Source organism: Paenibacillus wuxiensis, from assembly GCF_040195695.1.
Lineage (GTDB): Bacteria > Bacillota > Bacilli > Paenibacillales > Paenibacillaceae > Paenibacillus_B > Paenibacillus_B suaedae.
In genome coordinates, this window is the sequence record NZ_JBEFZI010000009.1 from 307,767 (window position 1) to 365,437 (window position 57,671).

Genomic DNA, 57,671 nt, shown 5'->3' on the forward strand with positions numbered 1-57,671 from the left:
CTCAATATCATTTCGATGGGCGGGCTTGCGCTCGGTATCGGGATGATGGTCGATAACTCAATCGTTATATTGGAAAATATATTTACTTATCGACAGCAGGGCATGTCCATGAAGGAGGCGGCTGTGAAGGGATCATCTGAGCTCGCTTCTGCGGTTATAGCTTCAACAATGACAACGCTCGTCGTATTTCTGCCGATCGTGTTCATACAGGGCTTGACTGCCGATATCTTCCGGCCGCTCGCACTGACGGTCTGCTTCTCGCTTATTGCATCGCTCGTTGTGGCGATTACGCTCATCCCGATGCTGGCGTCGAAGATCGTATCCGAGAAGAAGATCATGCAGCAGGAGAAGAGGGGCTGGTATATGCGCTTCTTCGGCGGGTTTGTTACAGGGTATAAAAAGATATTGAAATGGGCGCTCGGACATCGTAAAACGACGGTGTTTGCTACCATTGCTTTACTTGTAGGGAGCTTCTTCCTTGTACCGTTCATCGGCATGGAGTTCATGCCTGGCGGGGATCAAGGGCAAATTCAGATCAAGGTTCAGACGCCTAGCGGCACTAGTTTGGATGAGACGAAGAAGACCGCTGACGAAGTTGCAGCCCTGCTCAAGCCTTATGAGGGGATCATTGAGACGGCTTCGCAATCGATTGGCGGAGGAGGAGGATTCGGCGGAGGCGGAACGAATTCTGCTACGTTCACCGTTCAATTGGTTCGCGCTTCGGAGCGGGATATCAAGACCAAGGAACTGATGCAGAAATTAACCGATGCGACAGGCAATATTGCAGGCGCAGACATTACTGTATCTGCACAGGAGTCAGGCTTAAGTGCAGGAGCTCCGATTCACATCAAGCTGAATGGTCAGGATCAACAGGTATTAGAGGAAGTTGCGAATCAAGTGGTGTGGATGATCTCTGACGTACAAGGGGTATACAATGCAGAGTCTTCCGCTGCGGAAGGTAATGCGGAGTTGAACATTACTGTCGATCGCAGCTTGGCCGCTTCCTATGGCATCTCGTACCAGCAAATATTAAGCGAGATTTCGCTTGCCATGAATGGGCAGATGGCTACCCAATATCGGGAAGACGGCAATGAATATAATGTGAGAGTCATTATGCCGGAGGAAGAACGCAACAGTATCGCTGCATTGAATGCCTTAACGATTCAATCGCAGAATGGCCAGTTAATTCCACTGTCTGCTGTTGCGAAGTTCAATCAGCTCCAAGGGCCTGTCATGATTCAGCGCGAGAATCAGCAGCGTCAAATTAACGTTACGGCTGATATTGCGGGCAGAGACTTAGGCAGCATCTCGAAGGACATTGAACAATCGCTGAAGAAAATGAATTTCCCAGATGGGTATTCATACTCCATGGGCGGAGCGAGTGAAGATATGGTGGAAGCATTCGGAGATCTTGGAATTGCACTCGTATTCTCCATCTTCCTCGTCTATGTCGTGATGGCGGTGCAGTTCGAATCGCTGCTGTATCCGTTCATTATTATGTTCGCGATGCCTACGACGTTCATTGGGGTCCTTGGCGGATTGTTCCTTACGGGCACACCGCTTAGCGTAACGGCGATTATCGGGGTCATTATGCTCGCGGGTATCGTCGTCAACAACGCGATTATATTGGTGGATTACATTAATATCCAACGCCGCAGCGGATTGGATCGCCATGAGGCCATCATGCAAGGTGCGCCGAGCCGGATTCGTCCGATCTTCATGACGACGTTAACGACAGTGCTCGGCTTGCTGCCGCTTGCGCTCGGCATCGGGGAAGGCGCGGAAATGCAAGCGCCATTGGCGGTTGTCGTAATATTCGGTCTGTCCTGTTCGACGATCTTTACGCTGCTGCTGGTGCCAGTTATGTACACGTATTTGGATGATTTCTCGAACTGGATGAAGCGCTTGTTCACACGCAAAAATAAAGTAGAGAACGTGAGCGAAGCAACAGTATCTAATTAATTGGAACCACCTACAGTAACATCAAAAAAATCTTGGTATATAGCAAAGCTCCCACGAACGAATACAATCGTTTGTGGGAGCTTTTTCATTGTGATATACAGCCAACTCCAACCGGTACATAAAAGAATTGACATGTCGAATCGGACAGCTTACGCTTGATTTGCCTATTATTCTCATTTCTGGGTTGATAAACATGACTGTGCTTCTACTAGAATGCTGAAGTAGATAGGGATAATGGAATGAATGTGTAGATGGGAAATGATATCTTGGAAAGGAAAAGGTGCCGATGCCTCAACGAATACATGCATTACACGCGAGCTGGCTGTTCCTTGTCTCTTATGTATTAAGCAATATGCTGTCCACTTTTATTTTTCCTGACAAGCAGCCGTTGTACGCAAACTTGGGCCTATTCTTGCTCTATGTCATGTTTGCACAAGTTGGCTTGCATGTACTACCTTCCATTTTATTCATAAGGAGCAAGCGGATGTCTTGGAAGGCTGTATTCAAATTCCGCCACGTATCATTAAGTACGATGCTGCTAAGCCTCCTAATTTACGGAATCAGTCAGGTTCCAATGCTGTTCATCCATCAAGTCACAGAGCTTATTTCGAATGTTCTTGGTCGCTCGTATCAGATGTCCTATTATCCACTAGCTGCTGACTTCACATCGCTGCTCATGCTCATCATGGCTATCGGAGTATTTCCTCCGATATGCGAAGAGTTGCTGTTTAGAGGTGTGCTATTGTCCGGATATGAGGAAAAGGGCAAATGGTTTGCAGCGGCGATGAGTGCTCTCCTGTTTGCTCTATTTCACGACAATCCGTATCGGCTGCTGGAGCTGTTCTTTTCCGCATGGGTTTCAGCCATAATCGTGCTTCATGCCCGGTCAATCTGGCCGGGAATAGTCATTCACTTGGCCACAAATACAACCTATGTCATTGGTTCCTATTTGAAGGGTGGAGACCTCGTTATGGGCATCACCTCAACCGAAGCATCCCCGAATTATTGGATAATAGGAGGATGGGGAGCCTTGTCTGTTCCGGCTGTTTATATAGGGTATATGCTGCTGCGAATCATTGCCAAGAAAGAACAGAGCAAGGAGAGTCACAACAGCACCAGTCAAATGGATCGTAGAAAAGGGTATAGCTGGCTAATCCCGATTTTCCTGTCACTTCTCATCTTTGTACTTCAGGTCATGTAACTAAGGCTTTTTAACATTTCCACACCTATAGCATCGGCCAAATCTTTGACCACACCGCATCCAAAATATCCTGCAGCCGATCTTCCTGACTATTGATGGCGATCACGGCATCCTTATCGGGCATGACCATACAGAACTGACCATGCGCGCCATCCGCCCGATAGGCATTGTGGGAGCACATCCAGAATTGATAGCCGTAGCCTTGACACCAGTCACGGCTGCCTTCATTGCCGATCTGCTTGCTCGTTGCAAGCTGAATCCAATCGGCAGGGATCAATTGTACCCCGTTCCACATTCCATGCTGCAGAAGCAGCTGGCCGAAGCGGCTCAGTTCTTCGTTCGTAAGTGCCAGCCCGGCACAGCCCAGCGTTACGCCAAGCGGCGAGGAATCCCACGTTTCTTCTGTAATTCCAAGCGGCACGAACAGCCTTGGACGCAAGTAGTCGTGCACCGTTAATCCGACGGCTGCCTGTACCATTGCCGAGATCATGAAGGTATCTCCGCTGCTGTATGTGAACCGCTCGCCTGGCACTCTATCCAGAGACAGAGACATGTAATAGCGAACCCAATCCGTTTCCTGCAGCGAAGCTCGTTCCTCTGCCCAGAGAGGGGGAGAGTCATGACCGGAAGACATGCGAAGCAGTTCGCCCAGCTTGATGCCTGCGGGGTGAAGCAGGGGATTGGGCTCCGTGTGCATATGAGCGTACTGCGGGAACATATCTCCTAGCGTTGTGTCCAGGGTCAACTTGCCTTCCTCCATGGCGAGACCGACGGCCATGCATGTAAACGATTTGCTGATCGAGTGCTGCAACCGCCGACTGTCTTCGTTCTGATCCCACTTTCCGATCAATTTCCCGCCCTGACGAACCCGCACAGAGGTGACCTGCAATTGTTCAGCCTTAATCCGATTCACGAATTCGGTCAGGCTTGAGGGTTCTATCATCTCCATTACTCCTTTCTCAATATGAGTGGTATGTTCCTATATCCGCCCAAACCATTTCACGCGCATTAGAATTCGAGCACATTCCGTTTCGCCAAAACGCTTGTTGTATATGTCATGGATGATCGATGTAGAAACGTGATCTAAATCTCTTCATGAAAATCATGAAATCACGCGTCACTATTGAATAGAAACGTTTCAATTATGTATGATGAAATCTATACTTCAAGTATGTCATTGGTTCTAGTGCGTTGTCAATGAGTCTATAGTAATCGCTTTCTTTTTATTTTATATCTCAAAAACTGGGTAATTGCCAATTATGAGTATTCAAATTTTACCCCTTTGATCGAATGCATCAAAAAAAGCATTGACAGATTCAGGAACATAGATCTATGATTGTGTCGAAACGATTCGAAAGAGTTGCTTACATTACGCAATCATGTGTTTTCAGCGAGTGATTTTCACTTAGTTGCAGACGAAAAGCTGGATTACAGTAGCGAATGAACATGTAAAACGGTCGATGTTTGATGATCTATTAGCAGTCAGAACTATATTTCAAAAATCCAAAAATGAAAGGGATTACATATGGCGCATGTAACGATAGAAACTGGGTCGAACGTTTTGCGAATGAACACGAGCATTCACGTGATTTATCCCTTGGAATCGCAAACTCCGCCAAGCAGTACGCTCTATTTGCTGCATGGTGCTGGTGATAATGCGAGCACATGGCAGCGGCTGACGACGATTGAGCAATATGCGCAGCGTCACAATTGCACGGTAATTATGCCAGAGGCTAATCGCAGTTATTACACAGACATGGCGTATGGACTCGACTACTTTACATTCATTACCGAAGAGCTTCCCGATTTGTGCAGCAAGCTGCTCCAGTTGAATGTCGAGCCAGAGCATACATACATCGCGGGCTTGTCGATGGGGGGATATGGTGCATTGAAATGTGCGCTTACCTATCCCGAGCGTTACGCCAAGGCAGTATCGTTGTCCGGGGTGACCGATATGCAGCGTCGACTTCGCGATCCCGATATGCCCCATGGAATGGTGAGAGAGATGCAGGCGGTGTTTGGCATGGATTTACTTCTGAAGCCCGAGCAGGATCTATATGCGCTGGTTGCCAAGAGGCTGGAAGCGGGAAACCCGATGCCGTCCATACTGTGCTGCTGTGGCACGGAAGATCCTTTCATCGAAATGAATCGAGCGTTTGCTGCGTACATGAATGCGACTTCTTCATCCGGGTTCCACTTCCGCTATGTTGAAGATTCGGGTATCCATGACTGGGTATTTTGGGAGAAGCATTTGAGGACAGTGTTTGACTTTCTTTTTGACAACAAGAAGCGAACTGAGAGGGGAAATGCAATGTGAAATCTGCAGCCTTGCAGGGGCCAGACGGCAAGCTGAAGAGTCGTTCGAAGCTGGGAGCGCTATTCAGTGATATATGGAAGCATCGAATGGTATATACGCTGCTTCTTCCTGGGCTGATCTGGCTTCTTCTTTTTGCGTATTTGCCGATGGGCGGCTTATCGCTTGCCTTCAAGGAGTATAAGGCGAACCTGGGCATTTGGGGCAGTCCGTGGGTCGGGTTTGAAAATTTCAAGTACGTGTTCCGTGATCCCGCCTTCCTCGATGCGCTGTGGAGAACGCTGTACATCAACATCATTAAGCTGGTCATTCAATTCCCATTCCCGATCCTGCTGGCGCTCATGCTGAACGAGCTTCGAATGAAGCGTGGGAAAAAGGTATTTCAAACCGTGCTGACGTTTCCCCATTTCTTGTCATGGATTATCGTGTCAGGGGTTGTCATTAATGTACTAGCCTATGATGGACTTGTGAACAGCACGCTGACGCTGCTTGGACTGCCAACGATTAATTTTCTTGGGTCAGAGAGCACGTTCGTTCCGATGCTGCTGCTTACGGACATTTGGAAATCGACCGGATGGGGAGCCATTATCTACTTGGCTGCCATCTCGGGAATCGATCAGGATCAATTCGAATCTGCCCAGATTGACGGGGCGTCACGGATGCAGCAGGTGTTCCGTATTACATTGCCCAACATTATGCCAACCGTCACGGTCATGTTCATTCTGTCCGTAGGCGGACTGATGTCATCGGGCTTTGATCAAATTTTCAACTTGGCAAATGCAGCTACGAAAAATGTGTCCGAGGTGCTGGATGTGTACATATACCGGATCACCTTCCAATCTTCGACTGACTTCTCGTTCTCAACGGCGGTCAGCTTGTTCCGATCTCTGGTGAATATGATCCTGCTGCTTGCTGCCGATCGAGTAGCGAAAATGCTGGGCGGAGACGGGCTATTCCGATAAGGAGGGGAAGCAACAATGAGCAAGAAAACGGCACGGCGGTCAGCGTTCCGCAGAGAGAAGATGACTGCCCTCGACTATATCTTATTTGTCATTCTACTTGGTATTGCACTGTTGATTCTCATTCCATTCTGGAATGTCATTATGATTTCATTCTCGACGCCGAAGGAGTACGCCGACAATCCGTTCATGTTGTTCCCGAAAAATCCGACGCTGGCCTCCTACAAGGCGCTTTTCATGGACGGAAGTATTCTTATGGGATACTGGAACACCTTCAAGCTGCTTATTGTCGGTTTGCCGCTAAGCCTGTTCTTGACGAGCAGCATGGCTTATGGACTTAGCAGAAGCAAGTTTCCGGGCAAACGGATTATTTTCTTTCTCGTGCTGTTCACGATGATTTTTAACGGTGGCATTGTCCCGCTGTACCTGATCATGAAATCCCTGCATCTGACCGGAACATTATGGTCTGTCATTTTTGCCGGCAGCTTCAGCGCTTTCAATATGATTCTGATGATGAACTATTTCTACAGTCTTCCGGAATCGCTGATGGAGTCCGCACGCTTGGACGGAGCGGGCGAATGGAGAATTATGTTCTCCGTCGTGCTTCCGCTGGCCGCTCCCATTATGGCAACCATTACGCTGTTCTATGGAGTCGCATATTGGAACAGCTGGTATGATGCGATGATCTTCCTGCGCAAGGCAGAGCAGCTTCCGCTGCAGAACGTGCTTCGCACCATTATTGTGGAATCGACGACGAACGCATCTAATGCTTCAAGCGTAAGTGCTGTCGGCAAGCAAGCTTTTTCAACGGGGATGAAGATGGCGGCGGTGTTCGTCACGATGGTGCCTATCATGTGCTTCTTCCCTCTGCTTCAGAAGCATTTCGCTAAAGGGGTGTTAACAGGGGCAATTAAGACCTGATGATACACATAGATTTTTGTTATTTTTGCATGATGGTATGACGGCACTATGCATCAAAAATCTATTATCCAAAAAACAAGGGGCGACAAAACATGAAAGCAGACAAAAAGCTGTCGGTAAGATCCATTCTTCTCCTCTCGCTATGTCTGGTAATGCTGCTGGCTACAGCATGCTCGAAGGAGGGGGCGCAAGGGGGAAACGAGAAGGATGAAAACGGAAATTACAAGGATAAGCTCAAAATTTCCGTGGCAAGCACCATTAATCTGAAGGACGGACAATTGAACAATGAGTTCCACAAGTTCTGGATGGATAAGTTTAATCTGGAGTGGGATTACAACTTCATTGAATGGGATTCATGGGCGGAGAAGCTGCGGCTGTGGGTCAGCTCCGGCGATCTTCCTGACGTGGCTACATGGAACTATATTCACGGCGACGCGATGAACTATATCGATCAAGGGCTTCTGTACAAGTTCCCGGACGATTGGAAGGAGCGCTGGCCGAACGTGGCTACTGCCTACAAGCTGACTGGGCTTGGCGAGAAGCTGGAAGAGCTGAAGGGCGGCACTTATCTGCTGCCACGTCCCGTGTACTACGAGAACAAGCCTGCTGATCCGCTTGTCAACCAAAACGGCGTTATTGTTCTGCGCAAGGACTGGGCAAAGGCTGTCGGCTTTGAATTAAAGGATGCCTATACGACAAGTGAATTAATGACGTTTGCCAAGCTGGTGAAAGAGAAGGATCCGGGCAAGGTCGGTGCGAATCTGGTGCCTCTTTCCTTCAATGCAGGAGACGCAATGGTGAACATCATTATGCCGAACAGTGAGCATTCCCGTGTGGAGTCTGCCTTCTATAAAGGAGGGGATGGAAAATATCACTGGGGGCCAGCTGATCCAGAAACGCTTGTTGGCTTGAAGCTGATGCAGCAGGCATACAAGGAAGGACTGTTGAATCCTGAGTTCTATACATGGAAAAACAGCGAGGGAGGCGACAACTTCCGCGTGAAAGGCGCAGCGGCAGTAGCCGGCCTTGGCGGTCTGGCTTCCTTTAGACAAGACGTGGATAAGGATATGCAGAAAAACCTGGGCGTGAGCAGCGACGATCTTGTTCATACTGCGATCGTGCTTGGCGACGACGGCAAATATCGCAATCTGGAGCAGGCGAATTTCTGGTCGGCACTCATTTTCTCGCCGAACATCAGTAAAGAGAAGTTTGAACGAGTTATGGACTTATTGGATTATTCGACTAGCACAGAAGGGCAAATGATGTTGAACATGGGCTTCGAGGGCAAGGATTGGAAATACGGCGACAACAAGGAGCTTGTAAGCCTGCTGCCGGAAGGAACATCGCTTGAGGACAAATACCCAAGCCGCTTTGAAGGGCTGTATTTATTAGGAGACGACTTCAGCATCATTAACCCGGCGATTAAGAAGGAATATCGCGACCGCTCCGTTCTGCATTATCAGAACAAGGCGAAGCTGGGCAAAGAGGGCGGTAAGCTGGCCGCCTACGACTGGACGGTTCAATTGCACGATTCCAAGGTGAAGAACCAGGCAACTTTCACTTACGAGACGGAGTACACGAATCTTATTTTGCAGAGTGGTGATCTGGAATCGAACTGGAAAAAGTGGGTGGAGAGCAAAATGTCACTCGTACAGCCGGCTCTGGATGAGTTGAACAATTTGAAATAGGTACGATTTGTTTGAATGAACCCGGTATGCCAATTGAGCACAGAGATTGCTGCTGCCGGGTTCCTTTTCCACAATATTGTTCTTCTCAATGAGGAATTTGCACAATCGATGATTGCTGCTCTTTGGCGCACGCACAACGGAATCAAAGTATTGCGCAAGTCCCTGAGGAAGGAGAATCACTACTTTAGGAAATGAAAAATGAAAAATGATAATCCCTTCGAATGATGACCAGTCAATGATCTTTCATACGAGAAATTCGAACCGTGGAGGAACTACTATGGATAATCAACAACTTCAAGCGCTTGTACAACAGATGACATTGGGAGAGAAAATTGCTCAGCTGCTGCAGCTTACGGGACATTTTCATGAAGGCTCGGACAGCGAGGGGCAGGTGACGGGGCCAATGGAGGAAATGGGCATAACGGAGCAGATGGTTGCGGCGAGCGGCTCTGTGCTTGGCTTGTCCGGGGCGCAGGCGGTAATCGATGTGCAGCAGAATTATATGAAGAAAAGCCGTCTTGGCATTCCGCTTCTATTCATGGCCGATGTCGTTCACGGCTTCAAGACCATTTTTCCGATCCCGCTCGCGATCGGCTGCTCGTGGAATACGGAGCTCGCAGAACAGAGTGCGGCAATCGCGGCGCGAGAATCGGCTGTCGCGGGCATTCATGTGACGTTCGCACCGATGGTCGATCTGGTTCGTGATCCGCGCTGGGGAAGAGTGATGGAGACGACGGGCGAGGATCCGCATCTGAACAGCTTATTCGCACGGGCGTTTGTGCGCGGCTATCAAGGCAGCGATGTAAAGGGAGATTCGGAGCGGCTGGCCGCATGTGTGAAGCATTTTGCCGCTTATGGGGCACCGGAAGGAGGCCGCGAGTACAACACGGTTGATATGTCGGAGAGAGCCTTGCGCGAATATTACTTGCCTGCGTATAAGGCAGCGCTGGACGAAGGTTGCGAGATGGTCATGTCCTCCTTCAATACCGTTGACGGAATACCCGCAACAGGCAATGAGAAGCTGCTGCGCGGAATTTTGCGCGAGGAATGGGGCTTCGGCGGCATTGTGATATCGGACTGGGCTTCCATACGGGAAATGATTGCTCACGGTGCGGCTGAGGATGATCGCGAGGCGGCTCTCCGTGCTATACGGGCGGGAGTGGACATCGAGATGATGACGCCGTGCTATGTGCATCATTTGCCGGGGCTTATCCGCGAAGGCAAGATAGATGAAGCGCTTGTCGATGAAGCGGTGCTGCGTATTCTGCGCCTCAAGGACAAGCTGGGCCTATTCGAGAATCCGCTGCGCGGCTCGAATCCAGAACGGGAGCGTGAGATTCTTTTCTGCGCGGAGCATCGCAAGGCATCCTACGAGCTGGCAGCTAAATCCTGCGTTCTGCTGAAAAATAGCGGCATACTGCCATTGCAGCCTGATACTAAGGTGGCGCTGATTGGGCCATTCGCCCAGAGCGAGGACATATTAGGCTGGTGGTCCTGCGTCGGTGCGAAGGAGGATGCGGTGAAGCTGGGCGATGCCTTGTTGGAGCGGCTGCCAAGCGGGCAGCTGAGCATCGCGGCTGGATGCGACATCGAGTGTATGACAGCAGCTCAGTTGAAGGAAGCGCTCAATACGGCTGCTGCCGCGGATGTCATTGTGCTTGCGCTAGGCGAGGCATCCGCGATGAGCGGCGAAGGCGCCTCCCGTACGGATCTTCGTCTGCCGGAAGTGCAGCTTGATCTAGTGAAGCAACTGAAGACGCTTGGCAAGCCGATGGCTGCTGTCTTGTTCAATGGCCGGCCGCTCGATCTGCATGGCGTCATCGAATCAGCAGATGCTGTATTGGAAGCATGGTTCTCTGGCAGTGAAGGCGGAGCAGCCGTTGCGGACATCTTGCTCGGCAAGGTGAATCCGTCAGGGCGGCTTACGATGTCGTTCCCGCAATCGGTCGGACAGGTTCCGGTTTATTACAATCATTTCAATACGGGACGGCCGCTGAATCCGAGCAAGACGGATGAACGCTATGTCTCGAAATATATCGACTGCTCGAATGAGCCGCTGCTTCCGTTCGGCTACGGACTGTCCTATACATCGTTCGCCTACAGCAATCTGGAGCTATCCAGCAGCGAGATATCAGACGAGGAGGAGCTCGAAATCCGCATAACCGTTACGAACACAGGAGCGAGAGCAGGTGTGGAAACGGTGCAGCTGTATATCCGCGACATATCGGGCGAGGTTGTTCGTCCGCTGCGCGAGCTGAAGGACTATGTGCAGATTGAGTTGGAATCAGGAGAAAGCAAGGAAATCCGCTTCCACTTAACCGAGGAGCAGCTGAGATATCACCATTCTGATCTTCGTTTTGCAAGCGATGAAGGAATGTTCCAAGTACATGTTGGATCGAACAGCCGTGATACATTGCAAGATTCTTTCCGACTCGTTCGCTGATGCTTATTTAAGAATAAGAGATGAGCTAATCAAAAAAGCATAGCCTTACTAGAACAACTAGAACTAGATTTATAGATACAAAAGATGCCTTGCTATGAGCTGGGATAGGAGGAAGGGCAGACATGACGACAATAGAGAGATCAACGCAGTCGAAGTTTACGATACAAGCCGGCGAATTGCGCTTTACATTTTGGACGAGCGGTGATTTGCATCAAGCAGTTAGCGGGCAGATCATGCTCAATCAGTTGGTGACGAGTCCGCTTGATGGCTCGCTCAATAACTTATATCTGCGGATTCACGACGATTCGGGTATCCGCTTCTATCCGCTGCTCGGGATTCGCTCACGCAGCACCGTGCGGGTGGAAGGGAACCAGGCCGTATGGGAAGGGGCCGTCGAGGGAGTAGCGTATACGGTTACCTTTGCACTTCTGAAAGAGGGCATTTGGTTCTGGGATATTGCGGTACGCGGGGAAGGTGTAACCGTCGATATCCTGTATGGCCAAGATCTTGGCGTTGCTTCAGTAGGTGCGGTACGCAGCAACGAGGCGTATCTGTCGCAATATATCGATCATGCTGTCTTCGAGGATGAAGAGATCGGCTGTGTTGTATGCTCACGCCAGAATCAACCGCAAGGTGGATCATTCCCTTATATGCAGCAGGGAGCGCTCAGCCGTGCGATTGGCTACTCGACTGACGGGTTTCAATTTTTCGGATTGTCCTATAAGGAAACCAACATACCAGTGAGTGTGATCAAGCCTTGTCTTTCCAATGAAGTGTATCAGTACGAGTTTGCCTATACTGCGCTGCAATCAGAGCGTGTTATGCTTCATGGAGAAGAGCGGTTTGTATTTTATGGCCTGTACAAAACAGACCATGCAGCTGCAATAACGGAGCTGGAGTATCGGGACGAGGTCCGGCAGGCATGGGAAGCCTACTTGTCCGAGTCAAGTCATATAGCGGCGAACGAAAAAAATGCAGCATCGAATCCTGTCCAATTCAATGCCGATATTGCTGAACCCCTGCGGACGCTTTCGATGACAGAAGCAGAAGTACAGGCGCTTTTCCCGGAACGAAATCAGGAAGAGCGCATGGATGGCAAGCTGTTGTCCTTCTTCACAGATTCCTACGAGCATGTCGTGCTGAAAGAGAAGGAACTGCTCGTTGAACGTCCGCATGGTCATATCGTAATGAGCGGAACCAGCGTGAAGCTTGGCGCGCAGGTCATAACGTCGACTGCTTATATGTACGGCATTTTCAACTCGCATGTGGTGGTCGGTAACACAAATTTCAATAAAATGATGAGCAATGCCCGCAACCCGCTGAACGTGCCAAAGACGTCTGGGCAACGCGTCTATATACACTTGAACGGGAAGTATCGCCTGCTCGCGATGCCGTCCATGTTCGAGATGGGCTTCAATTACGCGCGCTGGTATTACAAGACTGACGACGACATGCTAATTGTGACGAATTACACGGCATCGGACGCGCCTGAGATCCGCTTGAACGTCCGCTCTGTGAATGGAACGGCCTATAAGTATGTGGTCACCAATCAAGTGACGATGAATGTCAACGAGTTCGAGCTTCCGGTTCACATGAAGCAGGAGGGCGGAATGCTGATTTTCCATGCGAATCGGGAATCGCTGAGTGCTAAGGTGTGCCCGAATCTAGAATATCGCATGTGGGTGGAAGGGGCGTCAGTGACGATCGGTGATGAGACGATGTTGGCAAGCGGCATCCAATCTGGTGACGCTTCACTTGTTGTCATGCAGCTTGATATGAATCAAGAATGGACGTTAACAATTCAGGGATTGCTGGACGGACGAGAGAACGCAGCGAATTCGGAACACTCCCCGGGGACACGTGATATCCAAACCGAAATGGACGCATACCGTGCATTTTTGAAAGGCTTGATGAACGAATTCCATCTATCGTATGGAGCGGGACAATCCGATGAGCTATTCAAGATGAATGCCTTGGCGTGGTGGTACACACATAACATGCTCGTTCATTATGCAGTGCCGCACGGACTAGAACAGTATGGCGGAGCGGCTTGGGGGACGCGTGACGTATGCCAAGGGCCAGTTGAATATTTCATGGCTACTCACAAGTACGAGCAGGTGCGGGATATTGTGAAGATGGTCTATTCCCACCAATATGAGGATGATGGAAACTGGCCGCAATGGTTTATGTTCGATGAGTACTTTACGGTACAGCAGGAGGAGAGCCACGGGGATATTATCGTGTGGCCGCTCAAGGTGCTGGGCGATTATTTGACGGCAACCGGGGATTACAGTATTTTGAAGGAAAAGGTTCCTTATACCATGAAGCAGCGTTTTGACTTTACGGCGGATAAGGCGACCATACTGGAGCATGCCATCAAGGAAATATCGTATATTCGCAATCATTTCCTACATGATACGCATTTATCATCTTATGGCGATGGAGATTGGGATGATACGCTGCAGCCGGCGAATGCGCAGTTGAAGAAATATATGATCAGCAGTTGGACCGTGGCACTTACGTATCAAGCAATGAAGCAATTCGCTGATGTGCTGCTGGCAGTGGACAAGAAGCTGGCTGAGGAATTGCAAGAGATCGCATCCGGCATTGAACAGGACTATAAGCGCTGCATGCTGCACACGGAGGTTATTCCCGGCTTCATCTATATGGAAGATCCGGCGCATGCCAAGTTGATGCTGCATCCGACAGACACGGATACCGGCATTCAATATCGGCTTCTGCCGATGACGCGCAGCATTATTGCCGAACTGGTCGATGAGAAGCAGGCTCACATTAATTATCGCTTGATTCAGGATAATCTGTCGTTCCCGGATGGTGTGCGGCTTATGAATCGACCGGCTCAATATGCGGGCGGCGTCAGCACTCACTTTAAGCGGGCTGAGCAGGCGTCGAACTTCGGACGCGAGGTAGGACTGCAGTATGTGCATGCGCATATTCGTTATGTTGAAGCGATGGCGAAGCTTGGGTGTGCGAACGATGCTTGGCGGGGCTTGGAGACGATTAATCCCGTTGGTATTCGGGAAGTCGTCCCTAACGCAGAGCTGCGCCAAAGCAATGCCTACTTCAGCAGCTCTGACGGGAAGTTTCATTCCCGGTATGAGGCGCAGGCGAATATGGATGCGCTTCGCAGTGGATCGGTGCAGGTGAAGGGCGGATGGAGAATCTACTCCAGTGGTCCGGGAATCTATATGAATCAACTAATTGCAAATGTGCTTGGTATTCGGCAGGCTGGAGGCGATTTGGTCATTGATCCTGTGCTTCCGAACACGATGGATGGGCTGCATTTTGACTATCAATTTGCCGGAAGACAGGTTACCTTCATCTATCATATTGCAGGCGGTGGCGTGAGCCGCACGGCGATAAATGGGACGCTGGTGAATGCGGAGCGGTTGAATAACCCGTATCGGCAGGCTGGCATACAAATCGCCAGTGCGGATATGGAACCCGAATGGAGAAGCGGCGCAAATCGGATTGAAATATGGATGTAAGGAAGGCAAAGGCGATCTTTTTTCGGGTCGCCCTTTTCCCTATAATGCTACAATAGGGAAAGGACATCTGAAGAGCGTGAACGGACATCGGCACATCTTAGTATGACAAAGCGGCATCCGTTCGGATGCAACATCATAAGGAAGAAGGATTGGTTATCAAACGGAGGATTGAGGACACGTGGTCAGTATAAAGGATATCGCTAAAAAAGCAGGAGTGTCAATTTCAACGGTATCTTATGCCCTGAATGGCAGCAGCAAGGTGACGGATGAGACAAGCTCAAAAATATTGGCTATTGCCAAAGAATTGAACTATGTACCGAACGCCGCTGCCCGCAATTTGAAAAAAAGAGAAACGAAGATCATCGGCGCCTTTTTAACGGACTTCAAGGGCGAAGTATATGGCGAATTGCTGGACGGCATGAAGAAGGTATGCAATGCGCAGGGCTATGATCTGATCGTATGCAGCGGGAAGCAGTCTCACCGCATGCTGCCGGAACGAATGATCGACGGCGCCGTCATTCTCGATCAGACGTTCACGAGCGAGGAACTGCTTATGTACGCTGATCGCAATCATAAGATTGTGGTGATGGATCGGGAATTGGATCATCCGAACATTAATCAGGTGCTGTTGGACAACAAGGCGGGTGCGACCTTGGCGACGGAATATTTGGTGGAGCAGGGGCACCAGAAGATTTATATTGTGACAGGCCCGCCTGGATCGTATGATTCCGAGCAGAGGATGAAGGCAGTGAAGCTCGTATCGGATCGGGCAGCGAATGTGGAGTGGGTTGAAATCGTCGGCGACTTCAACAAAAGCGGCGGTGAGAAGGCTGCCGAGCAAATCTTGCAGGAGTACACTAGTCCAGCAGCTGTATTCTGCTTGAACGATGAAATGGCGGTTGGGTTGTACAATCGCATATCAGATACAGAGCTCCGTGTTGGCGAGGATATTCATCTGATCGGGTTTGACAATATTGAGCTGACTCGCTATATGCAGCCGCGACTCGCAACCATCGATTATTCCAAGCACAAGTGGGGCTCGCTCGCATGCGAGCAGCTGCTTAAGATGATTGCGGATGAGAAGGTTGAGCATGAGCGCGTCTACGTTACCCTCGTTAAGGGGGAATCCGTAGGTAAAGCTTAACAATTATGGATCCAACCATGTCTCTTAAGCAATGAGTATCGCTCGATGACTAAGTCAATCTATTGCAAAACATATGGATTGCTCCTTGATGGCGAACCCAAATACTGCTATCATTATCGATAAAATATCGCTAGCAGAAGACGTTCGGATCATTTTATGGGCGCCTACGAACATGCTAGTCATGGAGACAAAGGTGGGAGAAACCGATGGGACAATATCGCGCGTACAATTTTAATGCAGGGCCGGCAGCGCTGCCGCTGGCTGTATTGGAGCGAGCACAAGCCGAATTCGTAGATTTTCAAGAGCAAGGCATGTCCATTATGGAAATGTCGCACCGCGGAGCGGTATATGAACAGGTTCATAATGAAGCGAAACAATTGCTGAAGGAACTGCTGAACATTCCTTCCGGGTACGATGTATTGTTCCTGCAAGGCGGAGCTAGCACACAATTCGCGATGGTGCCGATGAATTTGCTCACTGAAGGCAAAGTAGGCGCATATGTACATACCGGAAGCTGGGCGGAGAAAGCAATTAAAGAAGCCGAGCTGATTGGTGCAACGCGCGTTATTGCTTCGACAGAAGCGGATCGCTTTATGCGCGTTCCGATGCCAGAAGAGGTAGTCGCACCAGAGGATGCGGCCTATGTGCACATCACTTCCAATGAGACAATTGGCGGAACGCAGTACCATGCTTATCCAGACAGTGGTTCTGTACCCCTTATTGGGGATTTGTCCAGTGACATTTTGTGCCGTCCAGTAGATGTATCCAAGTTCGGCATGATCTACGCAGGCGCTCAGAAGAATCTGGGGCCATCTGGAGTAACCGTCGTCATTGCGAAGGAAGAACTAATTGCGAGCAGCCCGAAGACGATTCCGACGATGCTTCGCTACAGTACTCATTATAAAAATAATTCCTTGTACAATACACCACCTTCCTTCTCCATCTACATGGTCAATCTGGTGCTGCAATGGCTGAAGGAGCGCGGCGGGCTTGAGCAAGTTGAACGCGATAACCAAGCTAAGGCAGAACTCTTGTACAGCACGATTGATGCTAGCGGAGAGTTCTATCGCGGCTGTGCGGAGCGCGGAAGCCGCTCCCTCATGAACGTGACCTTCCGCTTGGCGGACGAAGAGCTTGAGAAGGCCTTCATCAAGCAAGCTGGCGAAGCAGGATTCGTAGGTCTGAAAGGACACCGCAGCGTTGGCGGGCTCCGTGCTTCCATCTATAACGCAGTTCCATACGAGAGCTGTGAGGCTCTTGCGCAGTTCATGAAGCAGTTCCAACAGCGCAACGGTTAAAGGGAAACGTGAAATCATTGTTCTTATAAGTAACAACGAGTTAGTGGGGAGTGTATCCCGCTAACTCGTTTTTTTTGTATGCGTGTATAGAGTGCCAATTTCCGTTATAACATTTTTTTGAAATGGTACTCCATTTTCCCGGCCAGAGCTTGAGCGGTATCTCCGGTTTCTCTGAAATCATGAATATAGATTTGTTCAAATGCCCCAAAGTCTACTTGCTTATAAAATTCAAAACACGGGAATCCATCATGGCTGCCCTCAACTTCAACGGCACCATTTTCTGTAACTCGTATGTGTAATAAATAATCAACAGGAGGCGCAAGTGCTAGTAATGGATTACTGGCACTTGCACGCATTTGGAACATGACTTCATTAGAGCCCCAACTAATATGGGAACACAAAATGCCCTCTGTACTGGCTTTGCCGGTTCTTCTATGCTCAGAGCCATCTGGGTGAGTCACTTTTTCGGTTGTGATGCCAGTATTCGAATAGGAGAACACTTCCTTTTTATAAAAATCAACAACAACTTCTTGCTCAACTCTGGAACGCATTGCGTTTACGGCATACGGTGTAAATTCGCGAGTATCCCCTTCGTATTGAATGATATTTCCCGTATCCAACTCTTGCTTCGGCTCCGTCCAAGACATAGGTATAAAAACACTTGCTCGAATTTTAACAATGTTCGCCATAGCACCCTCCATGGTCATGTAATTGTGTTCGTTCATTCATAATAGCCCAAGGCATTGATTATGCATAAGCCTTATGCAGTAATTTACATGGAATAATAAAAACCCCGCCTGCTCGGGGAAACAGGCGGGGCTATATCGGAAATGAGGAATAAGTTAGGCCAAGTGACGCTTTGTCGGTTCTGTAAGCTTGTAGCCTACATTGCGAATCGTCATGATATATTCAGGGCTGCGCGCGTTCTTCTCCAGCTTGTCGCGCAGATGGCTAATATGGACATCGACGATGCGTGTATCGCCGAGGAAGTGATAATCCCATACGCCGTGCAGCAGCTGCTGTCGGCTCAATACCTTGCCGCGATGACGGCATAGGAAGACGAGCAGTTCGAACTCTTTCGGAGTTAACTCCACATCCCGGCCTTCCAGCTTCACTTCACGCTGATCCGCCATGACGTGCAGACTGCCGATTTGGTACACCTGTCCTTCATCTACAAGAGGAAGGGAACGGATGCGGCGCATAACAGCCTGAATGCGGGATATAAGCTCCTGCGGGGAGAAAGGCTTCGTCATATAATCGTCAGCCCCATTATCTAATCCATCAATCTTATCGCCTATTTCATGCATCGCTGTCAGCATAATGACAGGCACCATATTGTTCGCCACGCGCAGCTTGCGGCATACTTCCAATCCATCGCTCTTCGGCAGCATGCGGTCAAGTATGATCAGATCTGGACGGAAAGTGGATAGAACATCAAATACAGCCTCCCCATCATAAACACACAGAACGTCATAGCCGGCCAGCTTCAAATTATATTCAATGAGGGTAGAGATTGAAGGTTCGTCATCAACAACTAAAATTTTGGATTTCAAAATAGTCCCTCCCACAATTCTTTTAGTAAGTAATCGATTGAACAATTTACTGCATTCGATATCGTGCGCCAATTGCTTCCCGATCGAATGCCATATACCAACATTATGAAGGATATTCGTCAGCGGCATATTAAGCAAACGTAAACTGGGTGTAAAAAATAGAGGAACCGATGCTCGGTTCCTCTTCAACATTGCGGATGTATTTCATGTGATCAATGGATATTCAATGGATATTTAATGGATTAATACTCACGTGACCTAGAAAAGCAGCTTAGGCACTAACTTGCTGTTTCGCTTTCTCGTCCTGCTGCTTATGGAAGAACGGCCACCAGTTGGCAGAACCGAACGTCTTGACCATGACGGGTACGAAGAACGGCAGGATGAGGAATGTATACAGGGTAAGTCCGGATAATACGACAGTTGCAATTTGCATCATGGACAGTACGCCTGATGGATAGAAGGAAGCAAATGTTCCTCCTAAGATGATTACGGCAGAAATAATAACCGTCCCCATATTTTTCATCGCGTATAGGATTGCATCCTTCACATCCAGATGCTTATTCTCATTGAAGCGCTCCATCAAGAAGATGCTGTAATCGACGCCAAGTGCCATCAGCATAACGAAGCCGAAGAATGGAGCTGCCCATGTAACGCCGGAGTAATCCAGCATCTTCGTAAAGATCACTTCCGTAATTCCCATCGAAGTGAAGAAGGTAAGCAGCAAGGATGCTACGATATACAGCGGCATAATGATGGATCGGAACAGGACAATCAGGATGAGCAATATGCCGATGATCATGTACGTTACGGTTCTCATATAATCTTCACCAGACATTTGCTTCAAGTCGGCAAACGTGCTCGATACACCGCCAACTGCGATCGTCGCCTTTTCCAAGGAAGTTCCCTTCACACTGCGATCCACAGCTGCCTTCACAGCGTCGATCCGATCGATAGCCGGGGTTCCATATGGATTATCAGCAAAGATGACGTCCAAGGTCATTACACTGCGATCCTCGGATAAGTACATATCGAGCGCCTTGCGGAAGGCGTCATTCGTTAATACTTCATCAGGAACGAACCAGCCGCCAAGCCCTTTATCCGGCGCTGTACTTACATTTTGCAAATATCCCTGAGCAGAGTTGAGCCCATCCGATACTTGCGTCAATCCATCGGCTCCATCCTTCAAGCCGGTCGTCAGCTTGCCAATCTGATCAGATAATTGCGAGAAGCCGTCTCCGATCTGTTTTTGGCCAGCTTGAAGTTTATCAAGTCCTGTTATGATGCCAGGGACTTTACTAATGATTTGGCCTTGGCCATTGGCTGCCTGCTTCAGACCTGACTCTAGCTGCGAGATGCCCGCAATGAGCTGATCGAATCCTGATGCCAGCGCCTTCTGGCCGGTAATGGCTTGCTCGTAGCCTTGGTTCGCCTGAGCCATGCCTCCGTTTACTTTCGCTAATGTAGATTGCATCTGTCCAAGAGCGCCGGATAATTGGGCTGCCCCTTGCCCAGCAGCGGTTACGGTACCGCGAATTGTCATATAATCAGCGTCTTTCAACAAATCCGGGAAGCGTTCCTCCAAGCCGGCGAACCGACTCGTTAACGATTGCAGCGATTTGGTCAATTCGCTGAACTGTGTATTCATTTGGCCGACGCCGCTTGTTATTTCAGTAAGACCTTGCCCAATCTGCTTATAGGTATCGAGCAGCTTCTGATGCGCTTGGGCAAGTTTTTGCGCACTCTCCTTGGCCTGCTTCAGACCTTGCTGCAGTTGGCCGGCACCGGCAGAACCATCGCGAATGCCGGATTCAATGCGGCCAAGTCCGTCATTCAGCTGCTTGATTCCGGATTTCAGTTCTTCGGTTCCCGCAGTGAGCTGTGCTGCTCCGCTAGCTGCCTCTTTGAGCTTAGGCCCGTTTTTGCTCAGTTCGTTGCTTGCTTCGGACAATCCATCTTTAATTTTGGATAATCCGTCATTTCCCTTGGACAGGCCGCTGTCAAGTGTCTTGACCTGTTCGGTAATTTGGAAGTCCTTGATTTCATCGCCTGCAGGTCGGCTAAGGCTGCGAACGCCCGATACACCATCTACCTTAATCAGCTCACGGCTCATTTTCTCGGCTACGGCCATATATTCGCCCACTTGAAGCGGGGAAGAGCTCTTGATGACGACTTGGGTCGGCATGGATTCGCCAGGCTCGAAGCTGTCTGCAATAATATTAAAGGCTTTGACGGAATCGTATTTATCACCGATTTCCTCCAAGCTGTTAAACGATACTTCACCTTTATAGGATATTAGGAACGGCACAGTGACGGCTGCAACCACGAGCATCGCTGCCAGCGGTCGGCGCAGTGAGAACGAGCCAATGGCACCCCACGAACGGCTTTCTTTATGCTCAATCGATTTCTTCGCTGGCCAGAACAGCTTCTTGCCGAGCACGGCCATAAAGAACGGTACGACCGTAACTAACGCGAGCAGCATAATCGCAATTCCAATGGCAACTGCAACGGCAGAACGATACAAATTGAATTCGGAAAATCCAATCACGGAAAAACCGACAAGTACGGCGATTCCGGAGAAGAGGACTGTTTTGCCGGCAGTACGGTACGTAGCGGCAATCGCATCCCATAGATCGTCGTGCTTAGCGAGCTCTTCCTTATACCGACTGAGGAGCAGGATGCAGTAATCCGTTCCAATTCCGAATAAGACAGCCACCATAAAGATTTGCGTGAACGTCGATAACGGGAATTGGGTGCTTTCGACAAGAAATGCGACAATGGATTGTGAAATGATATAGCTCAGACCGACTGTTAACAGCGGAATGAAGGCTGCGACGATCGAGCGGAAGACGAAAAATAGGATGGCTAGAATGAATACAACGGTAATCAGTTCCGACTTCTTCAAGCCCTCTTGTGAGCTGATGAGTTGGTCATTTTCAATCAGCTTTTGACCTGTAATGTAGTGCTCAACAGAAGTAGAAGCGAGTTCTTTATTGATTTGATCACGAATCTCTACCGGATTCGCTGTCTCGGTGCTGACTAATAGGGAGGTGAGTACAGTTTTGTTGTCTTTGGAAATTAATTTAGCCTTTAATTCCGACTGTCCGTATGGTTCGAGCATGGAGACGATATGAAGGCTGTTTTTGTTTTGATTGAGCTGTTGAATAGCCTGCTGAATGTCTTTGGTGTCCTTATCAGTCATTCCATTTGGATTATGGAAGACCAATGCCATACTCGTTTCATGCACATTGCCTTTCGCATTGGACACTTCATCCATGATGCGGATCGCTTCTGCAGAGGAGTAGCCGTCAGGTACGCCAATCGTACCATGCTCCTTCACAAGCTCAGATAGCGACGGTGCTGCTATGGCAAGAATAACAGCAACCGCAATCCAGGCCGTCATGACGGCCCATCTTGCTTTTAGTATCGTTCTCATGTTTGATTCTTCCCTTCTGTCATCAAGCGGGCGAGCTTCTCGTACGTCCCGATGAAGGTTTCGACTTCCGTTTCATTGAAATGAATCAGATAAGAGGAGACAATATCCTGTACCTGCTTATCCACTTGCTCATAGACCTTCTGCCCTTCCTGGGTTAGGGACAGTTCGATGACGCGACGATCCTCCTCAGCAGGTGTTCGTTCTACATATCCGTGATCGACAAGTCTATTTATAATGGCGGTAATGGAGCTCTTGACGACCTTGAATACAGCGGCCAGATCAGTGGAAGTGCACTGCCCCCGCTGATGAAGTACGCACATAATCTGGTATTGATCGATGGTTAGATGATTGGGGATTGCTTCTCCGATCTCGTTAAATAAATGCTTCATTACTGTAAATTCTGCGGCGATATACCGTTCGATGACGGTTTTGGCATCTCGTTTCACAACAATAGCTCCCTTATGATATTAAATGGTTCGATAATCAAATCGTTCAATAGTCGAATCATTCGATTGTAGAACTATAATAATTCATGCAAAATCCAATGTCAAACCCACCTCTATGAACATGGTGCAACAAGATCAATGTACTTGCTGTGCACGGAAATCTATAGGCTTGCCATATTGGTGTATAATATAACAATGAAATATGTGAGGTGAACATCAGATGGCTTTCAACATCGTTCTGGTTGAACCAGAAATACCAGCTAACACAGGAAATATTGCGCGCACTTGCGCAGCGACGGGTACTCATCTGCACTTGGTTCGTCCACTCGGGTTCCGAACGGACGATGCGACCTTGAAGCGTGCAGGTCTCGATTATTGGTATGCAGTAACGATTCATTACTATGATTCGTTCCAAGAACTTCAGGAGAAATACAAGGACGGCCGCTTCTTCTATTCGACGAAGAAAGCAGACAACTGCTACAGTGACTTCTCGTTCCAGGATGGGGACTTCTTCGTATTCGGCAAGGAGACAAAAGGTCTCCCTGAGGATATTATTCATGCGAATCCAGAGACTTGCATGCGTATGCCAATGACGGATAAGGTTCGGTCACTCAACTTGTCTAATGCAGCGGCAATTGTCGTATATGAAGCACTGCGTCAAGTAGACTTCTTTAATTTGCGGTAATTGCACCTTATTACAAGATTTGAATAAAAACGAATTGAATTGACAAATTTCAGCAGGATTTTGGATCGAGGCATCGAAGTAGTAGGGGCAGTAGTTTCGAGGGTAAACATGAGAGAAGAGAATATTCAAGAGAGGTGGAACTGATGAAACCTGCCGGTGTTGTCCGTAAAGTCGATCAGCTGGGACGTATCGTACTTCCCAAATCACTGAGGAAGCGCTACCAGATGAACGAGGGGGATCCTGTTGAAATTTTGGTTCAAGGAGATCATATTATTCTAGAGCGCTACCGTCCGAAATGTGTATTTTGTGGTTCAATGGATGGGGTAGCAGATTTCAAGGATCGATACATATGCGCACAATGTATGCATGAAATGACTCATTTGGCTCGATAAAGAGAAACAAGAGGCGAAGCATCACACTCGGTGATGCTTCTTTTTAATTTGTGGAGCTATAAATAAAATTAGCCAAGGGGAGAAGAGATTCTCCGACCTTGGCTGTATGATTATACTTGTAGTAGTGCTTGAAGGAAATGCAGGGGAATTACACACGCAGTAAGTCAGCATGCACAATGTCATTCGTAACAGGATGACGCTGAATCTCCTTGACGGTAGCCGTAATCGAATCTGCCCCGTCTAAGCTGAGTTCCAATTGGCTGCTTGTCGTATCTCTGACCCACATGGAGAACTTCTTCTCATCCAAGTGAAGATTCACGCTCGTCCCCTTGTGCAGCAGGACACAAGGCAGCCGTCCATCCTTGCGAAGCTGCCGCAGTGTTCCTCGATCCTCGCTGTTTCTTGTTACTGCCTGAAAATGCTGCATCATGACAAACCTCTCCTTTTCAAATGTTCGGTGTATCGCAGCTATGGCTCATGCTTCCCAGCAGGAACGCTAGCTGTCCGATAGATGACCAATATACAGCTTCTTTGCTCGGAGATTTCGCGATTTGGGCGATAAGCTGCCGAGTATTTAATCTCAATAACTTGCTCTTCCTGCAGCGTTGCCAAAAACTCATTTGCCTTCTGCTCCGCTGTCATTGAGCCTACGTCTACAAACTCTCTTACCTGGATCATTGCATCAGTCCTTTCCTCACAGTAGACCATTAAATGTAAAATCCTATAAATATGCACGAAGGCATCTCGCCCCAGTGGGGTGAAATGCCTCGTTATTCTTATCGTATCAAGTTAGGTAACGGGTGTCAATCCAACCGGATGTATCCATATTTAGAAATGGAAGCATAAAAAAGAAGCCTTCCGCAATCGGAAAGCTCCTTCTTCTTACAAGCCGCTCGTCTTATCCTCATTGTAGCCAGCTGTTAACATAGCTACGATGAACATTGCGAATACGAGCATAATGATCCCAAAAGTTACGGACATGATATGCACACCCCCAATGGATGCCTTTATTATACCCAAAACATACCAAAATGAAAATATGAAATGCAGGTTGTTCCGTAAGTTGTCATTTGAAGAACAAGAAATGAGTAGGAAGAGATCGCATCTCGCCATCAGATGGTGTGTTGACAACTCGTCCATTGAATACAAGCGTCGATGAGCCTCCACCATCCAGGTTGTATGCATCTCTTACGCCGAGATTCGCCAGCTTGCGCTGCAGTTCCTCCAACGTAGCACCGGAGCTGCCGCCTTCGTTATAGCCGTCTACAACTAAGATGAGCAGCTGATCATCCTTGTAATTGCCGATAACGGTACGGGGCGCCCTCGCGGGTGACGTCTTCCATTTATCAGGGATCGTAAGACTCGCACCATTCTTTAATAGAACAGGGACGAAGGTTGCTCCATATTCAGGCTTAAGCTTGTCCAGCTCTTCCTTCTGATAGAACTGTCCGCCGATCAAGCGGGAATTGATGTCCATGCCGACGAAGGACAGATTCTTGAAGCTTGGCTCGAATGAAGGGACGTATTTGCCATTCATCACGGTCGTTCCAAGTGGATAGCGTTTGCCTCTGTTCTCTGCATAGCCGCCAGCGTTAATGCCAGCAACGGCATTATGCCGCTTCACAGCTTGCATTGTCGTCTCTGATCCGCCGTACTCGTCGCGGCCAAGTGTCATTCGCATTGCCTGCGGATCTTTCAATTTGACCTTCATCGCATATCCACGATAAGTGGGCTGATTGATTGTGTATAATTCCGCGCGCAGCTTCTCGCTGTCGATGCGCTCCTTCGGTGTGCCGAGCCGCGATGATATCCGGCGATCATAGATACGCTCTGGCCGCTTCGCTTGGCTGTTCGCCGATTGAACGATGTCATTCATCGTTGTGGTCGTCCGATTATACAAGGTAGAGATACGTCGTACGGATTCGATTGTATAGACGGCCGTCTCCTTCGCTTGATCCAATTGAGTGGATACTTGAGCCTGCGTCTTATTGAATGCTGCTGGCTCCGCAAGCGGCTTGTTATCGAATTGAAGCGACACGCTCTGCGAAGAGATCAGCATCCAGATCATCATGCCAAGAAAAGGTGCAGTGATCATCATGAATAGCCGATTGACCACTTTTACTTGCAATTTCATAAAAACCGCCTCGCTTGTTATTTCAACAAATCCATCTTCTTCTGCAGCTCCGCAAGCTGCTTCTTCACTTCGTTCAATTGTGTATACAGCTTGTTGCTGTTGTCTGTTTTGTTCGAAGTATTATCCTTTGTAAACGTAAGTAGTTCATTGAACGATTGAACTTTGCTCTGCATGGCATCCATCTTCTTATTTAACTCGCCGAGCTGCTTTTCGTAGTCTAATTTGACTTGCTGCAGTTGGGCCTCGGTTTGCACTTGAATTTCCTGAAGCATTGTTTTCTTCATATGGGTGCTGTAGAAGTAGGTAGCCGTTACTCCAATACCGATCATAATGACCCAGAAGAGGAGAAACCATTTGGCGCTAGCTCCGCTCGTCTTCGTTCGGGAGCGACGTGCCGTGTCGCGTTCCGTCTGTGCTGTTGGTTGCAATTGAATCACCTCGAAAGAAGTCGAATGGTAACGTAAAAACATTACCCATTCTAGCATGAATTCTATCATTATTGGGGGAAGAGATGCAAAATTCATACAAATCTTGCATTGAAGTTACAGGAAGCGTTCGTTAGAATAAAGAAAGGTTTGTGATGAAATTTGTCGATAAATGATTCTTCTGTCAGGGGTAAAGAAGAGAGATGGAGAAAAAAGGAATAAAATCGAAAAATTTGAAAACGATTACAAAAATAGGGTTATTAGTATTACTCGTATTGCAGTGTTGGTTCGTATTTGTAACGGTTCGGTATCCTTATTTAGGGCTTCGTGTGCAGGTAGAGCAAGGGGTATGGACAATCGCCGAATTCTCAAAAGAGGCATTCGCGACAAGACACCACCTGCAGGTTGGTGACCGGATCATTAGCATTAACGGCAACCCGCCAAATGAACATCCAACCGTCCGACGATGGCACACGATTGAACAAGCGGAATATATCGTTATTGATCACTCTGGACATAGCAGGCTTATCGATATAGCGTACGAACCTCGTCATCCGTTTTCCGGAGTGCTGCCGTTTGCGAGTGAGTTTATCTTCATTGTACTTGCAGGATACATATGGTGGAAGGAACGTTCCAGCTTGTCCATGAGAATGTTGTCCTGCTTGCTGCTTATAATGGTCATCATCTATATGAGCATGGGAGCTACATTCCGGGGAGATATGCTTGGTCAGATTATTATTTGGTGCGCCGTTGCCTTAATACCGATCGTTCTACTGCACTTCATCGCACAATTTTTCTATGAGAAAGCGGGTATCGCATATTCACGGCGCGGCATTCACGTGTTCTATGGAATCGTTGGCTTATACTTTGTGTTAAAAACAACGCTTCTTATGACCGATTATGTGTACGATGTGTACCAAATTGACAATATCGTAGCCGATTGGCTCTTTGTGAGCGGGGTGGCCTACAATTTCTATTGGATCGCATCCACTTATTATCGCAATCGGTTAAGCTCCCCTCATATCGCATCTGTCATTCGTTATGTGTGGATATGGATGGGGATTGCATTTACACCAATCCTGTTATTGACCTATGTTCCAATGATATTCCGTCAGGATCCGCTTGTACCGCCGCTATTGACGGGGTGGTTCACATTGCTGCTGCCATTAAGCTTTGTGTATTTGAATCGCTTCCATAAATTGTCTGACTTTGAGATTGTCATTAAGCGGGTCGTGTCGCTTGTTCTTATCGCCATGGTTCCGGGGGCGCTCCTTGTTGGATTGAATGCGATCATCTTCGTTGAATCTCATACGATCGTGCAGCATATATTCAGCTTTGGCTTTATCGTTATTTTATTGTCCGTTCTGCTGTACAGCTTCCCATACTTCAATCGGAAGCTTACAACAGCAATTTATCCGAGCAATCAGCGGCTGAAGGAGTCGCTGCAGCTGATTACGGCTCAATTAACTGCACTAGATACGATGCAGGAATGGAGCAAGGCGATCCTCTACTCCCTCATCAAGACCTTGAAGGTTCGGGGGGCAGCACTTGTAATCAAAAACCCACATAATGATATCGAGCTCTATATTGATGGTGGACTCGATGCAACAGATGTGGAGCGGCGAGTTCGTTCGGGTCAATTCTATTCCGAGTCGGCTTATTGGTTCGAGGTTGAACGGCATGATGTGTACATTGCGTATTTGGTAGTCGCACATCGTGAAGATGGAGCTGAGCTGAACATGGAGGAACAAGAATGGATACGTCAGTTAATCCGCTATATGAATATCGGCATGAAGAAAGTGATGATGATTCATTTGCTGAATACGCAAGTAGAGCAGCTGAAACGGGAAACCGAACGGAAGCCTGTAACCTTGCAATCCTTAACAACAGGGCCGTGGGTGATTGAGAAAATGTTCGGCTCTATGGAGAAGGACAAAGGGAAACTGTCCAACATGCTGCAGCATACGGTTATGCGGCGCTTGCATGATGTTGGCATGCAGCTTGATGCCATTCACGCAAACACGGAAGCGACCGCTGTTCGGGAGCAGCTAGCTCAAGTAGAGAAGCAGTTGACAGACGTGAATATGGAACTGCGGCATACCTGTCTGGGGCTTGATCCACAGCTTATGCACACGGCGGGCTTCGCTAATGCGGTTCGGCAATATATTGAAGGGGAATGCGGAGAGTGGAGCGAGCGCGTTCATTTCCAAGTGGATCAGGAAGCTGGGATTGATGCACTGTATCCGGCTATGAAGCTGCATGTATTCCGTATGGTGCAGGAGCTTCTGCATAATTCAGCCCAGCATGCTTATGCCAAAAATATTGACCTTCAAGTACGTAAGGATGAAGGGCAAATTGTCATTCTATATGAAGATGATGGGGTTGGTTTTGAAGCAGCAGCTGTGTTCAATGAACGTGCGAAGGTGAAGGGACTGAAGCTCCTCCGTGCCCGTGTTCTTCTGTTGAATGGCAGTATGACGTGGGATGCTTCACCAGGAGAAGGTGTCTGCATTATTATTTCGATTCCATTCCGCATGATGTATGGACTGCTTCGCGGAGGAGAGCAAAGCGCATAGCGGGTAGTTAATGTTAATTTCATCATGATTGCATATGAAAAAGGAGCGTCTCATCACCAGCTTCGGTGACAGGGTGCTCCTTTTTTGGACGATAACGAGAGCTAGTTGTACCTTGATCGATTATTAAAATGTATTGGGGTATAGTAGTTACCTTCGATAAGACATAGAATAGTAGTAGTATTGCACCCAACAATGAAGGGGCTTTAAACTTTGCGCACAATTTCTATATCATGTATTTATGATGCCGGATGCGCTTACATGTGACAAGATTGTGATGACTGCAAATCATACTCACCATTGCATTAATAAAGCGTTGGGTGTATCATTTTTGGAAATAGGAAGGGATGATACCGTTATGCAATATAATTTTTCTGCTCGCGTTCGCTCTGTAGAGAGCTCGGTAGTGCGCGATATTTTGAAATTAACACAGGGCAAGTCGATAATCTCTTTCGCTGGAGGATTACCGGCAGACGAACTGTTCCCAATTGATGCGATTCGTGAAGCTTCTGAGCGTGTATTCCGTCAAGGCCCGCAAGCCTTGCAATACGGATTGACAGAAGGTGCCGTTGTGCTGCGTGAGAGACTGGCTGCTCGTATGCAAGCCAATCGCGGCATTGAATCGGAAGCAGATGAGATTCTAGTTACATCAGGCTCTCAGCAAGCGATTGACTTGTACGCAAGAGCATTGCTGGATCCAGGTGATGTTGTCCTCGTGGAGAATCCAACTTATCTTGCTTGCCTGCAAGTGCTTGGTTCCTACAGCGCCCGCATCATTCCGGTGGAGAGCGACAGCAACGGTATGGTTCCGGAAGATTTGGCTGCTAAGCTGAAAGAACATAATCCGAAATTTGTATATGTAGTACCAACGTTCAGCAATCCGACAGGGCGAGTATGGAGCCTGGAGCGCAGACAAGCGTTGCTGGATCTATGCCGCGAGCATGAAGTTCTCATATTTGAGGATGATCCATACGGAGATTTGAAGTTTACAGATAACAAGGTACCGAATATCGCTTCCCTGGAAGGGAAAACAGAGGAGCGAATTGTAGCCTATACGAGCACGTTCAGTAAGACAGTTGCCCCAGGACTGCGCACAGGCTGGATCGTTGCGGATAAGCAGGTTATTCGCATGATGGCTCGGGCGAAGCAATCTGCGGATCTCCATTCCAGTGTTCTGGATCAGCTGATCCTTAGTGAGATGCTCTTGCCAGAAGTATTTGATCTGGATGGACATATTCGCAAGCTGTCTTCCGTGTACAAAGAACGAATGGAGACGATGGCCTCCGAATTGCAGCAGGAGATGTGGAAGGACGCGAAGTGGAATACGCCTCAAGGCGGCATGTTCTTCTGGGTAGAGCTTCCTGAAGGCTTGGATGCCCAAGCATTGCTCAAGGTTGCTGTAGAGAAGGGTGTAGCATTCGTTCCGGGCATGTCCTTCTATGCAGGTGAACCAAATCGCAACACAATGCGTCTTAATTATTCGTTTGCGCAGCCGAGTGTCATCCGTACCGGAATGGAGCGCCTGACAGAGGCAGCCTCCGAATTCTTGGGCCGTTACTCTGGTGTGTAAGCAATCGTACGCAAAACGTTCGTAAATGTAGAGATCATGAGAAGCAAGCAGTCCTGTCTGGGCTGCTTGCTTTTTTTTTTGAAACTGGATGGGGTAAGAAGTGGATTTGGATTGCATTGGACAGGTCTCAGATAGAAGGCTAACGATCTGTTGCCGTGACAGGGTAATAAATCCGAAAATGGACTAAGGCGATAATCCTGGCAGCTGCGCAAGAATATTCGCATATTGTGCAATAGCCGCTGTCCCTTCGGAGGTCAATGCATAAATCCCCCGGCTCTGGCGCTCGAACCACCCGTAGTAATTTTTCTGCAAAATGCTGGCCGCATCACCAACTCCAGCTCTGCTGCGAACAACTGCAGCCCGAAGCGGGCCCTCCTGCAGAACATTAGCCACTCGAAGCGCTTTCTCACGATAGGCTGTAACGAGCGGCTGCTTCGTCGTGCCGCCTACGTTATAGTCGCCGCTGCGGGCATGGAATTCACGGACAAGCCTTGCAGCTCTAGTCTTGGACGGTCTGACTGGCTTCGGCTTATATACGGCTTGATCTGCTTGCTCTACCCATCCTGGAGGATGACAGATTGCCTCTACAAATGGCGCCTTTCGTTTATAGAAGGTGACAAGCAGAAATCCTAATCCGAGCCGTTCGCATAATTGTCGAAGTCCGGATACCGGGTGGCTGCTGCGGGTTGCTTTTTTTTTGGCTACAGCAACGTATACGGTCGACGACAGCTTTAACCGATCAAGCGCCTGAAGCAGCAGCGTTACGTTGAAGGAAGACTTCAATTCTATAATAATCGGCTCTGCTTCCGGCGCATCTGGGCGGATAGCAACCATATCACAATGGCGAACCTCACCCCGAACATGATATCCAATCGCTTCAAAGTACGTCTTAATTGGGGCGTACAGCTCTGATTCTTTAAGAATGACTCTAGACGAGTCCACTTGCTTCTCTCTCGTCTCCTTCGTCTCCTGTTGTTGCTCCAGCTCTGCTGCGATTGAATCCGAGCGGACAGGCGCTGCACTCTGTGAGCGTGCAGATTGTTTTGTTTTTTTGGCTCGAGTAGAAGGGGGTGTTGATTTGCCCATACGAACGGTTACTCCTTTCCCGATGAAAAAGGGGGACAAATCTTGTAATGATTTCTCCGGGCCTCTTTCCTATAACTCTTCGTCCCATTATACCATGCTCATGATCGAACCAAAGGTTGGGCTTGTATATGCAGAAAATTTCGTGATATTCACAGGCTTGTTCCGCATAGTTATGTAGTACACTAATTTTTTCTCTAAAGTGAGACAGACGCAAAGCGGCGATGGAGGGCTGTGTTGCAAATCGGGAGCAATGGAGGTTTAAAGGGATGGACATATTCAAACGGATTTCAGAACATCGTGCCGAAAGTGAACAATTGGCCTGGACCGGAACATTTAAACAATATGTCGAGTTGCTGCGTCGTGACCCCGCTCCGGCGATGACGGCACATGCGCGCGTGTATGAGATGATTGCGTCGTATGGTGTGGAAGAGGTTAACGGGCAGACCAGATATAAGTTTTTCGATAAGGAAATATTCGGTCTTGACCGTGCCATTGAGAAGCTGGTGGAAGAATATTTCCACTCTGCTGCGAAGCGGCTTGATGTGCGGAAGCGGATATTGCTATTGATGGGGCCTGTGAGCGGAGGGAAATCAACCCTGGTCACGATGCTGAAGCGGGGCATGGAGCAGTTCTCCCGAACCGAGCGGGGAGCTATATATGCAATCAAGGGCTGCCCTATGCATGAAGAACCGCTGCACCTGATACCGAATGAACTTCGGCCTGAGGTTGAGCGCGAGCTGGGTGTTCGCATTGAGGGAAATCTCTGCCCGTCATGCCAACTGCGATTGAAGACGGAATATGACAACGACATCGAGCAGGTGCTGGTGGAACGAGTGCTTGTATCGGAGGAAAATCGGATTGGGATCGGGACATTCAGTCCATCGGATCCGAAGTCGCAGGATATTGCGGACTTAACGGGAAGCATTGACTTCTCTACGATAACGGAGTTTGGTTCGGAGTCTGATCCGCGCGCGTATCGGTTCGATGGGGAACTGAACAAGGCGAACCGCGGCTTGATGGAATTCCAGGAGATGCTGAAGTGCGATGAGAAGTTCCTGTGGAATCTGCTGTCGCTCACACAGGAGGGGAATTTCAAGGCTGGACGATTTGCGCTGATTTCGGCCGATGAGCTCATCATCGCTCACACCAATGAGGCGGAGTACAAAGGCTTCATCGCGAACAAGAAGAATGAGGCGCTTCAATCCCGTATGATTGTCATGCCGATCCCGTATAACTTGAAGGTGTCGCAGGAAGAGCGCATCTATTCGAAGCTGATCAGTCAGAGCGATATGGGTCATGTTCATATTGCACCGCATGCGCTCAAGGCAGCTGCTATATTCTCCATCTTGACCCGATTGAAGGAGAGCAAGAAGCAGGGCATGGATTTAGTGAAGAAGATGCGGATGTACGACGGTGAAGAGGTGGAAGGCTATAAGGACAATGATCTGAAGGAAATGCAAAGTGAATTTTCCGAGGAAGGGATGTCAGGCGTAGATCCTCGATATGTTATTAACCGGATATCAAGTGCGCTTATAAAGCAGAATCTTCAATGCATTAACGCATTAGATGTACTGCGTGCCTTGAAGGACGGCTTGGATCAGCATGCTTCGATTACGAAGGAGGAACGGGAACGATATCTCAACTATATCTCGATTGCTCGCAAAGAGTACGACAGCCTTGCGAAGAAGGAAGTGCAGAAGGCATTTGTCTATTCGTTCGAAGAATCTGCGAAGACCTTGTTCGAGAATTATCTAGACAATATTGAGGCATTCTGCAATTGGAAGAAGATACGCGATCCGCTTACGGATGAGGAGCTGGATCCAGATGAGCGGCTTATGCGCTCAATTGAGGAACAAATCGGCGTGTCGGAAAATGCGAAGAAGGCGTTCCGGGAAGAGATCCTCATTCGGCTGTCTTCGTATTCTCGCAAGGGACGCAAATTCGATTACAACAGCCATGACCGATTGCGTGAGGCGGTAGAGAAGAAGCTGTTCTCTGACTTGAAGGATATCGTCAAGATTACGACGTCCACGAAAACGCCAGATGAAACGCAGTTGAAACGCATTAATGAGGTCTCAGCCAGACTGATGGAGGAACATGGGTATTGCCCAGTTTGCGCCAATGAATTGCTTCGCTATGTAGGGAGCTTGCTTAATCGTTAATCTATAAAGATGGAACGACGGATCATATTTTACATTTCCACCTGCAGCTGCCGCATGCAGGTTTTTTTATGGGAAGATTCATGACCACGAGCTGTCATTAGGATGCGAATGACTTTCACGTAGATTCTATCTGCAACTTCTATCTGATTTACCGCTGAAACAGAGAAGAGAAATATCGAATAAAGGCGCATTTTTTTATCATTCGACACGAACAGACAACATTTTTGTTGTACTTTGTAGAATTTTGTTGAGAAATGTTCACAATTTCCCTCTTTCATTTTCCCTATTTTTGCGTAAAAAATAAGTAGAGGGAGTGGAGAGATATGGAAGAGAGAGAAAGTAGAGCAGAATTGCTAGGAAAACGCCGGAGGCATCGCACACGATTAAGGAAGCCGAGCGATGCTCCTGTGGCGAGTGTGTACACGGATTGTACAGCACCATTCTATGTAACGGAGATTGAGCCGTGGGAACGGGAAGAACGGTGTCAATTGACGCCGGATGAATGCATCATGGACGATGAATATTACTATATACACAGCAGATTGACAGTTCCGTTCCGCAATGGCAGAGGGCAAGTGAGTTGGGATGTATGGGTTCAAATTAATCCTGAACATGTGCGACATTCGGCATCAAGCAAGGTGCGCCACGTGAAGGGACGCCTATCATCTGCAATTCCAGGCTACCCGGATACATTGACATTGCCTGTGCAATTGACATTCCAGGGCTCATCGAAGCTGCCAGAGGCCCATCTTGGCGAGGCGGAGCATCCGCTCTATGAGGAGCAGCAGGAAGGTCTATCCTTCCAACGCTGGCTTGAGCTGCGTCCGCTGCATAATCAATATCACCAGCTGTCAGATGCCCGTTAGAGGCACAGCACGTATAATTTTGGCACCTTACCTACAACATTTGAACATCATATCGTGCATTCATACAGCAAGGCACCTTATCTTCTGATAATAAGATGAGGTGCCTTGCTGTCGTATAAGCAATCATGTTGTAGTCGAAGCTTTATCATTGCGGCTGCTGCTTCCCTAATCCATAGGCGGCAGCAAATCCGAGAATCATCATTAGGATGCTAATGGCAAGTGTACCAATTGAGCTGTTCAGTCCTGGATAAACAACGGCCAGGGAGCCAACGACCATGCCGATAATAATGGCATACATGATTGATGGGAACTTGGCAAGCAAGAAGCGGATGAACTTTGTGCTAACAATGAATCCGACGATTACCCCGGCGCCAATAATGGCAATGAGCGGCAAGTTCAGTGTTGACAAGGCGTGAATAGCCGTCGGATAAGCGCCGAGCAGGAGTAATACGAATGAACCGCTTACGCCAGGCAGAATCATTGCCATGCTTCCCAGCCATCCAGCGAAAAATAAAAATACCCCTGAGGATGCTGTAAGCTCAATAATCGAGTTATGATCGTCTGGTTTGAAAAACGCTGTGCACGCTACGGCTGCGGCTCCAATCAGCAGTAGAATATAGTGGACAGGCTTGAAGTTGCGCGATCCATCTGCTTCTCTCCACAAAAATGGCAATATACCAACAATAAGTCCAAGGAAAAAGAAAAAGGTTGGCTGCGGATGCTCGGCCAATAGCCACTTCATTACTTTACTAAGCAGCAAAATCGCTGAACCGACACCGATGCCTAACGGAATGAGGAAGCCTAGATGCTTCTTCCACTCCCGACTGAAGAACCCGCTGATTGAAGCGATCAGTTTCTCATAGAATCCGAGTACAACAGCAATTGTACCCCCACTTACTCCGGGAATCAGGTCACTTGCACCAATCAGAATCCCGCGAATAATATTTTTCCATTCAAACACGTATCTATCTCCTTTTCTATAGTTACTTTCCACTCCATTGTACATAAAAAGGGCACAGAGTCCAAACGGAGGGGAATTTACACTCGGTAACAAAAGTTTACTTGAGTTAATTTAATTACTTAGGTATATTTAATGCATTGCCGGCAAGAAAGGATTGGAAATAAAAATGGGGATGTTGAATATCCCGCTGAGAGAGCGGAAGAAGGCAAAGACAAAAATAGCACTTTACGAAGCTTGCTTGGACATGAGTGTGAAGCAATCCTTTCGTGAGATGAAAGTGGAAGATATATGTGCGCAAGTGGAAGTGTCGAAGGTGACCTTTTTTAAGTGCTTCCCGAAAAAGGAAGATGTGCTTGTCTATTACATGTGCGTGTGGTTGACGAAGCGCTGGCTAGAAATCGACGAACAGGGGCTGCGGGGCTGGGATGCTGCCAAGCATTTATTCGCCTGCATTGTTGAGGATGACCATGCTCGGCCGGGCATCATGCTGCGTCTTGTGGGACTGCTTGCAGAAGAGAAGATGCATCCACCTATGCCGATGTTGACGGATGCAGAGATTCATCTGCTTTTCCCTGGGAAAGAGGAGCAGGCTCGCGCAATTGATCCAAATCTTTATGTACTCATGCAGCGAATTGCTGAAGAGGCGATCGCCAAGGGAGAAGCCGCAGAACGTTATAGTGTCGGGCAAATAACGGAGATGTTGTTTACCATTTTTTATGGAGCCTATTTAACGGCCCATCTTATGATGCGCGGAGATGATATTATGGCCTGTTATATGGAGCATTTAGAAGTGCTAGCAAAATAGGGAGGGATAGAGATGGGGATCCATATGGGGCGCTTTGCGGCCAAGATGGAAGGCTCATTCGTTGTCTTTATTATCGGGATGAGAGTGAATCGTTGGCTTGCGGTACGCAAATGGCTGCCAGTCGCACGGGCCATGCCGCGTATGATGAAGGAGCTGTATCAAGACAAGGAGCATGGCTTTCTGCATGCCGAATATTTTATTGGGCGAAATGGTCCGATGTTGGTACAGTACTGGCGTTCCTACGATGACTTGGAGCGGTATGCCAGAAACGGGTTCCATAAGGAAACATGGCGCAAGTTCCATCAGACCGGCAAGGCCGGGGAGGTTGGCGTTTACCATGAGACGTATCAGATTGAACCTGGCCAGTATGAAGCGGTCTATAACTACATGCCTGCATTCGGCCTTGGCAAGGCCGGTCAGCTCATTCCTGTAGAGGCTTCCAATCACAGTTCCCGTCAGCGTATGAACCAGTCTAAAGTAGGAGGTTGATGTTTGTTTCATCGGCTGCTTGAATTTTTCTGTAAAATGCATAATTGTTCCTCTTGTTCATCCATACTAACATCGTGCGCCGTGAATATGAATGCGGCATACGGATAAGATGCGATCGCATAGGAGGAATAGGCATATGTCGAATGAGTACTTGCGCCAGCCAGGTCAACAACAATTTCGGGATTTGGTGCAGCAGGTGAACGAAGGAACGTCCAATCCGGTATCTTATACAAGCAATAGCGCCAGCTATGGAACGGGAATCTCTTCTGGCTATGGTTTGAGCAGCAACTTGGGTTCTGGAAGCTATGGAGCGTTAAACGTTGATGTGACAAGAGGTGCATCTCCTCAACCGTCAGGATACGTACATAGCTATACTTCACAACAGTATGAACAAAATGTAGTACCGAACAACTTTCAATCGAGCGGTTATGTAGGCAGCATCACTTCACAGACACACGGTGCACAACAGAACGTAGTGCCGAACAGCTTCCAGCCGACAGGCCAAGTGCAGAGCATTACAGCGCAAACGCATGGAGCGCATCAAAATGTAGTGCCGAACAGCTTCCAGCCGACAGGCCAAGTGCAGAGCATTACAGCGCAAACGCATGGAGCGCACCAAAATGTAGTACCGAACAGCTTCCAGCCAACAGGCCAAGTGCAAAGCATTACAGCGCAAACGCATGGAGCGCACCAAAATGTAGTGCCGAACAGCTTCCAGCCGTCAGGCCAAGTACAAAGCATTACGGCACAAACGCATGGAGCGCATCAAAATGTAGTGCCGAATAGCTTCCAGCCAACAGGTCAAGTACAAAGCATTACAGCACAAACGCATGGAGCGCATCAAAATGTAGTGCCGAATAGCTTCCAGCCAACAGGTCAAGTGCAAAGCATTACAGCACAAACGCATGGAGCGCACCAAAATGTAGTGCCGAACAGCTTCCAGCCAACAGGCCAAGTGCAAAGCATTACGGCGCAAACGCATGGAGCACACCAAAATGTAGTGCCGAACAGCTTCCAGCCAACAGGCCAAGTACAAAGCATTACGGCGCAAACGCATGGAGCGCATCAAAATGTAGTGCCGAACAGCTTCCAGCCGACAGGTCAAGTGAATAGCATTACAGCGCAAACGCATGGAGCGCACCAAAATGTGGTGCCAAACAGCTTCCAGCCAACAGGCCAAGTGCAAAGCATTACAGCACAAACGCATGGAGCGCACCAAAATGTAGTGCCGAACAGCTTCCAGCCGACAGGTCAAGTGAATAGCATTACAGCTTTCACTCAACAGGCCGAAGGCTATGCATCAACAGGTGGTATGGGGTCGTCAAGCATTGTACAAAGCGTGTCAGACCAGTCCTACACCTCATAATATAAGACCAAAGACGGTTCAGAATATAGAACCGTCTTTTTTTGATCTAATCTGCTTACTAATATATAACTATTTACATTAGAGTGCTTATTGTTATAATAGTTGTTATGACAAGTTAATAGTTGTTGCAACAACTATTTCCGATTGTGCAGGTGAAATATTAGGAGGTAACATACAAAATGGTACTGCATTTGGAACGAAGGGTAGGTTACATGCTCGGTCAGACACACCGTAAGGTAGCTGCAGAGTTAGGGGCGAGATTCCGGCCTTATGATATGACGATTGAGCAGTGGGGAGTGCTGTTCCGTCTTGTTGAAGAGGAAGGCATTAATCAAAAGGGATTGGCTGAGCGATGCGGGAAAGATCAGCCAACCTTGACACGGATTGTGCAGCATTTGCTGCGCAAAGGGTGGGTAGAGCGCAGAACCTGCGAACAGGATCGGCGCGCATATCGGTTGGCGGTAACTGCTGCCGGGCGCTCTATTGTGGATAAGTTGATTCCCATTGAGCAGGAATATATCGCTCAAGTTATGGCGGGATTCTCAAGCGACGAGGAGCAGCATCTGCTGCAACAACTGCAGCGGATTCAAGATAATTCTGCTGCAGCTGAGAAGGAACGGTTGGCAGCGGCGAGTCAGGGAAGCGGTACGAACAAATGAAAGAGATGAAAGAAATGAAAGACATGAATGCGGAATATAGAAATAACGATGAGATTCTTGAAGAAAAGCAGCCATTGTGGACGAAGCCATTTGTAGTGCTAGCTGGCTCGAACTTTCTCGTATCACTGAATCTGTTGATGATAACGCCTGCGCTGCCAGCATATGTGAAGGATGCCTATCAAGCAGACAATATGACCGTGAGCTTTGTAGTCAGTTTGTTCGCTTTGTCGGCTATTGTGACTCGACTATTTGCAGGAAGATTTTTTGATCGGTTCCGAGCGATGAGCATTTTGATTGCCGGTTTGCTCATTTATGCCTTGTCGACAGGCGCTTATGCATTTGTACCATCCTTGGCCTTGTTCATGCTTGTGCGCATGATTTACGGGGCGGGATTTGGCATTACGAGCACAGCCCTAGGGACATTGGCAACGCGGATTATTCCTCCTCGACGCATGGGGGAAGGAATGGGGTATTACGGCTTGTCCAATAGCTTATCCATGGCAATAGCTCCGATTATTGGTTTGTGGCTGCTGCAAAGCTACGGATATGAGTACTTAATTGGAACGACGTTTGTCCTTATCATTATTATTTTTCCAATGCTGCCCCTATTGCGCAGTGCCAAAGCTCCTGCGAGTCAAGCAACCATTCGGCCGCAAGGCTCTTGGATTGACCGGCGGGCATTGCTGCCGTGTATGCTTAATTTCCTTGTCACCATCACGTACGGAGGTATCCTGTCCTTCATTACCATGTTCGGTCAGGAAAGAGGGATCGCGAATGTGAGCCTATTCTTCTTATGTAATGCGATATCTATATTGGTTGTCCGTACATTCGCTGGCAAGCTGTATGACAGCAAGGGACATCTCGCGGTTGTCCCTGCAGGTGGAATAATGTTGGCAGCTTCGCTGGTGGTCCTGGCCTACAGTGCATCGACAGGAATGCTGTGTCTTGCTGCTGCTATGTACGGGCTAGGATATGGCAGTCTGCAGCCCGCATTTCAGGCATGGGCTGTGCAGCGTGTACCTGCTGACCAGCATGCCGCAGCAACAGGCATGTTCTACAATTCAATTGACTTGGGTGTGGCTCTTGGCTCGTTGCTGCTCGGTGCAGTGGCATCAGTCACTACTTATAGCAATACGTACCTCGTATCCTCTTTGTCTGCGGTATTGTTGCTGCTCATTTATGCATTTGCACTCCTTCGGTTGAGAGCTTCTCGGATGAGTGGGCGTGATGAAGCAACTGTTTCTGCCACTTAGATGCTGGAATAGAAAGAATAGAACAATGGGTTGTCTTTGTTATGTATGCAAAAAATAAGTTAAAAATAAATTTAACTCATTTACTTGACAAAAGTAAGTTATAACATTTATTATACTTACATAAAGTAAGTCAATGACATTAAATAAGCGGACAATTTTGAGTCAACATCATAATTTGCCGCAGGCTATGAGTTATCTTGTCAGAACTGAATGTAAGGCAATAATGTTATACGAATATAATTATGAGGTGAACATGATGAAAAAAGTACTTGTTATTAATTCGAATCCTAAACCAACTGAAATGTCCTTCGGTCTTCGTCTTGGTGAGCACTACTTGACTACGCTTCAAGCTGATGCGGATGTGCAAATCGAGCGTGTGAATCTGTATGAAGAGAACATTCCATTGATCGATGGCACAGTACTGGATGCTTGGGGCAAAGCTGCCGCTGGTGAAGCGTTGTCTGCAGAGCAAACAAGCACACTTGGCCGCATGAACGAAATTTTGGAGCAATTTATTGCAGCAGATGTAGTGGTATTCATTACACCAATGTGGAACCTGAGCTTCCCAACGCTTCTTAAGGCTTATATCGATAACGTGGTTATCGCTGGCCGTACATTTAAATACACAGCTGAAGGTCCAAAAGGCTTGCTCGGAGGCAAGAAAGTGGTTCATATCGAAGCGCGCGGCGGCATTTACTCCGAAGGTCCAACAACAGGTCTTCGCTTCACAGACACTTACTTGCAAACGATCATGGGCTTTATCGGCATTACCGATTACGAGAATGTCTTCGTAGAAGGCATGGCTGCAACACCTGATCGTGCAGAGGAAATCCTTGCTTCCGCAAAGCAACGTGCTGAGCAAAGCGCTAAAAACTTGCTTGCAGCTGTAAAATAACAATTCAAATTAAACATGAGTGTTCGCACCTGACCATGAGCCGGTTCCTATTGGAGCCGGCTTTTTTTCATTTGTCACCAATTAGGCACTCGCACATATGATGGTAACGAATGAAAGGGGGAGGGAGGTAACAGGCACTGAAGGGCTGCTTCTATCAATGGGCTCGTGACGCTGATATTCGTCTAGCTCAACGCGCAATCAATGGCGAGCGCACCTGGCCTGCTTCCTATGCAATGTGGTTCTTTAGGCGGGCGGAAGAGTGCCCAGATACGTGGTTCAATCAACAAAATTCTGGTCGGTATCGAGCGCATTATTTCTTTTCCCCAACTGGGGACGACAGTCCAGCAGTGTACTCGGGGTAACGAGGCTTCATTAAAAAATCAGTCCAGATGAGACTGTAAAGGAGAGAGTGTAGCATGAATTACATGAGTTATGGTTATCCAACTCCGAACCAATCCGGTAATAGTTCGATTTCTCCAATGAGCACGTCAAAAGGCGGATCTTGTTGCGGATCAAAAGCCCCAATCAGTCCAACTCCGACGCCATATCCGGCGCAGCAATCGATGCAGAGCATGCCAATGCAGAGCATGCCGATGCAGAGTATGCCGATGCAGAGCATGTCGATGCAGAGCATGCCAATGCAGAACATGTCAATGCAGAGCATGCCGATGCAGAGTATGCCAATGCAGAACATGTCAATGCAGAGCATGCCAATGCAACAAGCTGTACAGCCTTTCGCCAATCAGCCAATGCCAATGCAGCAGCCTATGTCAATGCAACAGCCATTAGCTATACAGCAGCCGGTTGCAACGCAGCAGGCAGCAACAATGCCTCCTTCGGTCGCCAGCGGTAATGTGATTACGCCTTCCGGCACGGTTCTGACGGGGCTCCCGCAAGAACAATCCTTTATCGAGAACATTTTGCGATTGAATCTTGGCAAGATTGGTACGTTCTATATGACATATGAGAACAACTCGGAATGGAATGCGAAGATATTCCGCGGTAAAATTGAGGCTGCTGGTCGTGATCACCTCATCATCAGCGATCCGAGAACGGGTCAACGCATCATGCTGTTGATGGTTAACTTCGACTATGCGACATTCGATGAGCCGCTTAATTATGAATATCCATTCCGTCAGCCTGAATCTTCTGAAGAACAGTAATTAGGCTATCCGCCAGCAAGCCGCCGCCTCTCCGAGAGGTTAGGGCGGCTCTTTGCTTATATTCACAAAACATCCAACTTCCGTTAAACCTCTGATGAGGAACCAACGTTATAATCCGTGGGAAGGGAGAGAAAGATAAAATAATCTGAGGGAAAGGAGGGAAAATAAAGAATGCATAAAGCTGCTTACAAGATTATGATCTTAACGTCCCGTTTCGGGGAAGGGCATTGGATGGTAACGCAGGCGCTCAAAGGACACATGGAGCGGCTTGGCATGCAGGTTATTGTTGTGGATTTGATGGCTGAGGCGCATCCGATGATGGATGCGATGTTTCGGTTTATATTTATGCAAAGTCAGACGATGTCGCAATACGGGATTCACTATTATGGCTGGAGCTACTATTCAACGCGCCGAATTGAACGTACACATCCACTTGTGCGCACAGGGTTCACACTAGGCAAGCGCAAGCTGAAGCAGCTGCTGCTGGAGCATCGGCCTGATGGCATTATCAGTACATTTCCCTACTTCGACGTCTCATCTGTTGTCCGGCAGATGAACAAGGCGATTCCCACATTTACGGTCATCACCGATTACGATCTCCATCATCGCTGGATATTGTCCACCACAGATCACTACTATGTTGCAACTGTCGAATTAGCCGAACAGATGATGAGAGCCGGAATCGCTCCAGATCTAGTGCATGTAAGCGGCATTCCAATTCGTGATCAATTTGACTTGTACTCTCAGCAGTCCTCCATGCATAATGAAGAGCAAGTGGGAGCACTATTCCATAAATATGGATTACATTCGGGGCTTCGAACTACGTTAGTAATGTCGGGTGGGCTTGGTGCACAGGCAATATCCAATCGATTTCTTCGTCTATTAGAACGAATCCCGAATCACCAGGTTGTTATTGTATGCGGCAGAAATGAACGCTGGGAGACAGAACTCAAGGAGAAATTCCGTTCGTTGAGCAATGTACATGTCTTCGGCTATGTGTCCTCTATTCATGAACTGATGTTATGCGCTGATGCAATGGTTACGAAGGCGGGAGGTGTAACCCTAACGGAAGCGCTCGCTATGCAGGTGCCTCTATTTATCGCGCGCCCGCAGCCTGGTCAAGAGCGGGAAAATGCTCGGTATTTCGCAAGGCATGGTGCAGCTGTTGTCGTACGGCAGGACGTTGAGCTGGCGATGAGACTCTGCGAGGCGTATAATCAGCCAGCCCTGCTTGAATCCATGAAGCGAAGCATGGTGAGTCTGGCGCGTCCGTATGCTGCGAAACGGATCGCAATAGACATTCTGGACGCGATGACAAGTGAGACCTATCCAGCTCAATCCTCCTTGCGCGTCAGCCAGTGCTTGGCTGCAATGGTTAACAATGCTACACATACGAGCAGTGAAGACACAGCGAATGCTGCCGAGAATTGATATTCATTGTATAAAATCTCAATATGGAGCGGCATTGTGTTCGTCTCGCCTCGTATATGCCCCGATACGACGGATACCGCCCCGAATTCCCCCATTGCCCTCGCATTACAAATGATTATGCCGTATAACAGTCCCCACTTGATATTGGGCAGCGTCACACGCCAGAACATTCGCCACCCGCTTGCTCCCAAGGTGGCCGCTGCCTCCTCCTCCTGTATTCCTTGCGTCTGCATGAGCGGAATGAGCTCCCTGGCAACGAAGGGGAAGGTGACAAATAACGTGGCTAATACAATACCTGGAAGAGCAAAGACGATTCGAATATTTTGATTGTCCAGCCATTCTCCAAACCATCCGTTTGAGCCAAAAATTAAAATAAATAAAAAGCCTGCAATGACAGGCGAAATTGAGAAAGGGAGATCCATCATAGTAATGAGCCATTGCTTGCCGCGAAATGAAAATTTGGTGATACACCAGGCTGCTGCAATGCCGAAAATTGCATTTAAAGGCACGGCGATTGCTGCAGTGACAAGCGTGAGCCGGATCGCTGCTAAGGCATCTGGGTCAACAAGTGCTGCCAGATAGACATCAGCTCCGCGCTTGAATGCCTGCACGAACACAGCCGCAAGTGGGAGCAGAATGACGAGCGCAATAAAGCCAAGAGCAGCGGCAATGAGCAGGTATCGGACATAGGGGGATTCCGTTGTACATGCGCGAGATTGCGGCGCTGATGGCGGAAGTCCGCCTCCCATTGACTTGCGCCTAGTATGAGGGGTGAATTTAGGTTGTTCCGTAAGCAATGAGGTATCGGTCATACGGGTAATCTCCTTGTTTTCGCGTTTTCAAGTATTGTTGATGGGGTGAATCGGAGTGCAGTTTCATCCTTCATTGGCTCTAATGGGGCATAACGCGTCTGCCCATTCTCCATTGAATGAAATTGATGATAAACAGCAGGACAAAAGATATAACAAGCAATACAAGTGCAATAGCCGTGGCTGCGGCATATTCATATTGCTCCAGCTTCGTCATAATAAGCAACGGTGCAATCTCAGTCTTATATGGCATATTGCCGGAAATAAATACAACGGAACCATATTCGCCAATTCCGCGTGCAAAGGCAAGCGCAAAGCCTGTCAGCAGCGGCGGTATGAGTTCGGGGAAAATGATTCTGGAGAATACCGCCCAACGCTTGGCACCCAAGGTTGCCGCTGCTTCCTCAACTTCCGTGCTCCATTGCTCTAAGATTGGCTGAACGGTTCGCACCACGAAGGGGAAGCCAATGAAGGTCAGCGCGATCATGATGCCAATCTGTGAGTAGGCGCTCTGTATGCCAAGCGGATACAACAGCTGTCCAATCCAGCCGTTCTCTGCATAGATGGAGGTTAGAGCAATGCCTGCGACTGCTGTTGGAAGTGCGAATGGCAGATCAATCAAGCCGTCTATCCATCGCTTCCCTGGAAATGAATAACGGACTAGCACGCAAGCGACAATCAATCCAAAACAGACATTGAGGAGTCCCGCGGCACAGGAGACGATAAAGCTGATCCGATACGCTGTGATGACACGGTCATCCAGCACCGTGCTCCAAAACTCGCCCCAGGTTAATTCAGATGACTTCAAGACGATGGCTGACAGCGGTATGAGTACGAGGAGAGACATGTAAATCAGCGTATAGCCTAGTGTGAAACGGAAGCCGGGAAGCACCGAATACGATGCCTTCCTCGGCTTGATGGGAGATCGGCCAAGGTGAGCGGATTGTGTGGTCATGATATCCCGTGCTCCCTTCTACTTTTTATAAATTTGATCAAATAGTGCTCCATCAGCGAAGTGCTTCTGATGCGCGGCTTCCCATCCGCCGAAGTCATCCTGAATGGTGAGCAGCTTAAGTTCGGGGAACTGTGCCTTGTGCTTGGCCGCAACGGCTTCTAAGCGTGGGCGATAATAGTGCTTTGCTGCAATTTCTTGTCCTTCCTCTGAATACAGATAGGATAAGTAAGCTTCGGCGACTTTGCGGGTTCCTCGCTTATCCACCGTTTTGTCGACGACCGCTACAGGCGGTTCTGCCAATATACTTAGCTTAGGAACGACAATTTCGAATTTATCCTGCCCAAGCTCGTTCGTGGCGAGGAAAGCTTCATTCTCCCAAGAGATGAGTACATCACCGATTCCTCGCTCCACGAAGGTGGTCGTTGCTCCGCGCGCGCCTGAATCGAGTACGGGGACATTGGCATAGAGGGCGGAGAGGAATTGCTTCGCCTTCTCTTCATCTTGTTTGTTCTCAGAGAGGGCGTACCCCCAAGCGGCGAGATAATTCCAGCGGGCGCCTCCGGAAGTTTTGGGGTTCGGTGTGATGACTTGAATACCGGGCTTGATGAGATCGTTCCAATCATGTATTCCCTTAGGGTTGCCCTTGCGTACAAGAAACACGATCGTGGAGTAGTATGGGGCACTGTTATGCTCAAAGCGTGTCTGCCAGCCCTCTTGAATCAAGCCAGCCTTGCGAATAGCATCAATATCGTACGCAAGGGCGAGGGTAACGACATCGGCCTTCAAGCCGTCGATGACAGCGCGTGCTTGCTTGCCGCTGCCGCCATGTGATTGCTTCACAGTGACATTCTGTCCGGCCGTTTCTTTCCAGTGTGCGGCGAATGCCTTGTTGTAATCAGCGTACAGCTCACGGGTTGGGTCATAGGACACGTTCTGCAGTTCCACAGTCTCTTCAGAAGCAGTATTTGGCTTAGCTCCTTCTGCTTCTCCCTGCTTGCCTGAACCTGAATCGCTGCGTCCGCAGGAGGCCATCAAGGCGAGCGTCAACACAGAAAGCAGGATGATGATACGTACAGGTAAACGACGTTGTACTTTCATCTGGATTGTCTCCTTTCTTTTGCGCCTTCCAGCTCGAAGCGGGTGCGTTCTGTCCGCTCCAGCTGTACAATGTGGCCGTCATGGATCGTGATGGTCAGTGATCCATAGTTGAGTCCTTTCAATTGTTCTGCGATTCGCTCCAGCCACTTCGGATGGATGGTATCTAACCCGATTTGCGTTGGTTGACTGCTCATATACGTTCCTCCCTTGAACATGAATGCAAAAAAACCGAAGACACCCCTAAACATGCAGTTAGGTATGCGTCTCCGGTGATCCGGTCGACAGAAGTCATGAGTCGTTGTTCATAGTTGATTAATCATTATATTTCCTATAAGATAACTAAGGTATTGGTGTTATGGCAGTATGTTATCAGCAACCGGATAGGAAGTCAATGCAGCTGACCACTTATTTCCAAAGTTATATTAAGTTCTGGCAAATCGTGAAATGTTCTTGCCCGAAACGCGATTACAATAGCTTTGTTATGAGGTAGGACAGGATGGTTTGCACCAGACTGCCGTTTACGACTATACTGAAATTGTTGCTACATTTATGAAGGAGGCAATGAACATGCAAATTACGTTGAACAATGGCTTGAGCATGCCGCAGCTAGGTCTTGGGGTATGGCGCGTTGAAGAGGGACAGCAGGTGAAGGATGCAGTGAAGACTGCATTGGAGACAGGCTATCGCTTAATCGATACGGCAGCTATTTATCAGAATGAAGCAGGCGTTGGCGAAGCAATTAAAGAGTCAGGTGTGAAGCGTGAAGATATATTCTTGACGACGAAGGTATGGAATTCCGAGCAAGGATATGATGCTACCCTGAAGGCGTTCGATGAGAGCTTACATAAGTTGGGGACCGACTATCTAGATTTGTATTTGATTCATTGGCCAGTTCCTTCCCGGGATTTGTATGTGGACACATACAAAGCATTGGAGAAGCTCTACGCAGACGGACGCGTGCGTTCGATTGGCGTATCCAACTTCCATATTCCTCACTTGGAGCGTTTGGCGCAGGAATGCAGCGTGAAGCCGGTTGTGAATCAGGTGGAATGCCATCCGCGCTTGGCTCAGAACGAGCTGCGTGAATATTGCCAGCGCCATGATATTTATTTGGAAGCTTGGAGCCCGCTGATGCAGGGTGGAGATATTTTGCAGAATGAAGAGATCGCTGCGATCGCGGCCGCGCACGGCAAGACATCAGCTCAAGTGGTTATTCGCTGGCACTTGCAGCATGGCCATGTCGTCATTCCGAAGTCGATTACACCATCACGCATTCGCGAGAACTTCGATGTATTTGATTTCGAGTTGAGCAGTACAGAGCTGAACAGCATTGATGCACTTAATGAAGATAAGCGTGTTGGTCCGAACCCGGAAGAATTCGCAGTTACGTAACCGCAATTATTTGTTCGTTGCAACCATGATATAGAATGGTAAAGTAAATAGAACACGGTTTGCCCCACCTCGGGACAAACCGTGTTCTATTTGTCTTCGTCCATATTCCAATTGGCAAGCGCCGCGAATGGATTGTCTCGATCCTCGTCACTTGTATCATCTCGATATACAACATTGCTCTCATAGCTCGGATGTTCTTGAACCTCATTGCGAGTCAACTGAATGTGCTCGTGCATCCGTATATATACAAGTGCTGTGTTGTAGGCATCATCCAGCGCCCGGTGCTGATTCCCGACGAACGGGACGTCCAGTGCTTCCAGCGCAGCCTTAAGTCCAATCTGCTGATTATGCTCACGCTTCAGAGCAGTAGATACTTGTTTTTGCAAATTGTTATGATTGCGAAGCCAGTAGAGTGGAATCTTCTTCTGGCGGCATTCCTTTAGGAATTGGGCTTTATCATCCGGCCCCCAGGAACATAGTGCATAGTCATCCGTGTCAATCCACGCGATGAATTGATCAAGGACATCCTGCAGGGTGGAGGCATGTGTAATATCCTCTTGTGTAATGCCGGTAAAATTAACTGTATCATCTGTTAACTTGGGGGAAAGAGTCGGTTTGACGAACGCTTGAAACGTGTCAGCAACGGCGAATGTTCCCTCGTTCTCCGTCACTTTAACCGCCCCAATTTCAATGATTTCGGCAAACGCCCCTTTTTTGCGCTTTACGGTCATTTCCAAATCATAAATAATTGCTAACATGGTGCCGCTCCTATCTTTATTGACAGCGTATGATGCTTATATTGTAACACAAGTTGCGGCGGTCGTTGGAGGAACTACTTGGATTCCACTGCTGCCCGGGTGAATCAATTCATTGACAGCGTGGAGGATGCTTACTACAATGAAAGGGCATAAATAGTAAGGTTTGCACCAAACTCTGTTCACACATCGAAAGATGTGAATAGAGAGGCGAAATTTTGCAAAGGCGTGTGAGTGGCGGCGTTCGTAGAAGGACGAACGGCCTCGTATAGTCACAGCACGATTCTTTTGGTTTCGTTCGCCCCCTGCCCAAGAGCGCAGGGGCTTTTTTGCGTGCAAAAGCGAAAGGAGCCTAACATCAACATGAAATTACTTCAATATGCTTTGCTTGTATTCCTGGGGGCTTGCAGCTATGGAGCGGTGTCTTCTTTTATGAAATTGGGGATCGGAGAAGGATTTACCGTCCCTGAGATTGTAGGCGGACAATATTTCTTTGGGTGGCTGATGTTTGTTGTCATGACACTGTTATTCTCTCGTCATAAGCTGCGTTGGAAGCAAACTGTAGTTCTGCTAGCTTGTGGATTGTCTGTGAGCTGCACCTCGATTACATATGGCCTTGCCGTAGGAGAATTGCCAGCCTCAATCGCAGTTGTATTTCTATTCCAATTTACGTGGATTGGTGTATTGCTTGAAGCTGTTATTACGCGCACGCGTCCTGAACCAATGAAGGTAATTTCGGTGATCATCTTGCTTGTAGGCACCGTCTTCGCTGGTGGTCTCGCTGATCATGGACTGTCCGGATTGAGCTGGAAAGGGGCGCTGTTCGGAATGATTTCAGCGGTATCGTTTGCCATATATATTTTTGTGAGCGGGCGAGTTGCAACCGACGTTCCTATTTTGACGAAGAGTCTATCTATGATTACGGGGGCAATGGTAGTTGTATTCCTAGTGTTCCCGCCAGCATTCTTTATCGATGGCACCTTGGTAGATGGATTGTGGAAATTCGGACTGCCAATGGGACTGCTTGGCACTATTATACCTGTCATTTTCTTCGGAATTGGTGTCCCGAAGATTGGTTCTGGACTAGGCACGATTCTAGGAGCGGCTGAGCTGCCAGCAGCGGTAGTAATGTCCGTACTCGTTCTCCGGGAAGAAGTTACGATGTTGCAGTGGGCAGGAATCGTGCTGATTTTAGGAGGCATTTGTTTGCCGCAGTTGGCTCTGGTGAATCAGAAGAAGACGAACACAAGAGAGAAGATAGAGCGTGCGGGTGCATAATTAGAATAATAATGGCATATTGTCGAATGGAGTAGGAAGGGGAATCGGTACAGCTCGTCGAAGTGGGAATAAAGCTACTGAACAACCTGTGGGAAAGGGAGAAATGCGCTATGCATCATGTCGTGTATCAGAAACAGAAAGCAGCAGCCCGATTGTTCATTGCATTCATTTGTATTCTATTCTCGGCGGGCCTTATCGTTCTGGCCGTGCTCGATTTCAAATTGCCGCTCAGCTTGCGAATTGCCCTGGCAGCGGCTGCATGCATTGGATTCGCTTATTGTGGGAGCAATCTCGTCGTATCCGTGCGTGCCTTAACAGCAGGAACCAATATCCTACTGACCTATGATCAGGAGACAATTTGGAATGAATATGGACTCCGCGCAGCATGGGCAGATGTAGTCGATATTCGTGTCGAGCAAGGTCGAGTGGGCATCTTGTTCGTACCGGTATTCCCCAAGTTCGTCGTCGTTCTTAAGGATGGAACGAGCAGGAAGGTTGAGACGTTCCATGTATTGACGGATCAGGAGATGAATGATTGGAGGATCCGATTGAAGCAGCATCAGAAGGCTGTTCAAGGCAAGGCAGAGGCCGCGGAGCAATCGATGCCACTCGAAATGAAAGAAATTACACTTACCTAAGATGTACTTGTATTTGGGTATCTGGATTGGAACACATATTCCATAATCCCTTTTAATAGAAAGAACAAGAAGGCTAGTACGTCCCTAATTGGGAAGTACTAGCCTTCTTCTCGTTGCCACAAGGGAATTCATGCTTTATCGATCTGACCTAATTCTCCGTACCCAGCCATAAATCAATCGGCCGCTGTACGGCTGCGTGGAATGGCAGCTCAATCTTGCGCCCTAATCGGGCGGAGGCATATGCTGCGTAGATGATTTCGAGTACGGCACGCCCGTCCTCGCCTGTTACGCAAGGCTCTAGATTTTGCCGGACACAGGTAATGAAGTGCTTCAATTCCTGTGGATATCCTTGATTGAATGCTTCTTCATAGATGGTGAACGACCACCCTTGGGTGGAGCCTGCCTTCTCCATCGCATAATCATAGCCATGTTCGCTATAGGTCAGAGCAGCGTTCCCTTGAAAGAGGTCCGCATAGCTTACTCCCTTCGTACCGTATACTTCTATGTTGTCTGTCATCCCGCCAGGCTTCGCCCAGCTGTCCTCCGCGATTGCCGTTACACCATTCTCGAACTCTACGATCGTAACCGCATTATCTTCGCCCTTCGTTATCTCGCCATGCAGTACAGTAGACATTGTCGCATATACGCTTTTCACTTTGGCGCCGCCCATCATCCAGCGGAACCATTGCAGCGCATGGCAGCCCAGATCCATGAGCACGCCACCGCCAGCCTGCTTGATGTCATAGAACCAATCACTGTGCGGACCAGAATGCTTCTCTGCCTGCTTCAGCATATACACATCGCCGACGGCTCCCAGCTCGATCAGCTTGCGCACCCGCTCGAACTTCGGTGCGAAGCAGAGCTCTTCCGCATACATGAGCTTCACTTCTGCGCTACGGCATGTCTCGATCATCTCGTCGGCCTCTTCCAAGGTAACGCATAGCGGCTTCTCTACGATAACGTGCTTGCCCGCTTGCGCAGCTGCTATACATACGCGGTGATGGAGGAAGTTCGGCAGGCAGATGTCCACAACCTCACAACCGGAATGCGCCAACAGCTCTTCCATGTCTGTATACACTTGCGGTATTCCATGCCGTGCAGCGAATGCTTCTCCTTTCTCACGATTGCGGGCATAGACAGCGACTACCTCTGCCTCTGGAACGAATCGGGTAAAGGACTCCATATGAATGTCGGCCACGAAGCCAGCGCCGCAAATGGCTACTTTCGTACGATTCATTACGCTTATCTCCTTTCAAATGCCGCATCATGCTGGTGAACAGCATGTGTGGATGGTTTCGATTTGAACAGCAGCAGGAACAACAGTGCCACGACAAGCGCAGCGCCTGCCGGGTACAGCCAGAAGCTCTTCCATTGTGCAAGCGCAGCAGTTCCGCTAGCTGTCACGGTATCGTTGAACAGACTGCCGGCAATAAGTGAGCCGAAGTAGATGCCGATTCCCTGCGTGAACAGGAGCAGCAAGCTTTGTGCCTGCCCCTTTACTTGGCTGTCTGCTTGCTGCTCAGCATAGATGAATCCGGTTACAAAGAAGAAATCATAACAGATGCCATGGAGAGCGATGCCTACGATCATGAGTAATCCAATCTGATCAGGCGCACCGAAGGCGAATAGGACGTAACGAAGTGTCCAAGCAAGCATGCCGATCAGGAGCATGATTTTGATGCCTAAGCGGCGGAAGAAGAACGGGATAAGCAGCATAAAAGCGATTTCCGACATCTGGCCGATCGTCATAACGCTGCCTACATTGGCGAACCCAGCAGCCTCTAAGAAGGGAGACGCAAACGAATAATAGGCTGCAAGTGGGATGCAAATAAGCATCGAGCAGATGATGAAAACACAATAGCTTCGCTCCTTAAGTATCTGCAGCGCGTCAAGACAGAGCAGGTCGCGAACAGAGAGAGGCTTTCCTCTGGCGGGAGCGGGCGTATTGGGCAGAGTGAAGCTGAATATACCGAGCAAGAGGGATGCAATAGCAGAGATGTAGAAGATGAAGGAACTGTCGGAGTAGCCCAGTTGGCCGATAAGGACGCCTGCCACAATCCATCCGATTGTGCCGAACACACGAATCATCGGGAATGTCTTTGCAGCATCCGCAATATGGTGAAAAGCTACATTGTTGCTTAGTGCCAGTGTAGGCATATAACACAGCATATACAGAAAAAGCGTCCACAACAGCGTTGTTCCGCTGCCTGCCTCGACTTGCCTGCCGACCACCCATAGAAGTGCACTGCCTGCAAGATGAAGGAGGCCCATCACTTTCTCAGAGGCGAAGAAGCGGTCAACTACCATGCCGAGGAAGAAAGGAGCAATAATGGATGCAATCGCTCCAACGGAGTAAGCGGTTCCAATAATGGATGACAAGCCATATTTGCTGAGTGTAAGCCCCGCAGTGGCGTACCAAGCCCCCCATACGAAAAATTGCATGAACATCATGAATGATAATCGTGGAATAACGAGCCTTCGCTGCATCTGCCTCCTCCTCACTTTATTTTACAAGGATGAATGTCTGTGCTGTAACGCTATTATCATTCATATTCAACTGAGTTGTCTACTACGCATACAAGTTGCTGGCGAATTGATTCACATAGAAGGATCATTTTTTTGTGTTTCCCCTAAAAACAGGAAGGACCGGCCTTCATAAGATTCCAGTATTTGCCGATATATTCAATAATGATTTGGATATTTATACAATTATGGAAAGAAGAAAAACAGACCCATCAGATGAAAGATTCCAAGTGAGGGGGAATTGGCGATGAAGCATGCGGAAAATCAGCCTAAAATCGACTCGCCCGGTGCTGGATCAGTAGGATCTGAAAAGCAGCGGATGCAAGACGAGCAGATGGCGGAACATGCGGCCCGTATGAATGCAGAGGAGAAGTGGCGAGAGGATATGCGCAACGGAGTTCACCATGGCGGCGTCGTTCTGAACGGCACGATTGTGGAATTCGAAAAGCAAGACTTTTTCGAGCCTGGACTGAGCTTTTTATTTCCGAAGGATTTTCTCCTGTGCACGCTAGAGACCGAACAACAGATGGTTTATCAGAATGAGGCTCATGCTCTGAACATCATCTTGCAATATACAGAACGTCCAGAGCAGGCCATCGACTTGAGGCAGATGAAGACGGACATGATTCGCAGCATGGCAAACATGGAGCTTCATACCGAGTGGCTGGAGGATGGAACGGAGGAAGTGAATGGGCAGCCGATCCATTACTGCTCCTTTTTGAATCCAGTGGCGCATGGCAAGGTGTTCAATTTTCTGTTTTTTGTAGATGCTGGACACAAACGCCTTATCGCCAACATTAACGGGAACGACAAGCATGTAACACGATGGTCCATCATCGCGCTGGAAATGATTCGATCGGTAGAGGTGGCGAGCGCATGAGTGTATCGACATTGTCCTATCAAAATGTACGAATAAAGCCATTTCCCCATATGCAGCTGCTGGAGCTCGCCATCGTGCAGCAGGTGAATGAACACGGAAAACTTACCTTTACGGGCGTTGTCGCGGAGGAGCATAAAGACAATGATCTCTTTTCGCTGAACGAGCAGACGCCGGTTCAGGTGATGGAGCTTCTGGAGCAGGGCGGAGAACGAATATTGTTTTCCGGGATTATCACCGAGATGCGCATCGAACGGACGAGAGATGTATATACGATTCACGCGGAAGCATGGACAAGTTCTGTCATGTTGGATATTCGCGTCAAGAGCAGGTCTTTCCAGGATGCTTCGATGACATACAGCCAGTTAGTTCGGAAAATGGGCGCGGAATACTCCAATTACGATGTGCAGTACACGACGGATCATAATCCGGGTATCGGACAGTTCGTCCTACAGTATAAGGAAACGGACTGGGCATTTTTGAAAAGAATGGCTTCTCGCCTCGACACGGTTGTGGTGCCTGCCGAGAAATTCAAGGACGTCAAATTCTTCTTCGGCTTGCCGGATACCGGGACGGTCAAGAAGCTGGATGATTACCAATATGTCGCCAAGAAGAAGCTGGCGGATTATATGGCTTATCACCATAATATTCGGCCGGATTCCCAAGAGAGCGACTTCATCTCTTATGAGGTGACGACCAGACAACTGCTGCATCTGGGTGACGCTGTAGACTTCCAGAGGGCGAAGCTGTATGTCGGGAAAGTCGTCTCGACAATGGACAAGGGAGCTATGTCGCACACCTATACGATTACTACCCGCAAAGGTTTGAACCGGGAATTGCCATTCAACGAAGCCATTCGAGGAGCTTCGATAGGAGGAACGGTTCTGGCGATTAACAGAGACAAGGTCAAGGTAAGGCTCGATATCGATAAGAATCAGGATGCTGGAACTGCGCACTGGTTCCCTTACTCTACTGTATTTGCATCTGCGGATGGAAGCGGCTGGTATTGCATGCCAGAGGCAGGGGACAGTGTGCGCGTGACATTCCCAAGCGAACGGGAGGAGGAGGCATTCGCCATCAGTTCGGTCAATTCCTATGCCGGCGAACCTGCAGGTGCTTCTCCGGGTGGCCAGGGAGCGGGTGCATCGGCATCCGGCGGCGGTTCGCAGGATCGGATGGCTGACCCGAATGTTCGTTACTTCCGCAATTCGGCAGGCATGGAGGTTACGTTAGCGCCAGGTCATGTGCTCATTTCGGCCAATAATGGGCAAGCGACGATTATGCTGGATCAGAGCGGCTCGATCACGATTGCCGGTCAGAAGGAAGTGTCGCTGACGTCCAAGGAGAATGTGACCATCCGGGCGGACAAGAAATTGCTTATGACGGCTAGTGAGGAAATTGCGATAGAAAGCCAGAAGGGCGGCAAAATCGTGCTGAATAGCGGCGGAAATACGGAGCTCAAAGGAACCGAAGTATTTACGAACTAGCAGACATTTCTGGCGCTTGGTGCGGAAAGGACGATCGAAGTGACAAGAGACGAAGCGCTGCGCCATTGGCTGGATACGGCTGTGGCCGACAAGCGCATGGAGCTGATGCTGGCACTCCATCGGGAGGTGCTGGCGCATCGGGACAGGCTAACCGGCGAATGGATCGAGTCGTTCAAGCAGCTATGCGCGGACATACGCCGCATGCAGGATGAGAAGCGGAAAGGCAAGATCAAGTATATTCATTATTCGATCCTGCGGAGCCAGATTTTGAACGGGGATCATCGCTGTCGCATAGCTGCGTATGATGCACAGTGGCATGGGGATGATTCGGGATGCACGGCTGAGTATGAAGTAGGCTGGGCTTTCGCTAAGCTGGACGAATTCAAGCGGCATCTGTCCGAGACCAGTAAGAAGTATGTCGGCAAGCTGCTGCCGGCTGATGTGGCAGTTGTAGTGCAGGGAGATATCGTCTGGTATATGGCCTATTTGATCAAGCTTGCCAGATATGCGCTGAGAGAGGCCGTGCGAACAGACGAATTCGCAGCAATTGATAAGGAAGATGAACTGTTCATCTATGTGGGCGAGCACCGAGATCGCGGAGAGCTGGTGCACAGATACGAGGCAAGAACCAAGGATGTCGAGACGCTGAAGGAGATGTTCTCTGACAGCGGCAGATCGGAATATGTGTATGAAGTTTTTCGTGGCGCGAATTTGAGCGGCATGTACTTTCAACTGCTGAATCTTAGTTTTGCCGACTTTTCCGAAAGTGCATTGGTTGGCAGTTTGTGCTTGGGCTGTGGGCTAATCGGAGCCGATTTTCGCGGAGCGAATCTGCAAGGAGCTGACTTGAGCAATAACATCTTACATGGTGCGAGCTTCCGTGAGGCGAATTTGCAATCTGCCAAGTTGGAGCATATCAAGGCGGGAATGAGTTTTCCGTCGCAGGATCAGCTCCATATCCCACCCTTCATGGAGACAAGCTTTGCGGGGGCGAATTTAGAGCAGGCGAGCTTTCGGGGAGCCGAGCTTAGAGGTGCCGATTTCCGAGGGGCAGTGTTGAAGGGTACGAGCTTCGCGGATGCAGACTTGGCCGGGGCGATGTTCCGGGCGTCAGATGTGAAGCGGCTTGATTTAACTGCTGAGCAGTTGGAGCACATCATCATCGATGGAAGCGATAAGGCATGATCAGCGAAGGTTGGATGGTTAGGCTGGGTTGAAGGGGATGAGCAAAGGTGGACTACTTTATCATTTCGCAGGATGAGTGCGTGGAAAATAAATTTCAATTCGCTGGCTTGAAATCCACCAATAAAACGATTGAGCTTACGCCGGATCGGGCGGATGAAATCAATGACATTACGGCTGTATTCGTCGAAGGCCATGCAGACAGTGTATACCCCGATTATATCGGCAAGCCGATCGTTCTCGTAGCGGATGAGCTGAAAAAGGTACTGGAGCGGCATACTTCGGAATTGGCATACAAATGCGCCGTGTTGTCAGATCCGAAGAACAGCATGCAAAAGATATATTGGCTGCTTCTATTGCCGAGGGTGGATTGTTTATCGGATCGTACTGTCTTCGACAAGACGGGGGCAGTGAAGCGCATCGTCATTGATCGAGCGAAGGCGGACGGCCATGCGGTATTTCGCGTACAGGGATTGCTGGAGAAGCACGTCTTCATCAATCTCGATGTCGCCGAGAGCTTGCTGCGTAAGGAACTGCTGGGCATCAAGCTGGAGAAGGTGGAAAGCTGCTGCGAGCCGGATCCTACATCGTTTGATTCTGCATAGTTTGGATCCTGCATAGTTGGTACCCTTGTCGGTTTGTACTCCACACTGTTTGTGCTCTTGCATATTTTATACCCTCGCATAGGATGTGCTCTCGTTATGTTCGAAACTTGCATCATTCTGTTCGCAAACGTTGCGGCAGATAACGGTCAGGAGGAGATGGAAATGGAATTAATGATGGATGACGGAGGCGGACAGAAGGAGCCGAAATACGTCGTGCACGGTGCATATTGCTTTTGTCCCCAAGGGTCACGTCCAGCACGGATCGTCGTTCCAGCAAGCCATGGGG

Annotated in this window: 51 protein-coding genes and 1 pseudogene (2 of these 52 cut by a window edge); 34 read left to right on the forward strand and 18 right to left on the reverse strand. The window is 48.7% G+C overall.

What is annotated here, in order from left to right; translation table 11 throughout:
• Both ABN764_RS21990 and ABN764_RS21995 read left to right on the forward strand, forming a co-directional pair.
• Positions 1–1,962, forward strand: the 3' portion of a protein-coding gene (locus ABN764_RS21990; RefSeq protein WP_446673127.1) for an efflux RND transporter permease subunit. 1,140 nt of this gene lie to the left of the window's left edge; only the last 1,962 of its 3,102 coding nucleotides appear in the window; its start codon lies off the left edge, out of view; it ends in the stop codon at positions 1,960–1,962.
• Between the two features lie 286 nt (positions 1,963–2,248).
• Positions 2,249–3,163 carry a CPBP family glutamic-type intramembrane protease gene (locus ABN764_RS21995; protein WP_446673128.1) on the forward strand — a complete coding sequence of 305 codons (915 nt, stop codon included), beginning with the start codon at positions 2,249–2,251 and terminating at the stop codon, positions 3,161–3,163.
• A gap of 25 nt (positions 3,164–3,188) precedes the next feature.
• Here ABN764_RS21995 and ABN764_RS22000 read toward each other — a convergent pair whose 3' ends face one another.
• Entirely contained in the window at positions 3,189–4,106 is a 918-nt protein-coding gene (locus ABN764_RS22000) for a serine hydrolase domain-containing protein (RefSeq protein WP_446673129.1), read from the reverse strand.
• Positions 4,107–4,730: 624 nt separating this feature from the next.
• Between ABN764_RS22000 and ABN764_RS22005 the strand changes: the two genes are divergently transcribed.
• The 8 genes from ABN764_RS22005 to serC all read left to right on the forward strand — a co-directional run bounded on the left by ABN764_RS22005 (position 4,731) and on the right by serC (position 17,439).
• Positions 4,731–5,480 (forward strand): alpha/beta hydrolase, encoded by a 750-nt coding sequence (locus ABN764_RS22005; RefSeq protein ID WP_446673157.1) that lies wholly within the window; start codon positions 4,731–4,733, stop codon positions 5,478–5,480.
• A complete protein-coding gene (locus ABN764_RS22010; protein ID WP_446673130.1) occupies positions 5,477–6,439 on the forward strand; it encodes an ABC transporter permease in 963 nt (320 codons plus the stop codon). The genes ABN764_RS22005 and ABN764_RS22010 overlap by 4 nt, the downstream gene beginning before the upstream one ends.
• A 15-nt stretch (positions 6,440–6,454) precedes the next feature.
• Positions 6,455–7,357 (forward strand): carbohydrate ABC transporter permease, encoded by a 903-nt coding sequence (locus ABN764_RS22015; RefSeq protein WP_021261536.1) that lies wholly within the window; start codon positions 6,455–6,457, stop codon positions 7,355–7,357.
• Positions 7,358–7,449: 92 nt separating this feature from the next.
• Positions 7,450–9,045: a type 2 periplasmic-binding domain-containing protein gene (locus tag ABN764_RS22020; protein WP_446673131.1), complete on the forward strand. Its 1,596-nt coding sequence runs from the start codon at positions 7,450–7,452 to the stop codon at positions 9,043–9,045.
• A 277-nt stretch (positions 9,046–9,322) separates the two neighbouring features.
• Entirely contained in the window at positions 9,323–11,488 is a 2,166-nt protein-coding gene (gene bglX, locus ABN764_RS22025; RefSeq protein WP_446673132.1) for a beta-glucosidase BglX, read from the forward strand.
• 122 nt (positions 11,489–11,610) lie between these two features.
• Positions 11,611–14,997: a GH36-type glycosyl hydrolase domain-containing protein gene (locus ABN764_RS22030; protein ID WP_446673133.1), complete on the forward strand. Its 3,387-nt coding sequence runs from the start codon at positions 11,611–11,613 to the stop codon at positions 14,995–14,997.
• A 178-nt stretch (positions 14,998–15,175) separates the two neighbouring features.
• Complete coding sequence (locus ABN764_RS22035; RefSeq protein ID WP_446673134.1) at positions 15,176–16,141, forward strand: LacI family DNA-binding transcriptional regulator; 966 nt, start codon at positions 15,176–15,178, stop codon at positions 16,139–16,141.
• 206 nt (positions 16,142–16,347) lie between these two features.
• Positions 16,348–17,439 carry a 3-phosphoserine/phosphohydroxythreonine transaminase gene (gene serC, locus ABN764_RS22040; protein ID WP_446673135.1) on the forward strand — a complete coding sequence of 364 codons (1,092 nt, stop codon included), beginning with the start codon at positions 16,348–16,350 and terminating at the stop codon, positions 17,437–17,439.
• Between the two features lie 104 nt (positions 17,440–17,543).
• Here serC and ABN764_RS22045 read toward each other — a convergent pair whose 3' ends face one another.
• The 4 genes from ABN764_RS22045 to ABN764_RS22060 all read right to left on the reverse strand — a co-directional run bounded on the left by ABN764_RS22045 (position 17,544) and on the right by ABN764_RS22060 (position 22,871).
• Positions 17,544–18,128 carry a DUF3238 domain-containing protein gene (locus ABN764_RS22045; protein ID WP_446673136.1) on the reverse strand — a complete coding sequence of 195 codons (585 nt, stop codon included), beginning with the start codon at positions 18,126–18,128 and terminating at the stop codon, positions 17,544–17,546.
• Positions 18,129–18,281: 153 nt separating this feature from the next.
• On the reverse strand, positions 18,282–18,992 hold the full coding sequence (locus ABN764_RS22050; protein ID WP_021252585.1) for a response regulator transcription factor: 711 nt from the start codon (positions 18,990–18,992) through the stop codon (positions 18,282–18,284).
• A 271-nt stretch (positions 18,993–19,263) separates the two neighbouring features.
• Positions 19,264–22,425, reverse strand: coding sequence for an MMPL family transporter (locus ABN764_RS22055; RefSeq protein ID WP_446673137.1), 3,162 nt, complete (start codon positions 22,423–22,425; stop codon positions 19,264–19,266).
• Positions 22,422–22,871 (reverse strand): MarR family winged helix-turn-helix transcriptional regulator, encoded by a 450-nt coding sequence (locus tag ABN764_RS22060; RefSeq protein ID WP_174809351.1) that lies wholly within the window; start codon positions 22,869–22,871, stop codon positions 22,422–22,424. The genes ABN764_RS22055 and ABN764_RS22060 overlap by 4 nt, the downstream gene beginning before the upstream one ends.
• Positions 22,872–23,091: 220 nt before the next feature.
• Here ABN764_RS22060 and trmL point away from each other — a divergent pair, with 220 nt between their 5' ends.
• Entirely contained in the window at positions 23,092–23,556 is a 465-nt protein-coding gene (trmL, locus tag ABN764_RS22065; protein ID WP_021252582.1) for a tRNA (uridine(34)/cytosine(34)/5-carboxymethylaminomethyluridine(34)-2'-O)-methyltransferase TrmL, read from the forward strand.
• Between the two features lie 143 nt (positions 23,557–23,699).
• The gene (locus ABN764_RS22070) at positions 23,700–23,948 is read left to right on the forward strand and encodes an AbrB/MazE/SpoVT family DNA-binding domain-containing protein (protein WP_021261526.1); all 249 of its coding nucleotides are present in this window, start codon (positions 23,700–23,702) and stop codon (positions 23,946–23,948) included.
• 148 nt (positions 23,949–24,096) lie between these two features.
• Here ABN764_RS22070 and ABN764_RS22075 read toward each other — a convergent pair whose 3' ends face one another.
• The 4 genes from ABN764_RS22075 to ABN764_RS22090 all read right to left on the reverse strand — a co-directional run bounded on the left by ABN764_RS22075 (position 24,097) and on the right by ABN764_RS22090 (position 26,510).
• Positions 24,097–24,378 (reverse strand): 50S ribosomal protein L25, encoded by a 282-nt coding sequence (locus ABN764_RS22075; RefSeq protein WP_028531905.1) that lies wholly within the window; start codon positions 24,376–24,378, stop codon positions 24,097–24,099.
• Between the two features lie 38 nt (positions 24,379–24,416).
• The gene (locus ABN764_RS22080) at positions 24,417–24,626 is read right to left on the reverse strand and encodes a sporulation protein Cse60 (RefSeq protein WP_174809349.1); all 210 of its coding nucleotides are present in this window, start codon (positions 24,624–24,626) and stop codon (positions 24,417–24,419) included.
• A 388-nt stretch (positions 24,627–25,014) separates the two neighbouring features.
• Positions 25,015–26,082 (reverse strand): phosphodiester glycosidase family protein, encoded by a 1,068-nt coding sequence (locus ABN764_RS22085; RefSeq protein ID WP_174809348.1) that lies wholly within the window; start codon positions 26,080–26,082, stop codon positions 25,015–25,017.
• 17 nt (positions 26,083–26,099) lie between these two features.
• The gene (locus ABN764_RS22090; protein ID WP_021252577.1) at positions 26,100–26,510 is read right to left on the reverse strand and encodes a hypothetical protein; all 411 of its coding nucleotides are present in this window, start codon (positions 26,508–26,510) and stop codon (positions 26,100–26,102) included.
• Positions 26,511–26,710: 200 nt separating this feature from the next.
• On the opposite strand from ABN764_RS22090, the gene ABN764_RS22095 reads away from it, so the two are divergent.
• Together ABN764_RS22095 and ABN764_RS22100 are read left to right on the forward strand one after the other, a co-directional pair.
• Positions 26,711–29,083 (forward strand): sensor histidine kinase, encoded by a 2,373-nt coding sequence (locus ABN764_RS22095; protein WP_446673138.1) that lies wholly within the window; start codon positions 26,711–26,713, stop codon positions 29,081–29,083.
• A gap of 355 nt (positions 29,084–29,438) precedes the next feature.
• On the forward strand, positions 29,439–30,650 hold the full coding sequence (locus ABN764_RS22100; protein ID WP_021252575.1) for an aminotransferase-like domain-containing protein: 1,212 nt from the start codon (positions 29,439–29,441) through the stop codon (positions 30,648–30,650).
• A 183-nt stretch (positions 30,651–30,833) separates the two neighbouring features.
• Here the strand turns inward: ABN764_RS22100 and ABN764_RS22105 are convergent, their stop codons facing one another.
• The gene (locus ABN764_RS22105) at positions 30,834–31,736 is read right to left on the reverse strand and encodes a DUF2161 family putative PD-(D/E)XK-type phosphodiesterase (protein ID WP_446673139.1); all 903 of its coding nucleotides are present in this window, start codon (positions 31,734–31,736) and stop codon (positions 30,834–30,836) included.
• 266 nt (positions 31,737–32,002) lie between these two features.
• On the opposite strand from ABN764_RS22105, the gene ABN764_RS22110 reads away from it, so the two are divergent.
• Together ABN764_RS22110 and ABN764_RS22115 are read left to right on the forward strand one after the other, a co-directional pair.
• Positions 32,003–33,898 (forward strand): ATP-dependent protease PrkA, encoded by a 1,896-nt coding sequence (locus tag ABN764_RS22110; protein WP_065293384.1) that lies wholly within the window; start codon positions 32,003–32,005, stop codon positions 33,896–33,898.
• 323 nt (positions 33,899–34,221) lie between these two features.
• The gene (locus tag ABN764_RS22115) at positions 34,222–34,764 is read left to right on the forward strand and encodes a DUF2199 domain-containing protein (protein WP_028531910.1); all 543 of its coding nucleotides are present in this window, start codon (positions 34,222–34,224) and stop codon (positions 34,762–34,764) included.
• Between the two features lie 145 nt (positions 34,765–34,909).
• Here ABN764_RS22115 and ABN764_RS22120 read toward each other — a convergent pair whose 3' ends face one another.
• Positions 34,910–35,770, reverse strand: coding sequence for a DUF368 domain-containing protein (locus ABN764_RS22120; protein ID WP_446673140.1), 861 nt, complete (start codon positions 35,768–35,770; stop codon positions 34,910–34,912).
• A 121-nt stretch (positions 35,771–35,891) separates the two neighbouring features.
• Between ABN764_RS22120 and ABN764_RS22125 the strand changes: the two genes are divergently transcribed.
• The 10 genes and pseudogenes from ABN764_RS22125 (at position 35,892) to ABN764_RS22170 (ending at position 43,786) form a co-directional block, all read left to right on the forward strand.
• On the forward strand, positions 35,892–36,530 hold the full coding sequence (locus ABN764_RS22125) for a TetR/AcrR family transcriptional regulator (RefSeq protein ID WP_446673141.1): 639 nt from the start codon (positions 35,892–35,894) through the stop codon (positions 36,528–36,530).
• 12 nt (positions 36,531–36,542) lie between these two features.
• Complete coding sequence (locus ABN764_RS22130) at positions 36,543–37,019, forward strand: DUF4188 domain-containing protein (RefSeq protein WP_174811188.1); 477 nt, start codon at positions 36,543–36,545, stop codon at positions 37,017–37,019.
• A 136-nt stretch (positions 37,020–37,155) separates the two neighbouring features.
• Complete coding sequence (locus ABN764_RS22135; RefSeq protein WP_268623925.1) at positions 37,156–38,385, forward strand: hypothetical protein; 1,230 nt, start codon at positions 37,156–37,158, stop codon at positions 38,383–38,385.
• Between the two features lie 179 nt (positions 38,386–38,564).
• Positions 38,565–39,044, forward strand: coding sequence for a MarR family winged helix-turn-helix transcriptional regulator (locus ABN764_RS22140; protein ID WP_446673142.1), 480 nt, complete (start codon positions 38,565–38,567; stop codon positions 39,042–39,044).
• Positions 39,041–40,297 carry an MFS transporter gene (locus tag ABN764_RS22145; RefSeq protein WP_446673143.1) on the forward strand — a complete coding sequence of 419 codons (1,257 nt, stop codon included), beginning with the start codon at positions 39,041–39,043 and terminating at the stop codon, positions 40,295–40,297. Before ABN764_RS22140 ends, ABN764_RS22145 begins: the two co-directional genes overlap by 4 nt.
• Before the next feature lie 256 nt (positions 40,298–40,553).
• On the forward strand, positions 40,554–41,192 hold the full coding sequence (locus ABN764_RS22150; protein ID WP_446673158.1) for an FMN-dependent NADH-azoreductase: 639 nt from the start codon (positions 40,554–40,556) through the stop codon (positions 41,190–41,192).
• 140 nt (positions 41,193–41,332) lie between these two features.
• Positions 41,333–41,554: pseudogene (locus ABN764_RS22155) on the forward strand (cell wall hydrolase); the annotation flags it as partial.
• 143 nt (positions 41,555–41,697) lie between these two features.
• Entirely contained in the window at positions 41,698–42,045 is a 348-nt protein-coding gene (locus ABN764_RS22160; protein WP_446673144.1) for a hypothetical protein, read from the forward strand.
• Positions 41,966–42,355, forward strand: coding sequence for a spore coat protein GerQ (gene gerQ / locus ABN764_RS22165; RefSeq protein ID WP_231515121.1), 390 nt, complete (start codon positions 41,966–41,968; stop codon positions 42,353–42,355). The genes ABN764_RS22160 and gerQ overlap by 80 nt, the downstream gene beginning before the upstream one ends.
• A gap of 171 nt (positions 42,356–42,526) precedes the next feature.
• The gene (locus tag ABN764_RS22170) at positions 42,527–43,786 is read left to right on the forward strand and encodes an MGDG synthase family glycosyltransferase (protein ID WP_446673145.1); all 1,260 of its coding nucleotides are present in this window, start codon (positions 42,527–42,529) and stop codon (positions 43,784–43,786) included.
• Here the strand turns inward: ABN764_RS22170 and cysW are convergent.
• The 4 genes from cysW to ABN764_RS22190 form a co-directional block, all read right to left on the reverse strand.
• Positions 43,690–44,535, reverse strand: a complete 846-nt coding sequence (cysW, locus tag ABN764_RS22175) for a sulfate ABC transporter permease subunit CysW (protein ID WP_174810108.1) — start codon at positions 44,533–44,535, stop codon at positions 43,690–43,692. The genes ABN764_RS22170 and cysW overlap by 97 nt on opposite strands.
• A gap of 142 nt (positions 44,536–44,677) precedes the next feature.
• On the reverse strand, positions 44,678–45,550 hold the full coding sequence (cysT, locus tag ABN764_RS22180; protein WP_446673146.1) for a sulfate ABC transporter permease subunit CysT: 873 nt from the start codon (positions 45,548–45,550) through the stop codon (positions 44,678–44,680).
• Between the two features lie 18 nt (positions 45,551–45,568).
• The gene (locus ABN764_RS22185) at positions 45,569–46,648 is read right to left on the reverse strand and encodes a sulfate ABC transporter substrate-binding protein (protein WP_174810104.1); all 1,080 of its coding nucleotides are present in this window, start codon (positions 46,646–46,648) and stop codon (positions 45,569–45,571) included.
• Positions 46,645–46,842 carry a YezD family protein gene (locus ABN764_RS22190; RefSeq protein WP_021254199.1) on the reverse strand — a complete coding sequence of 66 codons (198 nt, stop codon included), beginning with the start codon at positions 46,840–46,842 and terminating at the stop codon, positions 46,645–46,647. Before ABN764_RS22190 ends, ABN764_RS22185 begins: the two co-directional genes overlap by 4 nt.
• A gap of 373 nt (positions 46,843–47,215) precedes the next feature.
• Between ABN764_RS22190 and ABN764_RS22195 the strand changes: the two genes are divergently transcribed.
• Positions 47,216–48,040, forward strand: coding sequence for an aldo/keto reductase (locus tag ABN764_RS22195; protein WP_446673147.1), 825 nt, complete (start codon positions 47,216–47,218; stop codon positions 48,038–48,040).
• A gap of 86 nt (positions 48,041–48,126) precedes the next feature.
• On the opposite strand, the gene ABN764_RS22200 is transcribed toward ABN764_RS22195, so the two are convergent.
• Entirely contained in the window at positions 48,127–48,798 is a 672-nt protein-coding gene (locus ABN764_RS22200) for a 3'-5' exonuclease (RefSeq protein ID WP_446673148.1), read from the reverse strand.
• A gap of 360 nt (positions 48,799–49,158) precedes the next feature.
• On the opposite strand from ABN764_RS22200, the gene ABN764_RS22205 reads away from it, so the two are divergent.
• Both ABN764_RS22205 and ABN764_RS22210 read left to right on the forward strand, forming a co-directional pair.
• Entirely contained in the window at positions 49,159–50,073 is a 915-nt protein-coding gene (locus tag ABN764_RS22205) for an EamA family transporter (protein WP_446673149.1), read from the forward strand.
• A 110-nt stretch (positions 50,074–50,183) separates the two neighbouring features.
• Positions 50,184–50,711, forward strand: coding sequence for a hypothetical protein (locus ABN764_RS22210; protein ID WP_174810711.1), 528 nt, complete (start codon positions 50,184–50,186; stop codon positions 50,709–50,711).
• Between the two features lie 148 nt (positions 50,712–50,859).
• On the opposite strand, the gene ABN764_RS22215 is transcribed toward ABN764_RS22210, so the two are convergent.
• A complete protein-coding gene (locus ABN764_RS22215) occupies positions 50,860–51,948 on the reverse strand; it encodes a Gfo/Idh/MocA family protein (RefSeq protein WP_268623933.1) in 1,089 nt (362 codons plus the stop codon).
• Positions 51,949–51,953: 5 nt separating this feature from the next.
• Complete coding sequence (locus ABN764_RS22220; protein WP_446673150.1) at positions 51,954–53,198, reverse strand: MFS transporter; 1,245 nt, start codon at positions 53,196–53,198, stop codon at positions 51,954–51,956.
• A gap of 283 nt (positions 53,199–53,481) precedes the next feature.
• Between ABN764_RS22220 and ABN764_RS22225 the strand changes: the two genes are divergently transcribed.
• The 5 genes from ABN764_RS22225 to ABN764_RS22245 form a co-directional block, all read left to right on the forward strand.
• Entirely contained in the window at positions 53,482–54,114 is a 633-nt protein-coding gene (locus tag ABN764_RS22225; RefSeq protein WP_174811167.1) for a hypothetical protein, read from the forward strand.
• A complete protein-coding gene (locus ABN764_RS22230; RefSeq protein ID WP_174811166.1) occupies positions 54,111–55,598 on the forward strand; it encodes a contractile injection system protein, VgrG/Pvc8 family in 1,488 nt (495 codons plus the stop codon). Before ABN764_RS22225 ends, ABN764_RS22230 begins: the two co-directional genes overlap by 4 nt.
• A 39-nt stretch (positions 55,599–55,637) precedes the next feature.
• Positions 55,638–56,783, forward strand: coding sequence for a pentapeptide repeat-containing protein (locus ABN764_RS22235; RefSeq protein WP_446673151.1), 1,146 nt, complete (start codon positions 55,638–55,640; stop codon positions 56,781–56,783).
• A 47-nt stretch (positions 56,784–56,830) separates the two neighbouring features.
• Complete coding sequence (locus ABN764_RS22240; protein WP_446673152.1) at positions 56,831–57,385, forward strand: hypothetical protein; 555 nt, start codon at positions 56,831–56,833, stop codon at positions 57,383–57,385.
• Positions 57,386–57,481: 96 nt separating this feature from the next.
• A protein-coding gene (locus ABN764_RS22245) for a DUF4280 domain-containing protein (RefSeq protein WP_021254188.1) crosses the window boundary here: on the forward strand, positions 57,482–57,671 show its start. It continues 371 nt past the right edge of the window; only the first 190 of its 561 coding nucleotides appear in the window; it begins with the start codon at positions 57,482–57,484; its stop codon lies off the right edge, out of view.

Coding starts and splice junctions, on each gene's coding strand:
- ABN764_RS22190 (WP_021254199.1), bottom strand. CDS start 46,842: ATGAGCAGTCAACCAACGCAAATCGGGTTAGATACCATCCATCCGAAG.
- ABN764_RS21995 (WP_446673128.1), top strand. CDS start 2,249: ATGCCTCAACGAATACATGCATTACACGCGAGCTGGCTGTTCCTTGTC.
- ABN764_RS22140 (WP_446673142.1), top strand. CDS start 38,565: ATGGTACTGCATTTGGAACGAAGGGTAGGTTACATGCTCGGTCAGACA.
- ABN764_RS22100 (WP_021252575.1), top strand. CDS start 29,439: ATGCAATATAATTTTTCTGCTCGCGTTCGCTCTGTAGAGAGCTCGGTA.
- ABN764_RS22070 (WP_021261526.1), top strand. CDS start 23,700: ATGAAACCTGCCGGTGTTGTCCGTAAAGTCGATCAGCTGGGACGTATC.
- ABN764_RS22130 (WP_174811188.1), top strand. CDS start 36,543: ATGGGGATCCATATGGGGCGCTTTGCGGCCAAGATGGAAGGCTCATTC.
- ABN764_RS22135 (WP_268623925.1), top strand. CDS start 37,156: ATGTCGAATGAGTACTTGCGCCAGCCAGGTCAACAACAATTTCGGGAT.
- cysT (WP_446673146.1), bottom strand. CDS start 45,550: ATGACCACACAATCCGCTCACCTTGGCCGATCTCCCATCAAGCCGAGG.
- ABN764_RS22110 (WP_065293384.1), top strand. CDS start 32,003: ATGGACATATTCAAACGGATTTCAGAACATCGTGCCGAAAGTGAACAA.
- ABN764_RS22125 (WP_446673141.1), top strand. CDS start 35,892: ATGGGGATGTTGAATATCCCGCTGAGAGAGCGGAAGAAGGCAAAGACA.
- bglX (WP_446673132.1), top strand. CDS start 9,323: ATGGATAATCAACAACTTCAAGCGCTTGTACAACAGATGACATTGGGA.
- ABN764_RS22105 (WP_446673139.1), bottom strand. CDS start 31,736: ATGGGCAAATCAACACCCCCTTCTACTCGAGCCAAAAAAACAAAACAA.
- ABN764_RS22205 (WP_446673149.1), top strand. CDS start 49,159: ATGAAATTACTTCAATATGCTTTGCTTGTATTCCTGGGGGCTTGCAGC.
- ABN764_RS22120 (WP_446673140.1), bottom strand. CDS start 35,770: ATGTACAATGGAGTGGAAAGTAACTATAGAAAAGGAGATAGATACGTG.
- ABN764_RS22115 (WP_028531910.1), top strand. CDS start 34,222: ATGGAAGAGAGAGAAAGTAGAGCAGAATTGCTAGGAAAACGCCGGAGG.
- ABN764_RS22225 (WP_174811167.1), top strand. CDS start 53,482: ATGAAGCATGCGGAAAATCAGCCTAAAATCGACTCGCCCGGTGCTGGA.
- ABN764_RS22185 (WP_174810104.1), bottom strand. CDS start 46,648: ATGAAAGTACAACGTCGTTTACCTGTACGTATCATCATCCTGCTTTCT.
- ABN764_RS22080 (WP_174809349.1), bottom strand. CDS start 24,626: ATGATCCAGGTAAGAGAGTTTGTAGACGTAGGCTCAATGACAGCGGAG.
- ABN764_RS22195 (WP_446673147.1), top strand. CDS start 47,216: ATGCAAATTACGTTGAACAATGGCTTGAGCATGCCGCAGCTAGGTCTT.
- ABN764_RS22000 (WP_446673129.1), bottom strand. CDS start 4,106: ATGATAGAACCCTCAAGCCTGACCGAATTCGTGAATCGGATTAAGGCT.
- gerQ (WP_231515121.1), top strand. CDS start 41,966: ATGCAACAGCCATTAGCTATACAGCAGCCGGTTGCAACGCAGCAGGCA.
- trmL (WP_021252582.1), top strand. CDS start 23,092: ATGGCTTTCAACATCGTTCTGGTTGAACCAGAAATACCAGCTAACACA.
- ABN764_RS22220 (WP_446673150.1), bottom strand. CDS start 53,198: ATGCAGCGAAGGCTCGTTATTCCACGATTATCATTCATGATGTTCATG.
- ABN764_RS22045 (WP_446673136.1), bottom strand. CDS start 18,128: ATGGCGAACATTGTTAAAATTCGAGCAAGTGTTTTTATACCTATGTCT.
- ABN764_RS22210 (WP_174810711.1), top strand. CDS start 50,184: ATGCATCATGTCGTGTATCAGAAACAGAAAGCAGCAGCCCGATTGTTC.
- ABN764_RS22055 (WP_446673137.1), bottom strand. CDS start 22,425: ATGAGAACGATACTAAAAGCAAGATGGGCCGTCATGACGGCCTGGATT.
- ABN764_RS22085 (WP_174809348.1), bottom strand. CDS start 26,082: ATGAAATTGCAAGTAAAAGTGGTCAATCGGCTATTCATGATGATCACT.
- ABN764_RS22150 (WP_446673158.1), top strand. CDS start 40,554: ATGAAAAAAGTACTTGTTATTAATTCGAATCCTAAACCAACTGAAATG.
- ABN764_RS22170 (WP_446673145.1), top strand. CDS start 42,527: ATGCATAAAGCTGCTTACAAGATTATGATCTTAACGTCCCGTTTCGGG.
- cysW (WP_174810108.1), bottom strand. CDS start 44,535: ATGGGAGGCGGACTTCCGCCATCAGCGCCGCAATCTCGCGCATGTACA.
- ABN764_RS22200 (WP_446673148.1), bottom strand. CDS start 48,798: ATGTTAGCAATTATTTATGATTTGGAAATGACCGTAAAGCGCAAAAAA.
- ABN764_RS22095 (WP_446673138.1), top strand. CDS start 26,711: ATGGAGAAAAAAGGAATAAAATCGAAAAATTTGAAAACGATTACAAAA.
- ABN764_RS22015 (WP_021261536.1), top strand. CDS start 6,455: ATGAGCAAGAAAACGGCACGGCGGTCAGCGTTCCGCAGAGAGAAGATG.
- ABN764_RS22230 (WP_174811166.1), top strand. CDS start 54,111: ATGAGTGTATCGACATTGTCCTATCAAAATGTACGAATAAAGCCATTT.
- serC (WP_446673135.1), top strand. CDS start 16,348: ATGGGACAATATCGCGCGTACAATTTTAATGCAGGGCCGGCAGCGCTG.
- ABN764_RS22215 (WP_268623933.1), bottom strand. CDS start 51,948: ATGAATCGTACGAAAGTAGCCATTTGCGGCGCTGGCTTCGTGGCCGAC.
- ABN764_RS22075 (WP_028531905.1), bottom strand. CDS start 24,378: ATGATGCAGCATTTTCAGGCAGTAACAAGAAACAGCGAGGATCGAGGA.
- ABN764_RS22020 (WP_446673131.1), top strand. CDS start 7,450: ATGAAAGCAGACAAAAAGCTGTCGGTAAGATCCATTCTTCTCCTCTCG.
- ABN764_RS22005 (WP_446673157.1), top strand. CDS start 4,731: ATGAACACGAGCATTCACGTGATTTATCCCTTGGAATCGCAAACTCCG.
- ABN764_RS22030 (WP_446673133.1), top strand. CDS start 11,611: ATGACGACAATAGAGAGATCAACGCAGTCGAAGTTTACGATACAAGCC.
- ABN764_RS22145 (WP_446673143.1), top strand. CDS start 39,041: ATGAAAGAGATGAAAGAAATGAAAGACATGAATGCGGAATATAGAAAT.